This window comes from Serratia sp. 22278, from assembly GCF_052045405.1.
GTDB classification, from domain to species: domain Bacteria; phylum Pseudomonadota; class Gammaproteobacteria; order Enterobacterales; family Enterobacteriaceae; genus Serratia; species Serratia marcescens.
On sequence record NZ_JBQEOW010000002.1, the window covers coordinates 175,001 to 232,507 of the forward strand.

At 59.6% G+C, this 57,507-nt stretch carries 49 protein-coding genes and 2 tRNA genes (1 of these 51 running past the window's edge); 14 read left to right on the forward strand and 37 right to left on the reverse strand.

Annotation, left to right across the window (positions count from 1 at the left end):
• Window positions 1-376: 376 nt before the first annotated feature.
• A complete protein-coding gene (locus ACTJJ6_RS05440) occupies window positions 377-739 on the reverse strand; it encodes an antiterminator Q family protein (RefSeq protein WP_016926941.1) in 363 nt (120 codons plus the stop codon).
• A 242-nt stretch (window positions 740-981) separates the two neighbouring features.
• On the opposite strand from ACTJJ6_RS05440, the gene ACTJJ6_RS05445 reads away from it, so the two are divergent.
• Window positions 982-1,659, forward strand: a complete 678-nt coding sequence (locus ACTJJ6_RS05445) for a S24 family peptidase (RefSeq protein WP_049299858.1) — start codon at window positions 982-984, stop codon at window positions 1,657-1,659.
• A 75-nt stretch (window positions 1,660-1,734) separates the two neighbouring features.
• Here the strand turns inward: ACTJJ6_RS05445 and ACTJJ6_RS05450 are convergent.
• The 4 genes from ACTJJ6_RS05450 to ACTJJ6_RS05465 all read right to left on the reverse strand — a co-directional run bounded on the left by ACTJJ6_RS05450 (window position 1,735) and on the right by ACTJJ6_RS05465 (window position 2,986).
• Window positions 1,735-1,810, reverse strand: a tRNA-Thr gene (locus ACTJJ6_RS05450).
• Window positions 1,811-1,816: 6 nt separating this feature from the next.
• Window positions 1,817-1,904: transfer RNA gene (locus ACTJJ6_RS05455), tRNA-Ser, on the reverse strand.
• A 157-nt stretch (window positions 1,905-2,061) separates the two neighbouring features.
• On the reverse strand, window positions 2,062-2,391 hold the full coding sequence (gene osmE, locus ACTJJ6_RS05460; RefSeq protein ID WP_004935874.1) for an osmotically-inducible lipoprotein OsmE: 330 nt from the start codon (window positions 2,389-2,391) through the stop codon (window positions 2,062-2,064).
• A gap of 127 nt (window positions 2,392-2,518) precedes the next feature.
• Window positions 2,519-2,986: a nuclear transport factor 2 family protein gene (locus ACTJJ6_RS05465; protein ID WP_197817739.1), complete on the reverse strand. Its 468-nt coding sequence runs from the start codon at window positions 2,984-2,986 to the stop codon at window positions 2,519-2,521.
• Between the two features lie 106 nt (window positions 2,987-3,092).
• Here ACTJJ6_RS05465 and ACTJJ6_RS05470 point away from each other — a divergent pair, with 106 nt between their 5' ends.
• Window positions 3,093-3,671 carry a TetR/AcrR family transcriptional regulator gene (locus tag ACTJJ6_RS05470; protein ID WP_440803212.1) on the forward strand — a complete coding sequence of 193 codons (579 nt, stop codon included), beginning with the start codon at window positions 3,093-3,095 and terminating at the stop codon, window positions 3,669-3,671.
• Here ACTJJ6_RS05470 and ACTJJ6_RS05475 read toward each other — a convergent pair.
• On the reverse strand, window positions 3,665-4,081 hold the full coding sequence (locus tag ACTJJ6_RS05475; RefSeq protein WP_079450283.1) for a VOC family protein: 417 nt from the start codon (window positions 4,079-4,081) through the stop codon (window positions 3,665-3,667). The two genes, ACTJJ6_RS05470 and ACTJJ6_RS05475, sit on opposite strands and share 7 nt — an antisense overlap.
• A gap of 152 nt (window positions 4,082-4,233) precedes the next feature.
• Window positions 4,234-5,364, reverse strand: a complete 1,131-nt coding sequence (gene ompC / locus ACTJJ6_RS05480) for a porin OmpC (protein ID WP_028127739.1) — start codon at window positions 5,362-5,364, stop codon at window positions 4,234-4,236.
• Between the two features lie 695 nt (window positions 5,365-6,059).
• Here ompC and ACTJJ6_RS05485 point away from each other — a divergent pair.
• Genes ACTJJ6_RS05485 through rcsB form a run of 4 tightly spaced genes read left to right on the forward strand, consistent with a single transcriptional unit; the run spans window position 6,060 to window position 11,042 of the window.
• Complete coding sequence (locus ACTJJ6_RS05485) at window positions 6,060-6,467, forward strand: DUF4186 domain-containing protein (RefSeq protein ID WP_028127740.1); 408 nt, start codon at window positions 6,060-6,062, stop codon at window positions 6,465-6,467.
• A gap of 54 nt (window positions 6,468-6,521) precedes the next feature.
• Window positions 6,522-7,676, forward strand: a complete 1,155-nt coding sequence (locus ACTJJ6_RS05490; protein WP_048324445.1) for an MFS transporter — start codon at window positions 6,522-6,524, stop codon at window positions 7,674-7,676.
• A gap of 20 nt (window positions 7,677-7,696) precedes the next feature.
• Entirely contained in the window at window positions 7,697-10,399 is a 2,703-nt protein-coding gene (gene rcsD / locus ACTJJ6_RS05495; RefSeq protein WP_164053663.1) for a phosphotransferase RcsD, read from the forward strand.
• The gene (gene rcsB / locus ACTJJ6_RS05500; RefSeq protein WP_004935900.1) at window positions 10,392-11,042 is read left to right on the forward strand and encodes a response regulator transcription factor RcsB; all 651 of its coding nucleotides are present in this window, start codon (window positions 10,392-10,394) and stop codon (window positions 11,040-11,042) included. Before rcsD ends, rcsB begins: the two co-directional genes overlap by 8 nt.
• Before the next feature lie 61 nt (window positions 11,043-11,103).
• Here the strand turns inward: rcsB and rcsC are convergent, their stop codons facing one another.
• Together rcsC and gyrA are read right to left on the reverse strand one after the other, a co-directional pair.
• Window positions 11,104-13,965: a two-component system sensor histidine kinase RcsC gene (rcsC, locus tag ACTJJ6_RS05505; RefSeq protein WP_028127741.1), complete on the reverse strand. Its 2,862-nt coding sequence runs from the start codon at window positions 13,963-13,965 to the stop codon at window positions 11,104-11,106.
• A gap of 166 nt (window positions 13,966-14,131) precedes the next feature.
• Window positions 14,132-16,774: a DNA topoisomerase (ATP-hydrolyzing) subunit A gene (gyrA, locus tag ACTJJ6_RS05510; protein ID WP_028127742.1), complete on the reverse strand. Its 2,643-nt coding sequence runs from the start codon at window positions 16,772-16,774 to the stop codon at window positions 14,132-14,134.
• Between the two features lie 212 nt (window positions 16,775-16,986).
• Here gyrA and ubiG point away from each other — a divergent pair, with 212 nt between their 5' ends.
• The 4 genes from ubiG to yfaE all read left to right on the forward strand — a co-directional run bounded on the left by ubiG (window position 16,987) and on the right by yfaE (window position 21,901).
• A complete protein-coding gene (gene ubiG, locus ACTJJ6_RS05515; RefSeq protein ID WP_004935909.1) occupies window positions 16,987-17,712 on the forward strand; it encodes a bifunctional 2-polyprenyl-6-hydroxyphenol methylase/3-demethylubiquinol 3-O-methyltransferase UbiG in 726 nt (241 codons plus the stop codon).
• A gap of 438 nt (window positions 17,713-18,150) precedes the next feature.
• A complete protein-coding gene (gene nrdA, locus ACTJJ6_RS05520; protein WP_016926928.1) occupies window positions 18,151-20,439 on the forward strand; it encodes a class 1a ribonucleoside-diphosphate reductase subunit alpha in 2,289 nt (762 codons plus the stop codon).
• 67 nt (window positions 20,440-20,506) lie between these two features.
• On the forward strand, window positions 20,507-21,637 hold the full coding sequence (nrdB, locus tag ACTJJ6_RS05525) for a class Ia ribonucleoside-diphosphate reductase subunit beta (RefSeq protein WP_004935915.1): 1,131 nt from the start codon (window positions 20,507-20,509) through the stop codon (window positions 21,635-21,637).
• 3 nt (window positions 21,638-21,640) lie between these two features.
• Complete coding sequence (gene yfaE / locus ACTJJ6_RS05530; protein WP_016926927.1) at window positions 21,641-21,901, forward strand: class I ribonucleotide reductase maintenance protein YfaE; 261 nt, start codon at window positions 21,641-21,643, stop codon at window positions 21,899-21,901.
• Between the two features lie 59 nt (window positions 21,902-21,960).
• Here the strand turns inward: yfaE and ACTJJ6_RS05535 are convergent, their stop codons facing one another.
• Window positions 21,961-22,113 (reverse strand): Hok/Gef family protein, encoded by a 153-nt coding sequence (locus tag ACTJJ6_RS05535; RefSeq protein WP_176062865.1) that lies wholly within the window; start codon window positions 22,111-22,113, stop codon window positions 21,961-21,963.
• A 271-nt stretch (window positions 22,114-22,384) separates the two neighbouring features.
• Here ACTJJ6_RS05535 and ACTJJ6_RS05540 point away from each other — a divergent pair, with 271 nt between their 5' ends.
• Window positions 22,385-22,789 carry an FAD-dependent oxidoreductase gene (locus ACTJJ6_RS05540; RefSeq protein ID WP_228009732.1) on the forward strand — a complete coding sequence of 135 codons (405 nt, stop codon included), beginning with the start codon at window positions 22,385-22,387 and terminating at the stop codon, window positions 22,787-22,789.
• Here ACTJJ6_RS05540 and ACTJJ6_RS05545 read toward each other — a convergent pair.
• The gene (locus ACTJJ6_RS05545) at window positions 22,779-23,975 is read right to left on the reverse strand and encodes a nicotinamide mononucleotide deamidase-related protein YfaY (RefSeq protein ID WP_049300056.1); all 1,197 of its coding nucleotides are present in this window, start codon (window positions 23,973-23,975) and stop codon (window positions 22,779-22,781) included. The genes ACTJJ6_RS05540 and ACTJJ6_RS05545 overlap by 11 nt on opposite strands.
• Window positions 23,976-24,220: 245 nt before the next feature.
• On the opposite strand from ACTJJ6_RS05545, the gene tyrP reads away from it, so the two are divergent.
• Window positions 24,221-25,429 carry a tyrosine transporter TyrP gene (gene tyrP, locus ACTJJ6_RS05550; protein WP_440803123.1) on the forward strand — a complete coding sequence of 403 codons (1,209 nt, stop codon included), beginning with the start codon at window positions 24,221-24,223 and terminating at the stop codon, window positions 25,427-25,429.
• A gap of 61 nt (window positions 25,430-25,490) precedes the next feature.
• Here the strand turns inward: tyrP and ACTJJ6_RS05555 are convergent, their stop codons facing one another.
• Window positions 25,491-26,030 (reverse strand): YfaZ family outer membrane protein, encoded by a 540-nt coding sequence (locus ACTJJ6_RS05555; RefSeq protein WP_016926923.1) that lies wholly within the window; start codon window positions 26,028-26,030, stop codon window positions 25,491-25,493.
• A 338-nt stretch (window positions 26,031-26,368) separates the two neighbouring features.
• Here ACTJJ6_RS05555 and katA point away from each other — a divergent pair, with 338 nt between their 5' ends.
• On the forward strand, window positions 26,369-27,805 hold the full coding sequence (gene katA / locus ACTJJ6_RS05560) for a catalase KatA (RefSeq protein WP_015378563.1): 1,437 nt from the start codon (window positions 26,369-26,371) through the stop codon (window positions 27,803-27,805).
• Window positions 27,806-27,849: 44 nt separating this feature from the next.
• Here katA and menE read toward each other — a convergent pair whose 3' ends face one another.
• From menE to ACTJJ6_RS05630, 14 genes are all read right to left on the reverse strand, one after another.
• Window positions 27,850-29,235, reverse strand: coding sequence for an o-succinylbenzoate--CoA ligase (menE, locus tag ACTJJ6_RS05565; RefSeq protein ID WP_164053657.1), 1,386 nt, complete (start codon window positions 29,233-29,235; stop codon window positions 27,850-27,852).
• Window positions 29,223-30,206 carry an o-succinylbenzoate synthase gene (menC, locus tag ACTJJ6_RS05570; RefSeq protein ID WP_143778400.1) on the reverse strand — a complete coding sequence of 328 codons (984 nt, stop codon included), beginning with the start codon at window positions 30,204-30,206 and terminating at the stop codon, window positions 29,223-29,225. Before menC ends, menE begins: the two co-directional genes overlap by 13 nt.
• A complete protein-coding gene (gene menB, locus ACTJJ6_RS05575) occupies window positions 30,206-31,063 on the reverse strand; it encodes a 1,4-dihydroxy-2-naphthoyl-CoA synthase (protein ID WP_016926920.1) in 858 nt (285 codons plus the stop codon). The genes menC and menB overlap by 1 nt, the downstream gene beginning before the upstream one ends.
• Before the next feature lie 11 nt (window positions 31,064-31,074).
• Complete coding sequence (menH, locus tag ACTJJ6_RS05580; RefSeq protein ID WP_049300059.1) at window positions 31,075-31,845, reverse strand: 2-succinyl-6-hydroxy-2,4-cyclohexadiene-1-carboxylate synthase; 771 nt, start codon at window positions 31,843-31,845, stop codon at window positions 31,075-31,077.
• Window positions 31,842-33,518: a 2-succinyl-5-enolpyruvyl-6-hydroxy-3-cyclohexene-1-carboxylic-acid synthase gene (gene menD / locus ACTJJ6_RS05585; RefSeq protein ID WP_049300060.1), complete on the reverse strand. Its 1,677-nt coding sequence runs from the start codon at window positions 33,516-33,518 to the stop codon at window positions 31,842-31,844. The genes menH and menD overlap by 4 nt, the downstream gene beginning before the upstream one ends.
• Before the next feature lie 380 nt (window positions 33,519-33,898).
• Window positions 33,899-34,210, reverse strand: a complete 312-nt coding sequence (gene elaB / locus ACTJJ6_RS05590; protein WP_028127745.1) for a stress response protein ElaB — start codon at window positions 34,208-34,210, stop codon at window positions 33,899-33,901.
• 81 nt (window positions 34,211-34,291) lie between these two features.
• Window positions 34,292-35,323 carry an L-idonate 5-dehydrogenase gene (gene idnD, locus ACTJJ6_RS05595; RefSeq protein ID WP_440803117.1) on the reverse strand — a complete coding sequence of 344 codons (1,032 nt, stop codon included), beginning with the start codon at window positions 35,321-35,323 and terminating at the stop codon, window positions 34,292-34,294.
• Window positions 35,324-35,345: 22 nt separating this feature from the next.
• Window positions 35,346-36,110 (reverse strand): gluconate 5-dehydrogenase, encoded by a 765-nt coding sequence (gene idnO, locus ACTJJ6_RS05600; protein WP_016926915.1) that lies wholly within the window; start codon window positions 36,108-36,110, stop codon window positions 35,346-35,348.
• Window positions 36,111-36,473: 363 nt separating this feature from the next.
• Window positions 36,474-36,983, reverse strand: coding sequence for a DUF1097 domain-containing protein (locus ACTJJ6_RS05605; protein WP_016926914.1), 510 nt, complete (start codon window positions 36,981-36,983; stop codon window positions 36,474-36,476).
• A gap of 234 nt (window positions 36,984-37,217) precedes the next feature.
• Window positions 37,218-38,462, reverse strand: a complete 1,245-nt coding sequence (locus ACTJJ6_RS05610; RefSeq protein ID WP_016926913.1) for an MFS transporter — start codon at window positions 38,460-38,462, stop codon at window positions 37,218-37,220.
• A 137-nt stretch (window positions 38,463-38,599) separates the two neighbouring features.
• A complete protein-coding gene (locus ACTJJ6_RS05615; RefSeq protein WP_079450290.1) occupies window positions 38,600-39,136 on the reverse strand; it encodes a DUF2938 family protein in 537 nt (178 codons plus the stop codon).
• Between the two features lie 19 nt (window positions 39,137-39,155).
• Window positions 39,156-40,019, reverse strand: a complete 864-nt coding sequence (locus tag ACTJJ6_RS05620; protein ID WP_016926911.1) for a DMT family transporter — start codon at window positions 40,017-40,019, stop codon at window positions 39,156-39,158.
• 43 nt (window positions 40,020-40,062) lie between these two features.
• Complete coding sequence (locus tag ACTJJ6_RS05625; RefSeq protein ID WP_016926910.1) at window positions 40,063-40,488, reverse strand: cupin domain-containing protein; 426 nt, start codon at window positions 40,486-40,488, stop codon at window positions 40,063-40,065.
• An 82-nt stretch (window positions 40,489-40,570) separates the two neighbouring features.
• Window positions 40,571-42,400, reverse strand: a complete 1,830-nt coding sequence (locus tag ACTJJ6_RS05630; protein ID WP_028127746.1) for a thiamine pyrophosphate-binding protein — start codon at window positions 42,398-42,400, stop codon at window positions 40,571-40,573.
• Window positions 42,401-42,747: 347 nt separating this feature from the next.
• Here ACTJJ6_RS05630 and ACTJJ6_RS05635 point away from each other — a divergent pair, with 347 nt between their 5' ends.
• Window positions 42,748-43,620, forward strand: coding sequence for a LysR family transcriptional regulator (locus ACTJJ6_RS05635; RefSeq protein WP_004935995.1), 873 nt, complete (start codon window positions 42,748-42,750; stop codon window positions 43,618-43,620).
• 60 nt (window positions 43,621-43,680) lie between these two features.
• Here ACTJJ6_RS05635 and nuoN read toward each other — a convergent pair whose 3' ends face one another.
• The 11 genes from nuoN to nuoC all read right to left on the reverse strand — a co-directional run.
• On the reverse strand, window positions 43,681-45,138 hold the full coding sequence (nuoN, locus tag ACTJJ6_RS05640; protein ID WP_025303659.1) for an NADH-quinone oxidoreductase subunit NuoN: 1,458 nt from the start codon (window positions 45,136-45,138) through the stop codon (window positions 43,681-43,683).
• Between the two features lie 6 nt (window positions 45,139-45,144).
• Window positions 45,145-46,674: an NADH-quinone oxidoreductase subunit M gene (gene nuoM, locus ACTJJ6_RS05645; protein WP_004936002.1), complete on the reverse strand. Its 1,530-nt coding sequence runs from the start codon at window positions 46,672-46,674 to the stop codon at window positions 45,145-45,147.
• Window positions 46,675-46,769: 95 nt separating this feature from the next.
• Complete coding sequence (gene nuoL / locus ACTJJ6_RS05650) at window positions 46,770-48,617, reverse strand: NADH-quinone oxidoreductase subunit L (RefSeq protein WP_015378577.1); 1,848 nt, start codon at window positions 48,615-48,617, stop codon at window positions 46,770-46,772.
• The gene (gene nuoK, locus ACTJJ6_RS05655; RefSeq protein WP_004936014.1) at window positions 48,614-48,916 is read right to left on the reverse strand and encodes an NADH-quinone oxidoreductase subunit NuoK; all 303 of its coding nucleotides are present in this window, start codon (window positions 48,914-48,916) and stop codon (window positions 48,614-48,616) included. Before nuoK ends, nuoL begins: the two co-directional genes overlap by 4 nt.
• Window positions 48,913-49,470, reverse strand: a complete 558-nt coding sequence (nuoJ, locus tag ACTJJ6_RS05660; RefSeq protein ID WP_004936018.1) for an NADH-quinone oxidoreductase subunit J — start codon at window positions 49,468-49,470, stop codon at window positions 48,913-48,915. Before nuoJ ends, nuoK begins: the two co-directional genes overlap by 4 nt.
• A 13-nt stretch (window positions 49,471-49,483) precedes the next feature.
• The gene (gene nuoI / locus ACTJJ6_RS05665) at window positions 49,484-50,026 is read right to left on the reverse strand and encodes an NADH-quinone oxidoreductase subunit NuoI (protein ID WP_025160170.1); all 543 of its coding nucleotides are present in this window, start codon (window positions 50,024-50,026) and stop codon (window positions 49,484-49,486) included.
• A gap of 14 nt (window positions 50,027-50,040) precedes the next feature.
• Window positions 50,041-51,018 carry an NADH-quinone oxidoreductase subunit NuoH gene (gene nuoH, locus ACTJJ6_RS05670; RefSeq protein WP_004936022.1) on the reverse strand — a complete coding sequence of 326 codons (978 nt, stop codon included), beginning with the start codon at window positions 51,016-51,018 and terminating at the stop codon, window positions 50,041-50,043.
• Window positions 51,015-53,753, reverse strand: a complete 2,739-nt coding sequence (gene nuoG / locus ACTJJ6_RS05675) for an NADH-quinone oxidoreductase subunit NuoG (RefSeq protein WP_176062855.1) — start codon at window positions 53,751-53,753, stop codon at window positions 51,015-51,017. Before nuoG ends, nuoH begins: the two co-directional genes overlap by 4 nt.
• Window positions 53,754-53,829: 76 nt before the next feature.
• Window positions 53,830-55,176 carry an NADH-quinone oxidoreductase subunit NuoF gene (gene nuoF, locus ACTJJ6_RS05680; RefSeq protein ID WP_015378579.1) on the reverse strand — a complete coding sequence of 449 codons (1,347 nt, stop codon included), beginning with the start codon at window positions 55,174-55,176 and terminating at the stop codon, window positions 53,830-53,832.
• Window positions 55,173-55,724 carry an NADH-quinone oxidoreductase subunit NuoE gene (gene nuoE, locus ACTJJ6_RS05685; RefSeq protein ID WP_004936034.1) on the reverse strand — a complete coding sequence of 184 codons (552 nt, stop codon included), beginning with the start codon at window positions 55,722-55,724 and terminating at the stop codon, window positions 55,173-55,175. Before nuoE ends, nuoF begins: the two co-directional genes overlap by 4 nt.
• Before the next feature lie 2 nt (window positions 55,725-55,726).
• Window positions 55,727-57,507: the 3' portion of an NADH-quinone oxidoreductase subunit C/D gene (gene nuoC / locus ACTJJ6_RS05690; RefSeq protein ID WP_004936036.1), read on the reverse strand. Its footprint extends 16 nt past the window's final position; only the last 1,781 of its 1,797 coding nucleotides appear in the window; its start codon lies beyond the right edge, outside the window — the gene reads right to left on this strand; the stop codon is at window positions 55,727-55,729.

Sequence of the window (57,507 nt, forward strand, 5' to 3'; positions counted from 1 at the left end):
CGGCGCCGGCAACGACTCAGTTTTATCAGATTACGCGTTTATTTGCGTACGCGTGAGTCTTTTATTATAAAAAAAACAAAACCCCGCCGGAGCGAGGTTTAGTTATCGTGCGGCGGCGCCGGCAACGACTCAGTTTTATCAGATTACGCGTTTATTTGCGTACGCGTGAGTCTTTTATTATAAAAAAAACCCCGCCGGAGCGAGGTTTGGCTATCGTGCGGCGGCGCCGGTAACGACTCAGTTTTATCAGGTTACGCGCTTATTTGCGTACGCGTGAGTCTTTTTTTAAATTATTGCAACGCGCATACGCTATTATTATTCCTGATGTCACAGTGAAACGAGAAATAAACCCTCATCAACTTCAACGGCAGCCGTTTTAGCGATCCATAGTCAACTTTATATCCAACATCGCCAGGCATCCCCCGATGAACCCTTCCGCCGTTTGCATCTCTTTGCGTATCGTACCGTCTGAACATTTCCTTTTCAGGGCGATCTTACGCAGAGATATACCATAAACATGGTGGGCAATGATGAGATCGAACTCTTCGGGTTTGTATTTCTTCAATCTGCCCACGCAACCGTCGATCACCAGGCCATCATCATCGCAACAGGAACGCTCGCCTTTCGATTTATAGGACAACAGCCCTCTGAACCCGGCAGCAATGGGGGAATAATCGATGCCGCTATTATCCCTGGCCCATACGCCCCACCGCTCCAACACTTCATTCATATCTCTCATGCTTCCACCTCCTTTGGGCGTTTGCCACATCGCCAGGGCTCCATGTCGTTGACCGACGTCGGTCGAGCCGCTCTTCTGCTCGGCGTGCGCCAACACGCAACAACCGCTCCGCCCGGCGTGCTCGCCGAGGGCATTACACCAAATACTGTATAAATAAACAGTATCCAAGTATACCCAGAGGTATCTTTTTTTCAATAGCGAAAATCCATTTACCTGCAGGTAAATTTAGGTACGATGGCCTCATGAAAAACGAGCAAAAAATGCACCTCCAGGAGATGCGGCGAGAGCGCCTGATCATCCTGATCGATAACCTCGGCGTCGGGGGGCAAAAGCGCCTTGCGGAGGCGCTCGGTATTGCCGCTGACTATGTCTCTCGCCTGCTCTACCCGCCGGGCAAGAAAGGCAAAAAGGGCATCAGTGGCGACATGGCGCGAAGGATTGAACAGTACTTCGCCGTGCAAATCGGCTGGCTGGATGGCCTGGAGCAAATCGGGCTACGCCCCGTCAGGCAGAAGACTTCGCAGGCCTTGGGTAAAACGCTGCCGCTGCTGACGTGGACATTGCCGTTGTCTCATGAACAGCTGCGCAAAGGAACGACCGTCCACTACCCGGCGATGGTGCAATGCAGCGCTCAGGCCTACTGGTTGCCGGTGCGGGATAACACGATGAACGGCTCTGCCGGCGCCAATTACCCAAAGGGCGCCTTGATACTTGTCGAACCCGTTACTGCCGGCATAACCGAGCTCGTGTCCGGCGATAAGGTGATAGCGAAACGCTGTGACAGCGCGGAGCTCGTCTTTAGAAGGTATGTCGAGGAAGCCGGGCATCGATGGCTTAAGGGAAGCATGCCGGGTTGCCCGGCGCAGAATGCCGATGAGTACGCGATTATCGGGGTGGTGCTTGGCGCCTGGCTGCCCTAGTCCCTGCGCGCCGCGTTGAGAACCGCGTAAAGCAAAAAACCGCCAACCTTGCGGCTGGCGGTTTTTTGGCACTCATGGTGCCGGCTACCGGAATCGAACTGGTGACCTACTGATTACAAGTCAGTTGCTCTACCTACTGAGCTAAGCCGGCTGAATTTGGCGGAAGGACAGAGATTCGAACTCTGGGAGCTGTTACACTCGACGGTTTTCAAGACCGTTGCCTTAAACCACTCGGCCATCCTTCCAATGGGCGCTGATATTAGCGATACCGTTATGAAATGTCTATCATTTTGATGCAAAAAAATGGCATGGGCGGTGCGGTTGCCTAAACTTCAAGCCTTAAACGCTTAAAAAATGAAAAGCCCCGCGAAAGCGAGGCTTTTATGTTCGGCTGAAACGCGTTTACTTCGGCTGCGAATCGTAGTCGGAACAGGTTTGATAGCCCTTGTTCATGACATGGCCCGTGTCGTTGTAGCTGACAAAGTACGTTTGCACTTTGCCATCGCGCGGCGCGACCGCATAGGTATCGCAAGTGCCTTGCGCATGAATCAGCGTGGCGGACGTCGACGGCGGACCGGCAATCGCCCGCACCTGCTGCTTGGTCATCCCTACTTTGACATCGCTGACCACCGGCTCATTGACATAACTGGTTGCACGGTCATAGGCGGTGCAGCCGGCAAGAATGGAAAATACCGCCGCAGTACCGACGGCCAAAACCAACTTCTTCGTCATAGCTTGTCCTCTTGGAGTACGTTTGTTGTCCCCTAAGTCTAGAAGCGGAAAGGCTTTTCTACAAATTCCCGTTTGTCGATCGGTGCGCTTTTTCTCGCGATCGGCCGGCGCGGGCACGACATCGGATTCAAAAGCCGAAATCGCTCAGCGACGGGACATCGTCCGGGCGCCGACCGAGTGGCCAATGAAAACGCCGATCCTGTTCGCGAATCGGCATGTCGTTGATGCAGGCATGGCGGTTAATCATCAGCCCCTCCTGATTGAACCCCCAGTTTTCATTGCCGAAGCTGCGATACCAGTTGCCGGAATCGTCGCGCCACTCATAGGCGAAACGCACCGCGATGCGCGCGCCGTCAAACGCCCACAGTTCCTTAATCAGCCGATACTCCAGCTCTTTCGCCCACTTACGTTGCAAAAATGCGACCACCGCCGCGCGGCCGTCGACAAATTCCGCGCGGTTACGCCAGTGGGTATCGAGGGAATACACCTGCGACACCCGCTCAGGATCGCGGCTGTTCCAGGCATCCTCCGCCAGCCGCACCTTCTCGATAGCGGATTCGCGGGTAAAAGGCGGCAATGGGGGTTTAATGCTCATGCTTATCTCCTGAGTGAAGGCATGTAGACAATTCTGTCTACATCATTACGCTAGCGCATGTAGACAGAGTTGTCTACAATCACTCGAAAATAGCTTGGAGAAAATGATGACCGTCGATCGCAATACCTTACCCGCCCGCCAGCGCATCCTGCTGACGGCTCACGATCTGTTTTATCAGGAAGGGATCCGCGCCACCGGCATCGATCGCATCATCAAAGAATCAGGCGTCACTAAGGTGACGTTTTACCGCCACTTTCCCAGCAAGAACGATTTGATTACGGCGTTTTTGGCCTATCGCCACCAGCAGTGGCTCACCTGGTTCAGCACAGCGCTGGATCGCCATGTGGCACAAACCGGCGGGTTGCTGCCGGCGCTGGCGCCCTGCCTGGCGGAATGGTTCGACGATCCGCGCTTTCGCGGCTGCGCGTTTATCAATACGGCGGTGGAAATCGCCGATCTGCTGCCGGAAAGCCTGCAAATCGCCGACCGGCATAAGCGACAAATGGCGGATGAACTGGCGCGTCACCTGCCCGCCGGCCCACAGCGGGAACAGCGGGCGGCAATGCTGGCGATGCTGATCGACGGCGCCATCGTCAGAGTGCAGATAGAGCGGCAACCGCAGGCCGCGCTGCAGGTGCTGAATGCCGCGTTGGAGATGTTGGCGCAAGGCGGGTTCGATCAGTAATTCGCCCAAATGCCCGGCGTCACCAGTTCCAACAGGTGGGCGTCGGGATCGCGAAAATAAATGCTCTCCCCGCCGTGTTCCCAGCGCATCCGCCCCTCAATCTCCACGCCGTTGTCCACCAGATGCCGTTCCCAATGCGGCAGTTGCTCTTTCGTCACCGCCAGCCCGATATGCGCCGGCCCCACGCCATCGTGCGCAGGAATAAACCCGGTCGGATAGTGCGCCCCGCGCAGCGAATCACCTTCGATAAACAGCAACAGTACGCTCCGATCGCCGACGTTGTAGGCGCGAAACCGTTCATTGGCGGCCATCGTCGGCAGCTTCAGCACCTCCCGGTAAAAAGCGTCCGCGCGTTCAATATCGCTGACGTACAGCACCGTTTCGATCACCTTGTCGATCTTGAGTTCCATATCACCTCCGCTCTGTTTTCCGTTCTGACAGCGTAGGTCGAACAGAGGCGCTCCGAAGCGCTTCCCGAGCCGACAACGGATCAATCCGTGCTTTTTACCAGCAAAAAAAAACGCGGCCCAAAGGCCGCGCTGTGTCATTCACACGCTGGTGCTTAGAACTGGTAAACCAGGCCCACGGCAACCACGTTGTCGGTGTTGATGCCGGCAGCGTCGGTGAAATCGTTGTTGTCCACCAGGTTGATTTTGTAATCAACATAGGTGGACATGTTTTTGTTGAAGAAGTAGGTCGCACCCAGGTCGACAAATTTGACCAGATCTTGATCGCCGTAGTCCTTGCCGTTACCGGCGCGGCCCAGGTCTTTACCTTTGGTCTGGTTATAGCCGACGAACGGACGCAGACCGAAGTCGAACTGGTAGTGCGCATAGGCTTCGAAGCTCTGCGCCTTGTTGGCGTAGCCGTAAACGCTGCTGTCGGAGCTGCCGAAACGCGCCGCGTTGTAGGACTGGGTGAACATCACCGCCAGATAGACGTCGTTGGCGTCATATTTCAGACCGCCGGAGTAGCCTTCGGCCTTGTCGCCGCGGCCCATAATATTGCGGTACGCGCCGGCGCCGTTCTGCTCGCTGGTGCGGCGAGAGTTAAAGAAGGCGCCAGCCGCGCTGATGCCGTAGCCCATGTCATAGCTCATGGACATGCCGTAGCCTTCGCCGTTTTGGCCCAGAACGTCACGACCGTTGTTGGTCTCTTCGCCGTTGCCGTTTTTACCCTGGTACTGCAGGGCGAAGTTCAGGCCGTCAACCAGACCGAAGAAGTCGTTGTTACGGTAGGTCGCCAGGCCGCTGGAACGCTGGAACATGAACTGGTCGGCGCCGTAGGTCATACCGTCGAACTCAGGCTGCAAGTCGGTATACGCCGCGACGTCGTACAGCACGCCGGTGTTACGGCCGTAGTCGAAGGAGCCGTAGTCGCCGAATTTCAGACCGGCGAAGCCGTAACGGGTGAAGTTCTTGTTGTCCTGGCTTTCAGCGTGATTCAGGTTCGCCTGATATTCCCACTGGCCGTAACCGGTCAGCTGATCGCTGATTTGCGTTTCGCCGCGCAGGCCAAAACGCATATAAGACTGATCGCCGTCCACGCCGTTGTCGCTGGAGAAATAGTGAAGACCGTCGACTTTACCGTACAAATCCAGTTTATTACCGTCTTTGTTGTAGATTTCCGCCGCGCCTGCTGTGCCTGCAACCAGCAGTGCGGGTACCATCAGAGAGAGTACTCGAAGTTTCATCGTTATTATCCTCGTTAATTATGTCGAGCTACGGCCACTGCCCTTTTCGAGCATTATTAGCACGACTGTGCATTACCATTCTGGTAACAAGGGTTATATTAATCCAGAAAGAAAATGATACCAAGTATCCGATAGTGTTTCATTGTAATTAATAAAGGTTTCAAAATGTAAATACGCGCGAACTTTCACAAAACATTACAGACAAACAAAATAAAGCACTTAAAGACAAAGAATAGATTAATTGATAAAAAATCATGTAGTTATACATATCTTTAAGAAAAAAAAGCCAACCATACAATTGAGCCAGACAATAAGCACATTGTGCCAAAACGCAGCCCACACGCAGCCGCTATAATCACCTCGCTATCATCATTATTTTCATTATTACCTTCATTATCCGAAGATAATTTCTGCATTCCTTTAACCGGCTTCTGGCCGGTTTTTTATTTTCCTCCATACTCTCCTCACAATTTCAGCCCGTACAAATAGCACGCAAATAAATAACCTAATGATATAGTTTCATTAATTCACTTTCGCACTAATTGCTAATCTTTTTCCTTATTTTAGTCTACAAATTGAACTTGCTTTTCATTTCGTGCTTTATCGCATCAATTATTTCCCGCCGCAGGCACCATTAGCCGCCGAGTTTCAGTTCTGGTAATCTGAAAAAAGCGCACCTTCAGCGAGTAAAATTCATGATGCCCTTTCAACCCGACGTGCTGTGGCGGCGGCTGCAAAGTTCCCCCTTCCGCGCTCGCTTCCGTTTAAATGCCAAAGACCAGACTTATCTCGATGGCAAGGGATTGCCGCTGATCCTCAGCCATGCCCGCGATTTTATCGACCGCCGCCTGGCCGCCGCCCATCCTAAAAACGACGGCAAGCAAACCCCGATGCGTGGCCACCCGGTGTTCGTCGCCCAGCATGCCACTGCCACCTGCTGCCGCGGCTGTCTGGAAAAGTGGCACGGCATAGCGCAAGGCGTCGCACTGGACGAGCAGCAAAAGGACTATATTGTCCAGGTTATCGCGCTGTGGCTGGTGCGCAGAGGCGGCGCCGGGGATGTGTCGGGCACGAATATTTTCGACCCGGATCGCGGATTGTGATAAAAACTGTCAGTAACTTTCACCATTCTTTTGACCCAAGATCCTGACGCTTACATGACAGCCACCTTGTGCAATGAACAGCAAACGCCCGGCGTTCCTCAACAGATCGCCACCCGTCTGGCCTTTTTCGTCGCCGGTCTCGGCATGGCCGCCTGGGCGCCGCTGGTCCCCTTCGCCAAAGCGCGCATCGGTATCGATGATGGCTCGCTCGGCCTGTTGCTGCTCTGTATCGGCGCCGGCTCCATGCTGGCGATGCCGCTGACCGGTTTCCTGACCGGCAAACTGGGTTGCCGTGCGGTGATCCTGATGGCCGGGCTCGGGTTGTGCATCGATCTGCCGCTATTGGCGCTAATGGATTCCCTCGGCGGCATGGCCGCGGCGCTGCTGCTGTTCGGTGCGGCGATCGGCATGATCGACGTAGCGATGAACGTGCAGGCGGTGATCGTCGAACGCGCCAGCGGCAAGGCGATGATGTCCGGTTTTCACGGTTTCTTCAGCATCGGCGGCATTGCCGGCGCCGGCGGCGTCAGCGCGCTGCTGTGGCTGGGGCTGACGCCGCTGCAATCCACCCTGCTCACCGTGCTGGCGGTGATCGCGCTGCTGACGCTGGCCAGCCGCCATCTGCTGCGTGAGAGCGGCGCCGATGACGGCGGGCCGATGTTCGTCTTGCCGCGCGGCTGGGTGATGTTCATCGGCATTCTGTGCTTTATCATGTTTCTGGCGGAAGGATCGATGCTCGACTGGAGCGCGCTGTTTCTCACCACATTGCGCGGCGTCGAACACAGTCAGGCCGGTCTGGGCTATGCGCTGTTTTCCATCACCATGACGCTCGGCCGGCTCAATGGCGATCGGGTGGTGAACTCGCTGGGCCGCTACCGGGTGCTGCTGCTGGGCAGCCTGTGCGCCGCTCTCGGCCTGAGCCTGGCCATCGCCTTCAATCACGCGACCGTTTCGCTGGTCGGTTTCATGCTGGTCGGGCTGGGCGCCTCGAACGTCGTACCGATCCTGTTCAGCGCCGCAGGCAACCAGCGCGACATGCCGGCCAATTTGGCGATCGCCTCCGTCACTACCGTCGGCTATGCCGGTATTCTGGCCGGCCCGGCGTTGATCGGCTTCATCGCTCAGTTTTCCAGCCTGACGGCGGCCTTCGCTTGCGTAGCCGTTCTGCTGTTGGCGGTGGCCGCCAGCGCCAGGGCCGTCACTCGCTGATTCAGGAATGCGCAGCCACTATGCAAAATAAACAATTGACCATAAGCTCCAGCAACATTACCCGCTGCTTCCTGCTGTTTATCGTGCTGCTGACGATCGGCATCGGCCTGTATGGCTACAACTACACCAACGCCTGGCTGGCGGAAAAGAAGTACACGCTGAACAGCATCGCCGGTTCGCTGCAAAAGCGTATCGATGCCTACCGCTATATGACTTATCAGGTCTATGACAAATTCGGCAATGCGCCGGCGCAGAATGTCGATCCCGGTTTGCAGGAAACCCGCCTGCGGCCCGATGTCTATTATGTCGAGAAACCGCACAAGAAAACCGACGCGGTGATCTTCGGCAGCCATGACGAAAACACGCTGGCGATGATCGCCAATATCTCGGACTACCTGGACACCCGCTGGGGCGCCAAGACCGAGAACTACGCCATGTATTACCTCAATGGTCAGGACAATAGCCTCAGCCTGATCACCACCCAGCCGCTCAAAGAGCTGGCTTCGCGCTTTCGGGAAAGCTACCTGACCACCTCGGCGGACGAACGCCGCGCCGAGATGCTGCAACAGGCCAATATGCTCGACGAACGCGAGAGCTTTTCCGACCTGCGCAAGCAGCGCTTCCAGAACGCCTATTCGTTCTCGATTCGCACCACGTTCAATCAGCCGGGGCATCTGGCGACGGTGATCGCCTTCGATTTGCCAATCAACGACATCATTCCGGCCAATCTGGCCCGCGCCAATTTCCTGCTGCTGCCGGACGATGTCGATCTCGACGATAGCGCCATCCCGGCGGACACCGTCCTCGGTACCCATGCGACGATGAGCGGTGGCTGGGTGGAGTTCAGCGCCGCTCTGCCCAATGCGCCGCTGAAGGTGGTGTATCGCGTTTCGGCCATCAATCTGGCCATCGATCTGCTGCGCAACAACATCTGGCTGATCGCAGTCAACTTGCTGCTGCTGGCGCTGTCGATGCTGAGCATCTACTTTATCCGCCGCCAGTACATTCGCCCGAGCGAAAACATGGCGGTAGAGCTGGAGGCCGAGCGCGCGCTGAATCAGGAGATCATCTCCAGCCTGCCCTCCGGCCTGCTGGTCTACAGCTTCGCCAACAATACGGTGATCGCCAGCAACAAAATCGCCGAGCACCTGCTGCCGCACCTCAGCCTGCAAAAGATCGCCCATATGGCCGAACAGCATCACGGGGTGATCCAGGCGACGGTCAACAACGAGGTGTATGAAATCCGCATTTTCCGCAGCCAGCTGTCGCCGGACACCTACCTGTTCCTGATGCACGATCAGGATAAAGAGGTGATGGTGAACAAGCGGCTGCAGCAGGCGCGGCGCGAATACGACAAAAACGTTCAGGCGCGCAAGCTGATGCTGCACAATCTTGGCATCGAGCTGAATCAGCCGGTACGCAAGATGCACGATCTGGTCGACCGTCTGCACAGCCGGCCGGATGAGGAACAACAGCAAGCTCTGCTGGGCCAGCTGACGGCGGCGTCGGCTTCGGTGCTGGAGTTGATCGATAACATCACCCTGCTGACCCGGCTGGAAACCCAGGACTGGCAACCCACGCGCGAGCCGTTCAACCCGACGGAGATGATCGACGAGTTGCTGCTGGAGGCCCTGCCTGCCCTTAATCAGAAGGGGCTGGCGCTGTTCAAGCATTTCCAGCTGGACGTCGAGCAGAACTATATCGGCGACGCCAACGCGCTGCGCAAGGTGATCTCGCTGCTGGTGCATTACGCCATTATCACCACCGCCTGCGGCAAGGTTTCTCTGGTTATCGACCATGAGCCCGAGCACCCTGACCGCCTGATTTTCCAAATCAACGACACCGGCTCCGGCATCTCCAACGAAGAGATCAGCAACCTTAACTATCCGTTCCTCAGCCAGACGCTGGTGGATCGCTTCAACCACGGTTCCGGCCTCACGTTCTTCCTGTGCAATCAGCTGTGCAAGAAGCTTAACGGCCAGTTGGACATTCGCAGCAAGGTGGATATCGGCACTCGCTACACCATTCGCGTCGCCATGGAGATGGAGAAAAAAGAGTCGAAGGAGCAGGAAAAGCTGCTCGACGGCGTCACCGCCTTGCTGGACGTTACGTCGGATGAAGTGCGCGGCATCGTGACTCGTCTGCTGCAGGCCTACGGCGCCGACTGCCTCGTCGCCGAAGATCGCGCGGTCAACCGCGATTATGACGTGCTGCTGACCGATAACCCGCAGCGCGCCGATGATTACACCCTGTTGCTGGCGACCGATGAACCGGGCTGGCAAGCGCTGGATAAACGCTACATTCGGGTGAACTATAATCTGAACGGCGCTTTAATCGACGCCGTGCTGATGCTGATCGAACAGCAAATGGCCGCGCTGGAACAGGAAGAAAGCCCGCTTTCATTGAGCTCAGAAGATATCCAACTCTATGAAAAACAATTGAAATCAAGTGATTACTATGGGCTGTTTGTCGATACAGTACCCGACGATGTCAAAAAACTGTATACTGAGGCGGGCAGCAGTGATTTCAATGCGCTGTCACAAACCGCACACCGCCTGAAAGGCGTGTTTGCCATGTTAAATCTGCTTCCCGGCAAGCAGCTGTGCGAATCGTTAGAACAGCGCATCGCAGAAGGTGATGCGCCCGAGATCGAGAATAACATCAGTCAGATTGATTTTTTCGTCAGCAGACTGCTGAAGCAAGGTAGCCAACAACATGAATAACCTGAACGTAATTATTGCTGATGACCATCCTATCGTACTGTTTGGCATCCGGAAGTCACTTGAGCAAATTGAATGGGTGAATGTCGTTGGGGAGTTCGAAGACTCAACCGCACTGATCAACAATCTGTCCAAGCTGGACGCCAACGTGCTGATCACCGATCTGTCGATGCCGGGTGACAAGTATGGCGACGGCATCACGCTGATTAAATACATCAAGCGCCACTATCCGCAGTTGTCGATCATCGTGCTGACCATGAACAACAACCCGGCGATCCTGAGCGCGGTATTGGATCTGGATATCGAAGGCATCGTGCTGAAACAAGGCGCGCCGACCGATCTGCCGAAGGCGCTGGCCGCCCTGCAAAAAGGCAAGAAGTTCACGCCGGAAAGCGTCTCCAAACTGCTGGAGAAGATCAGCGCCAGCGGCTATGGCGACAAACGCCTGTCGCCGAAAGAGAGCGAAGTGCTGCGTCTGTTCGCCGAAGGTTTCCTGGTGACCGAAATCGCCAAGAAACTCAACCGCAGCATCAAAACCATCAGCAGCCAGAAGAAATCGGCGATGATGAAGCTGGGCGTCGAAAACGACATCGCCCTGCTCAACTACCTCTCGTCCGTCAGCATGACGCCGTTGGACAAAGACTAAAGCCCGCCTCACGGCAGGTTAACGCCAAACAGGCACGGCATCCGCCGTGCCTGTTTGCTTTTCAGACCTCGCTGCGGTTGTAGCGTACCCGTTGGCTGTAATATGCCAGCGTCTGCTCCAGCGTCTCCAGCGTGACCGGCTTCGACAGGCAATTATCCATGCCCGCCTCGAGGCAGCGCTGTTTCTCTTCCGCCAACGCGTTCGCCGTCACGCCAATCACCGGCGCACTGAACTGCATCTGCCGCAGGGTCTGCGTCAGACGATAGCCGTCCATGTTCGGCATATTGACGTCGGTCAGCACAATATCGACGTGGTGCTGTTTCAGCACGCCGAGCGCGTCGACGCCATCATTGGCGGTCACCACCTGATACCCCAGCGACCCCAGCTGATCGGAAAGCAGGCGACGGTTGATCGGATGATCGTCAACCACCAGCAGATAAATATCGCCGTTGTCCGCCGCACTGGCCTTGGCGGGCACCGGCAGTTGCACCAGCGCCTCTGCCGCGCCGTTGCCGACGCCGAACAACCGGTTGATTAAGGTCAGCGTTTCACGCGGCGTAGAGGTGCTGTGCATCCAATAGCCCGGCCGGGTTTCCTGCGATGGACCGATATGTTCGGTGGAGAATTGGATCTGAGCCAGCAGCGGCGTGTTCATCATCAGCGGGTAATCGCTGAGCATCACCTCGCCGGCGGCGGTATCCTGCCCGTCATAGCGCTGGATATCGGCGCCGTAGCCGCCCAGAATCGCCATCAGGTAACTTTCCAGGCGCTGATTGCGGATATCCAGCCACAGCCGCCGGCCCTGCCAGGTATCGCTGGCCTGCGGGATCGGGAACTGGGCGTTAAACAATGGAATGCGAATGCTGAACAAGCTGCCCAGCCCCGGTTCGGACTCGACGGAGACGTCGCCGTCCATCAGGTTGACCAACTTCTCGCAGATCGCCAGCCCCAAGCCGGTTCCCTGGAAGTGGCGCTGCACGCCGGTCCCCACCTGGAAGAACGGATCGAACAGGCGCGAGATTTCCTTCTCCGGGATGCCGACGCCGGTATCGCGCACGCTGAACTCCAGGTAGCTGCCGCGGGTGCAGACCTGCAGCACGATACAGCCGGTATCGGTGAACTTGATGGCGTTGTTCACCAGGTTGGAGAGCACCTGCTGCAGCCGCACCGGATCGCCGAAAATGCGCTCCGGCACGTTCTGTTCGATAAAGCAGTACAGCCCCAGACGTTTCTTCACCACCAGCGGCAAATAGTTGCCGGCGATATGGGTGATCACCTCCAGGCAGGAGAACTCGCGCGGTTCGATCTTCAGCTGTTCGGACTCGATTTTGGAGAAATCGAGAATATCGCTGATGATTTTCAGCAGCAGGCCGGAAGAGTTATTCATCGCGTTGACCAGCCGATCGACCCCTTGCGGCAGCGCCTTGGTCTGCAGCAAATCGAGGTTGCCGATAATGCCGTACAGCGGCGTGCGCAACTCATGGCTGACGGTGGCCAGGAACATCGATTTGGACTGGCTGGCCTGCTCCGCTGCCGCCGCCATCTCCTGCAGCGACTCTTCCATCTTCACGCGCGCGCTGACGTCCACCAGCACGCAGATCGCCACCTCTTCGTTGCGGTAGCGCGAGTGGACAAAGCTGATCTGCAGGTTGTTGTTGTTGCTGGTCATCACATCGACGAAATTCGCCTGCTGTTCGCAAATGATGCGCGTAATGCGATCGCGATCTTCGTGGGTCAACAGGTTGATGTAGTTATGCGCCAGTTCGTTACTCAGGATATTGGTGCCGTCGCTGATACGCAGGATGCAGATGCCCACCGGCGCCGAGGCGACAATCTTGCGGTTGAACTGCTCGTGTTCTTCCAGACGGAAGGCGTTCTCCTCCGCCGGCAAGAACATCTTGCGCTCAAACAGCCAGGCCAGCGTGAACAGCACGATAGCCGATAACAGGTTCAGCAACAGCGCGTTGAGGATCAGCATCTTGAAGCGTTCCACCACGCTTTTCACCGGCAGCGCATAAACGATGCTCAGCGATGAAGGCGGCAACGCTTTCTTCAGGATCAGGTCGCGGTAATTGTCGACATAACCGAAGTAAGCATGCTCTTCGGGGTAGCTATTGAGCGCAGCGGCATAGCGATCGCCGTCCGCCAGACGCAGCACCGGCTCGTTGTTCTCATCCAACAGCGTGACGCCGATCGGCAGGCTGCCGGCGGTGACGAAATCTTCCAGCCGGACGGTTTGCTCGATGCCCAGCAGCGCCTCCAGCTTATTACCGATATAGAGAGGGGTCAGCACATACAGATAACCGATGTCGGGCCGCTGCGCGCTGGGGCTGATCCAATACAGGTTGTTGTCTTTGTCCAGATTCTTGGCGTTGCGGTATTTCAGAATGCGCTCATGCAGGGACTTCAGCACGTTTTCCCGATTGGCGCTCGCATTGCCGCCGCCGAATTCCGCCATACACAGGCTGTCGCCGCCGATGAAGAACACCCGGTTAAGATCGTAGGCCGCCACGAAGTTCTCTTTCCAATACTGGATCAGGCCGCTCAGCGAATCGAGCGAACTGCGGTAGGTGGTGCTCAGCGTGCAGTTGGACTCCGGGTACAGCGGAAAGAATTGCGGCGGGCTGCCTTTGCCGGGAAACACGCCGCTGAACATGTCCAGGCTGCTGACCGAACCGTTGAGGCGATTCTCCGCCATATACTTGATGTCGCGGATGATGTCGGCGGAATGGCGGATGTAGCCCTGCGCCTGATCGAAGTTGAGGTTGTACTCCTGGCGGATGTCAGATTCTTTCTGATGCAGGATATTCAGAATATAAAAGGTGGTGAGCAGCGCCCCCAACGACCACAGCAAAATCGCCAGCACCCGGAACAAGTAGCGGGATATTTTCAGCGTAGTTCGAAAAGAGGCTAAGTATTTCAATCGGATACCATACGAAAGTCAGTGACGGCGCGCGTTGTCGCCGGCGCGGCGGCCGGCGGCTCGGTGCGCCAATTAAACCATATAACTGAAAAAGGGCCTAGCATCGCTGCCAGGCCCTTTTGTCTCAGTGCATTACGCTGTCGGCATGCCGACGCCCTCACCTTGCTTAAACGTTGTCGTCGTCCACCGGCTCAGCCGCGTCGTCGCCATCGTCCAGCGGCGTGGTGTCTTCTTCCACCGCTTCCGCGCCCGGTTCCAGGCTGTCCAGCTCTTCGTCTTCCACCGGTTCGGCCACCCGCTGCAGACCGACGACATTTTCGTCTTCCGCCGTGCGGATCAGCGTCACGCCCTGGGTGTTACGACCGACCACGCTGACTTCCGAAACGCGGGTACGCACCAGCGTGCCGGCATCGGTGATCATCATGATCTGGTCGCTGGTTTCCACCTGCACCGCGCCGACCACCTGGCCGTTACGCTCGCTCACCTTGATGGAGATAACCCCCTGGGTGGCGCGTGACTTGGTCGGGTACTCGGTGACTGCAGTACGTTTACCGAAGCCGTTTTGCGTGACGGTCAGGATGTCGCCCTCGCCGCGCGGCACGATCAGTGAGATCACGCTATCGCCTTCGCCGAGGTTGATGCCGCGCACGCCGGTCGCGGTACGGCCCATCGAACGCACCTGCGTTTCCGGGAAGCGCACGACTTTACCGTTAGCGGAGAACAGCATCACTTCGTTGCTGCCGTCGGTCAGATCGACGCCGATCAGCTCATCGCCCTCGTTGAGGTTGACGGCGATGATGCCGGCGCTGCGTGGGCGGCTGAACTCGGTCAGCGCGGTTTTCTTCACGGTACCGCTGGCGGTGGCCATGAACACGTGGCGCCCTTCTTCATACTCGCGCACCGGCAGAATGGCGGTGATACGCTCGTCTGCTTCCAGCGGCAGCAGGTTGACGATTGGGCGGCCGCGCGCGCCGCGGCTGGCTTCAGGCAGTTGGTACACCTTCATCCAGTACAGGCGGCCACGGCTGGAGAAGCACAGGATCGTATCGTGGGTGTTGGCCACCAGCAGGCGATCGATAAAGTCTTCTTCTTTAATACGCGCGGCGGACTTGCCTTTGCCGCCGCGGCGCTGCGCTTCATAGTCGGACAGCGGCTGATACTTCACATAGCCCTGGTGAGACAGGGTCACCACCACGTCTTCCTGGTTGATCAGGTCTTCGATGTTGATGTCGGAAGTATTGGCGGTGATCTCGGTGCGGCGGCCGTCGTTGTACAGCTCTTTGACCGCCACCAGCTCTTCGCGGATCACTTCCATCAGGCGCTCTGGGCTTTCCAGAATAAAGATCAGCTCGGCGATAAAGTTGAGCAGCTCTTTATATTCGTCCAGCAGCTTCTCGTGCTCCAGGCCGGTCAGTTTCTGCAGGCGCAGATCCAGAATCGCCTGAGCCTGCTGCTCGGTCAGGTAGTATTTGCCGTCGCGGATGCCGAACTCCGGCTCCAGCCACTCAGGGCGAGCGGCGTCGTCACCGGCGCGTTCCAGCATGGCGCTGACGTTGCCCAGATCCCACGGCTGCGCCACCAGCGCGACTTTCGCTTCCGCCGGGGTCGGCGCACGGCGAATCAGCTCGATGATCGGATCGATGTTGGCCAACGCGATAGCCAGCGCTTCCAGAATATGGGCGCGATCGCGGGCCTTGCGCAGTTCAAAGATGGTGCGGCGGGTGACCACTTCGCGGCGGTGGCGCACGAAGGCTTCGAGGATGTCTTTCAGGTTCAGCAGTTTAGGCTGCCCCTGATGCAGCGCGACCATGTTGATGCCGAAGGTGACCTGCAGTTGCGTCAGCGCATACAGGTTGTTCAGCACCACTTCGCCGACCGCGTCACGTTTGACTTCGATCACGATGCGCATGCCGTCTTTATCGGACTCGTCGCGCAGTGCGCTGATGCCTTCCACGCGTTTTTCTTTCACCAGCTCGGCGATCTTCTCGATCAGACGCGCCTTGTTCACCTGATACGGGATCTCGTGAACGATGATGGTTTCGCGCCCGGTCTTGGCGTCGGCTTCCACTTCCGCGCGCGCGCGCAGGTAGACTTTGCCGCGCCCGGTGCGGTAGGCCTCTTCAATGCCGCGGCGACCGTTGATGATCGCCGCCGTCGGGAAGTCCGGCCCCGGGATGTGTTCCATCAGCCCTTCGATGCTGATGTTTTCATCGTCGATATAGGCCAGGCAGCCGTTGACGACTTCCGCCAGGTTGTGCGGCGGAATATTGGTAGCCATGCCCACGGCGATGCCCGACGAGCCGTTGACCAGCAGGTTCGGGATCTTGGTCGGCATGACGGCCGGGATCTGCTCGGTGCCATCATAGTTAGGCACGAAGTCAACGGTTTCTTTTTCCAGATCCGCCAACAGTTCGTGAGCAATCTTGGACATGCGCACTTCGGTATAACGCATCGCCGCCGCGGAGTCGCCGTCGACGGAGCCGAAGTTACCCTGACCGTCCACCAGCATGTAGCGCAGTGAAAACGGCTGAGCCATACGCACGATAGTGTCGTAAACCGCGCTGTCACCGTGCGGGTGATATTTACCGATCACGTCCCCGACGACACGGGCCGATTTCTTGTATGGTTTATTCCAGTCGTTACCCAATACGCTCATCGCGTACAGAACGCGGCGGTGAACCGGCTTCAGTCCATCACGAACATCTGGCAGGGCACGTCCGACAATAACGGACATCGCATAGTCCAGATACGAGTTTTTCAACTCGTCTTCGATGTTTACCGGTGTGATTTCTCTGGCAAGGTCGCTCATGGAGCTGCTATCCCTCTACTAATGATTCATCTGCCCGCTGCCATAGTGGCAAAGGTGTAAAACTATATCACAAAGCACGCTTTACGGGAAAATAACCGCCGCTGTTTCACGGAAATTGTGCAGATAAGTGCGCTAAAAACGCATCGGCACAGACGATGCCGCGCCGGAACATGTATAATCCGCGCAACGAGAACAAGGAGCCAGACAAGCCCATGAACGCAGAATCATCCAGCCGAGTGCAAAACGTTGACCACCAGGAAATCGCCAAGTTCGAGGCCGTCGCCTCCCGCTGGTGGGATCTGGAAGGCGAGTTCAAACCGCTGCACCGCATCAACCCGCTGCGCCTGAACTACATCATGCAGCGCGCCGGCGGCATTTTTGACAAGCAGGTGCTCGACGTGGGCTGCGGCGGCGGCATTCTGGCGGAGAGCATGGCGCGCGAAGGCGCCAAGGTAACCGGGCTGGACATGGGCGCGGAGCCGCTGCAGGTCGCCCGGCTGCACGCCCTGGAAAGCGGCATGGACGTCACCTATGTGCAAGAGACAGTGGAAAGCCACGCTCAGGCCAACCCGCAGCGCTACGACGTGGTCACCTGCATGGAGATGCTGGAGCACGTGCCGGATCCGGCCTCGGTGGTACGCGCCTGCGCCCAACTGGTGAAACCGGGCGGCCACGTGTTCTTCTCCACCATCAACCGCAACACCAAAGCCTGGCTGATGGCGGTGATCGGCGCGGAGTACGTGCTGAAGATGGTGCCGCAGGGCACCCACGATCATAAGAAGTTCATTCGCCCTTCCGAACTGATCGGCTGGGTCGACGGCACGCCGCTGCGCGAAAAACACATGATCGGCCTGCATTACAACCCGATCACCGATCATTTCAAGCTTGGGCGCAACGTTGACGTGAACTACATGGTGCACACCCAGCACGAAGGTTAAACGCGGTAAACCGCGCCGGCCCTGCATTACCGGGGGGCGGCGCCATTGACGTATTCGGAAAAATACCTAATTTTCGCGACTTCGATCAAAATAGCGGTTGTAAACAGTTTTTTAGAATATTAAATCAGATCAATATGCCGTTTTTTTCTAACGTTTAATAAAGCGCCAAACGATCGGTTTTTTCAGTTTTTAAGGAAAATCTGATCTCGCTTATTGACAAGCTTGTCGCGCCAGTCACGGCGCGCACTGCGAAAGGCAAGTGACATTTCACCCCCAAGTTATCCACAAATTAGGCGGGTTTTGTTCACTTGCAAACGCCGTTTTTTCTCACTATCTTGTTACCTCACCGACATACAACCCCTATATATAGTGTTTACATACTGAGCAGAGCGACTACACTTCTGCTTAGGGGCACCATACGGACAGGTAAAACACCACATGAACCAAAGTCTGCTTGTAACTAAACGCGATGGCCGTAAAGAGCGCATCAACCTCGACAAAATCCACCGGGTCATCGATTGGGCCGCAGAAGGATTACACAACGTCTCGGTTTCTCAAGTAGAGTTGCGTTCCCACATTCAGTTTTATGACGGCATCAAAACCGCCGATATTCACGAAACCATCATCAAAGCCGCTGCCGATCTGATCTCCCGCGATGCGCCGGACTATCAGTACCTGGCCGCTCGCCTGGCGATCTTCCACCTGCGCAAAAAGGCTTACGGCCAGTTCGAACCGCCGAAGCTGCACGCTCACGTGACGCGCATGGTCGAGATGGGCAAATACGATAAACATCTGCTGGAAGACTACAGCGCTGAAGAGTTCGAGCAGATGGACTCCTTTATCGATCACTGGCGCGACATGAACTTCTCTTATGCCGCCGTCAAGCAGCTGGAAGGCAAGTATCTGGTGCAGAACCGCGTCAGCGGCGAGATCTACGAAAGCGCCCAGTTCCTGTACATGCTGGTGTCCGCTTGCCTGTTCTCCAACTACCCGCGTGAAACTCGTCTGGACTACGTCAAACGTTTCTACGACGCGATTTCCACCTTCAAGATTTCGCTGCCAACGCCGATCATGTCCGGCGTGCGCACCCCAACCCGTCAGTTCAGCTCCTGCGTGCTGATCGAGTGCGGCGACAGCCTGGACTCCATCAACGCCACCTCCAGCGCCATTGTGAAATACGTTTCGCAACGCGCCGGCATCGGCATCAACGCCGGCCGCATTCGCGCGCTGGGCAGCCCGATCCGTGGCGGGGAAGCTTTCCATACCGGCTGCATTCCGTTCTACAAACACTTCCAGACCGCCGTCAAATCCTGCTCGCAGGGCGGCGTGCGCGGTGGCGCGGCAACGCTGTTCTACCCGATGTGGCACCTGGAAGTGGAAAGCCTGCTGGTGCTGAAAAACAACCGCGGCGTTGAAGGCAACCGCGTGCGCCACATGGACTACGGCGTGCAGCTGAACCGCCTGATGTACCAGCGTCTGATCAAGGGCGAAGACATCACCCTGTTCAGCCCGTCCGACGTGCCGGGGCTGTATGACGCATTCTTCGCCGATCAGGACGAATTCGAACGTCTGTACACCCAGTACGAAAAAGACGACAGCATTCGCCAGAAGCGCGTGAAAGCGGTTGAGCTGTTCTCGCTGATGATGCAAGAGCGCGCCTCTACCGGCCGCATCTACATCCAGAACGTCGACCACTGCAACACCCACAGCCCGTTCGATCCGCAGATCGCGCCGGTGCGTCAGTCCAACCTGTGCCTGGAAATCGCCCTGCCGACCAAGCCGCTGGAAGACGTCAACGACGAGAACGGCGAAATTGCGCTGTGCACCCTGTCCGCCTTCAACCTGGGCGCGATCGACAGCCTGGACGATCTGGAAGAGCTGGCGACCCTGGCGGTGCGTTCACTCGACGCCCTGCTGGATTATCAGGATTATCCGATCAAGGCCGCGCACCGTGGCGCGATGGGTCGTCGCACCCTGGGCATTGGCGTGATCAACTTCGCCTATTACCTGGCGAAAAACGGCGTGCGCTACTCCGACGGCAGCGCCAACAACCTGACCCACAAAACGTTCGAAGCCATTCAGTACTACCTGCTGAAAGCCTCCAACCGCCTGGCTCAGGAACAAGGCGCTTGCCCGTGGTTCAACGAAACCACCTATTCGCAGGGCATCCTGCCGATCGACACCTACAAGAAAGACCTGGATGCGATCTGCAACGAGCCGCTGCACTACGACTGGGAAACCCTGCGCAAAGAGATCCAGGAAACCGGTCTGCGCAACTCGACGCTGTCCGCCCTGATGCCGTCGGAAACCTCTTCGCAGATTTCCAACGCCACCAACGGCATCGAGCCGCCGCGCGGCCACATCAGCATCAAGGCGTCGAAAGACGGCATCCTGCGCCAGGTGGTGCCGGAGTATGAGCGTCTGAAAGACAACTACGAGCTGCTGTGGGAAATGCCGAGCAACGACGGCTATCTGCAGCTGGTGGGGCTGATGCAGAAATTCATCGACCAGTCGATTTCGGCCAACACCAACTACGATCCGACCCGCTTCCCGGGCGGCAAGGTGCCGATGAAGCAGCTGTTGAAAGACCTGCTCACCACCTACAAGTTCGGCGTGAAAACGCTGTACTACCAAAACACCCGCGACGGCGCGGAAGACGCCCAGGAAGATTTGCAGCCTGCCAAGGCCGGCGATGACGACTGCGAAAGCGGCGCCTGCAAGATCTAAAGTTTGACCTAGCGGGCCGGAGTTTTCCGGCCCCTTCATTTAGCCACGTTACGATGGATTCAGGCTTATGGCTTACACCACTTTTTCTCAGACCAAAAACGACCAGCTGCAAGAGCCGATGTTCTTCGGCCAGTCGGTAAACGTTGCGCGTTTCGACCAGCAAAAGCATGAAATCTTCGAAAAGCTGATCGAAAAACAGCTCTCCTTCTTCTGGCGCCCGGAAGAGGTTGACGTTTCCCGCGATCGCATCGATTATCAGGCGCTGCCGGAGCACGAGAAGCACATCTTCATCAGCAACCTGAAGTATCAGACGCTGCTGGACTCCATCCAGGGCCGCAGCCCGAACGTCGCCCTGCTGCCGCTGATCTCGATCCCTGAGCTGGAAACCTGGGTGGAAACCTGGTCGTTCTCCGAGACCATCCACTCCCGTTCCTACACCCACATCATCCGCAACATCGTCAACGATCCGGCGCTGGTGTTCGACGACATCGTCACCAACGAAGAGATCAAGAAGCGCGCGAAAGACATTTCCGGCTACTACGACGATCTGATCGAGATGACCAGCTACTATCACCTGCTGGGTGAAGGCACCCACCAGGTGAACGGTAAAACCGTCACCGTCAATCTGCGTGCGCTGAAGAAGCAGCTGTACCTGTGCCTGATGAGCGTGAACGCGCTGGAAGCGATCCGTTTCTACGTCAGCTTTGCCTGCTCCTTCGCGTTCGCCGAGCGCGAATTGATGGAAGGCAACGCCAAGATCATCAAGCTGATCGCTCGCGACGAAGCGCTGCACCTGACCGGCACCCAGCACATGCTGAACCTGATGCGTTCCGGCGCCGACGATCCTGAAATGGCGGAGATCGCCGAAGAGTGCCAGCAAGAGTGCTACGATCTGTTCGTGCTGGCCGCCCAGCAGGAGAAAGAGTGGGCGGAATACCTGTTCCGCGACGGCTCGATGATTGGCCTGAACAAAGACATCCTGTGCCAGTATGTGGAATACATCACCAATATCCGCATGCAGGCGGTCGGCCTCGGTCTGCCGTTCGAAACCCGCTCCAACCCGATCCCGTGGATCAACGCCTGGCTGGTGTCCGACAACGTGCAGGTAGCGCCGCAGGAAGTGGAAGTGAGCTCCTACCTGGTTGGCCAGATCGACTCGGAGATCAACGCCGACGACCTGAGCGACTTCGAACTGTAAGCGATGACGACGCCAACCGTGACGCTGCGCGCCGCCGGCACGCAGCTCTCTTGCCCTAACAGTGAAAACTGCCTGCTCGACGTGCTGGAACTGCACGACGTGCAGGTGGAGTACCAATGCCGCTCCGGCTATTGCGGCGCCTGCCGCCTGAAGCTGGTGAAAGGCGAAGTGGCCTACCGCCAACAGCCGCTGGCGTTTATCAACGCCGGCGAAATCCTGCCCTGCTGCTGCATGCCGCTGACGGATATCGAGCTGGAAATGTAAAGTCGGGTGCCGGAAACCGCGCCTGAAGACCAGAAGGCGGGGTTGCCCCCGCCCTAGGATTACCGCTTCACCTCACACGCCAACCTGATCAGGATAGTGATATTTCCCTGGTAGATTTTCAGCTCGCACAGCGAGTCTCTTATCATCCAGATAAATAACAAAACCGTAATACATACAACGGTTAGCGAGTGAAACACATGCCTTAAGCGCATGCTTGCCTCCTTGCTGTGAAGGGGCTACCATAACGGTGTCTAGGCGTTAGGGCAGCCCCATTCTGATTTGAGAGTCAGTCTGGGGCTTTCATCTATCCGCCTTGTCACACAATGCCCAAGACGAACAGTCTCAAGCACCCGTCAAGAGAGTAACAGCATTCCCTCACCGCGAATATCCCCTATAACATTATGATTAATCAGGGATATATAACTATCCTCAAAGTATTTCGCTTAGTGCCCCTTTCCCGCCGATGTGTAAAAAAGCACCGCGTTGCGGGCGCGCGTACGGCATATCTCGCAAGGATGGGCGCCCGCCTTGCAAACGGCGTTAGCGTTGGCGGATCCCCTGTCGCTCAGCGTGCGGACGGTGCAGGTTACGGCGGCGATGCCGGAATGGCACAGCGAACGCATCGCCTTTCTCGGCGACGCCGTGCACGCCATGAGCCCGGCGGGTGGGCTCGGCGCCAACACCGCGCTGGTAGACGCCGCCAGCCTGGCGGCGCATCTGGCGCACTCAGACAGCGCCGGGCAGGCACTCAGGAACTACGGTACAGAACTGCAAACGCGAGGCGCGGCCGCAATACGTCTTTCACGCCTGGCGTCCGAACGGCTGATGCAGCGCGATGAGGCCGACAAGACGGGAGACTCAGCAACGCCGATGCCCGTCACTCGATAATTTCCACCACTTCCAGCCAGGCGTTTTTACCGCACGCCTGGCTCCCATTCAGCCAGCGGCGCAGCATATCCAACGCCAGCATCGCCACCGACTCCTGACGCAACCGCAGACCGTGGCGCGACGCGCGATAACGCACGGTCTGGCCAATGCCGCCGCGCGGCGTGTGCAGCGCAATGCTCACCTGCTCATCGCGCATGGCGCTGACAGCCAACGCCAACGGCGCGCCGGTCAATTCCGCCAGCGAGCGGGCGCGCGCCAGCGTCGTTTCCAGCGTTTCGATGCAGTGTGCCGGCAGCAGCTCGCCACCCGCCAGCGGCGCCCCTTCGCTCTGCAGCTGCAGATTGATCAAACCGCCACTGAACTGCTCGCTCAACGCCAGCTTCAGCCCTTGCTGATTCAGGCGCTGCGTCAGCGTCGCCGGCAACCCGTCGGTGCCTTCAAAAATGCAGTTGTCCCCCGCCACTTCGCGCACGCGTCGCCAGGCCAGCTCCATTTCCGCACGCCGGCTTTCCGGCCCGGTCAGCTTCAGTTCGATGATCGGGCTGGAGGAACGGTAACCCAATACCACATCCGGCGGCAGCGGCATGCCATCCAGCTCGGCGGCCAGATCGCTCTCGGAGGTGCCGAAGGTCGTCAGGCGCAGGCACAGCGGCGGCGCCGGCAAGGTGAAGCGCTGGCGCAGACGCGGTACGATCTGCTGCTCGACCATCACTTTGAATTCCGACGGCACGCCGGGGGTGAAGAACATCAGGCATTGGTTCAGCTGCAATGCGAACCCGCAGGCGGTGCCCACCGGGTTATCCAGCATTTCCGCGTTGGCCGGGATCTGCGCCTGCTTGCGATTGGAAGGGGCCATCGGCCGCCCGCGCTCGGCGAAATAGGCTTCCATGCGCGCCAACCAGTCAACCCGTTCGACCAGCTCTACGCCGCTGGCTTTCGCGGCGGCCAGCGCGCTGAGATCGTCGCTGGTCGGCCCCAGGCCGCCGTTGACGATCAACACATCGGCGATATGGCTGCGTTCCTGCAGGATCTCGATCAACGCAGAGAGGCTGTCCCCGACCGTTTCACGCCCGCTCATCGGCACCCCCTGCTGGAACAGGTAGTCCGCCAGCCAGGCGGCGTTGGTATCAATAATTTGCCCGTGCAGCACCTCATCGCCGGTGCTGAGCATCTCCACCCTTAACATTGATCTCTCCCACATTTTTTGGTCATTCCACTATAGAAGCCCGTAAATAACTTTTCACTAGCCGCCTTCGGATAATTTCAGCCTTGGGTCCGTTTCTCATGTGCCATGCCGGTCGCCGCAATGTAAATATTTATTTACATCATGCGTAACGCCGGTTTGACACGAATTAGGGCTTCCACTATCCTGCCATCCTCATAAATCGTTACCTATAATTTTCAAAATCTTTCGGCTGGTAGAGAAAAAACGTGAAGAATCGCACTCTTGGCAGTGTTTTTATCGTGGCGGGCACCACCATTGGCGCCGGGATGCTGGCGATGCCGCTGGCAGCGGCCGGCGTCGGCTTCGGCGTCACGCTGGCCTTACTGGTCGTGCTGTGGCTGTTGATGTGTTACACCGCGCTGCTGCTGGTGGAGGTTTACCAGCATGAGCAGGCGGATACCGGTCTGGGCACGCTCGCCAAACGTTATCTCGGCGGCGGCGGCCAGTGGCTGACCAGCTTTAGCATGATGTTCCTGATGTACGCCCTCACCGCCGCCTATATCAGCGGCGCCGGCGAACTGCTCGCCACCAGCATCAGCCAATGGACATCGCAGGACTTCCCGGTGTCGCTCGGCGTCCTGCTGTTCACCCTGGTGGCCGGCGGCGTGGTGTGCATCGGCACCCACTCGGTCGACTTGTTCAACCGCATCCTGTTCAGCGCCAAAGTGGTATTTCTGGTGGTGATGCTCGGCCTGATGTTGCCGAATATCCACCAAACCAATCTGATGACATTGCCGCTGGAGCAAGGCCTGGCGCTGTCGGCCATTCCGGTGATCTTCACTTCTTTCGGCTTCCACGGCAGCGTGCCGAGCATCGTCAACTACATGGGCGGCAACATTCGCAAACTGCGCTGGGTATTTATCATCGGCAGCGCCATCCCGCTGATGGCCTATATCTTCTGGCAGCTGGCGACGCTGGGCAGCATCAGCTCCGACACCTTCGTCGGCATTCTGGCGCAGCAGGCCGGGCTGAACGGCCTGTTGCAGGCGGTGCGCGACGCGGTGGCTTCGCCGCACGTTGAACTGGCGGTGCACCTGTTCGCCGATCTGGCGCTGGCGACCTCGTTCCTCGGCGTGGCGCTCGGGCTGTTCGATTTCCTGGCCGACCTGTTCAAGCGGCAAGATAACGTGCGCGGCCGCCTGCAAACCGGCGCCATCACCTTCCTGCCGCCGCTGGCCTTCGCGCTGTTCTACCCGCGCGGCTTCGTGCTGGCGCTGGGATTCGCCGCCATCGCCTTGTCGGTGTTGGCGCTGCTGTTGCCTTCACTGCTGGTGTGGAAAACCCGCCAAAAGCATCAGGCGCAGTATCGCGTCTGGGGCGGTACGCCGGCGCTGGCGTTGGTGTTTGTCTGCGGGGTGACGGTGATCGCCATCCAACTGGGCATCGCCAGCGGCATGCTGCCGGCGGTCGGGTAAGCGACGAAAGACAAGAAATGATAAAGAGAAAGGGGCCGCAATGGCCCCTTTTTGCTGAGCGTCAGAAGCTCAGGCCCACGCCGACATAAGGGCCATCGGCCAGCGTATTGTCGCGACGCCCGTCTTTGCCTTCCATTTGCATGTAACGGTAGCCCACGTCCACGCTCAGCGGACGGAACTTCCAGCGCAGGCCGCCGCTGGCTTCGTTATAGGCCTTCACGCCGCTGGTGAAAGACTCAGGGGCAAAGTACCCTTCGCCGTGCAGGCTGAAGTAACGGTTAATTTCCCACTCCAGGCCGCCGCCCAGCGCCACCGCCCCGCCGCTCTTCCCATCTTTCGGGCTGAGGTACAGCGCTTTGGCGCCCACGGTCGCCGTCAACGGCCCCAGCGGCACGCCGAAGTTCAACCCCAGGCTGCCGACGTTGCCGTCGTGGTCGCTGCGCGCCCAGTTGCCGGTCAGGCCAAGACCTGAAGAGCCGGTGCTCATGCCGACGCCCAGGTTGGTGTAGTGTTGCCCGGCTTCGCCCGACACGCTGATGGCGTTCGCCGCGCCGGTCACCAACAGCAATCCTGCCGCGCACGCGACCCAAGTCTTTTTCATCATCTTTCCCTCTGGTTTGTCATCCGTACCGAATGATCGAATCAACGCATAATAATAACGTCACGAGTCTATACCAAAGCGCAATGAGTATTTAAGGGATAAAAGCGAAAAAATTCTTCAATAATCAAATAAATGTAAAAATTTGCAAACAAAAATCCATATTCGTCAAGGCGATGCCAACGATAACCGAGACCTATTTGCCGTCGCTCGGCAATAGGGCTACAACTAGTAGTGGCTTTGACCAAGGTCAGGGGAAGAAGCCCCGCCAAAGGACTATGCTGATGAACGCTTAAACCGCCCGAGTCTTTACTTAACTGCACTACGATAAGGAGCAAGTGATGAGCAAGAAAGGACTGACCACCGCAGCCGGCGCCCCGGTTGTCGATAACAATAACGTGATCACCGCGGGCAAACGCGGCCCGATGCTGTTGCAGGACGTGTGGTTCCTGGAAAAACTGGCCCACTTCGACCGTGAAGTCATCCCCGAGCGTCGCATGCACGCCAAGGGATCCGGCGCCTACGGCACCTTTACCGTCACCCACGACATCACCCGCTACACCCGCGCCAAGATCTTCTCCGAAATCGGTAAGCAGACCGACATGTTTATCCGCTTCTCCACCGTCGCCGGTGAACGCGGCGCCGCCGACGCCGAACGCGACATTCGCGGCTTCGCCATGAAGTTCTATACCGAAGAAGGCAACTGGGATCTGGTGGGTAACGATACGCCGGTGTTCTATCTGCGCGATCCGCTGAAATTCCCCGATCTCAACCACGTGGTGAAACGCGATCCGCATACCAACCTGCGCAATCCGGTCTACAAGTGGGACTTCTTCTCCCACCTGCCGGAATCACTGCACCAGCTGACCATCGACTTCAGCGATCGCGGCATTCCGAAGTCCTACCGCCACATGCACGGCTTCGGCAGCCACACCTTCAGCTTTATCAATGCCGCCAACGAACGTTTCTGGGTGAAATTCCACTTCCGCTGCGAACAGGGTATTGAAAACCTGATGGATGAAGAGGCGGAAGCGATCATCGCCAAGGATCGCGAAAGCTCACAGCGCGATTTGTTCGAGGCGATCAAACGCGGCGACTTCCCGCGCTGGAAGCTGCAAATTCAGATCATGCCGGAACACGAAGCCTCTCAGACGCCATATAACCCATTCGATCTGACCAAGGTATGGCCGCACGGCGACTACCCGCTGATCGACGTCGGTTATTTCGAGTTGAACCGCAATCCCGACAACTACTTCTCCGAAGTCGAACAGGTGGCGATGAACCCCGCCAACGTGGTGCCGGGCATCAGTTTCTCGCCGGATAAAATGCTGCAGGGCCGTCTGTTCTCCTATGGCGATGCGCACCGCTACCGCCTGGGCGTCAACCATCACCAGATCCCGGTGAACGGCGCCAAATGCCCGTTCCACAACTATCATCGCGACGGTGCGATGCGCGTGGACGGCAACAGCGGCAACGGCGCCACCTACGAACCGAACAGCTTCGGCCTGTTCCAGGAGCAGCCGGACTTCAGCGAGCCGCCGCTGAGCATTGAGGGCGCGGCCGATCACTGGAACCATCGTGAAGACGACGATTACTACAGCCAGCCGCGCGCGCTGTTCAACCTGCTGAGCGCCGAAGAGCACCAGCGCATGTTCACCCGCATCGCCGGCGAACTGTCGCAGGTGCCGGAACAGATCCAGCGCCGTCAGGTCGAGCTGTTCACCAAGGTGCATCCGGACTACGGCGCCGGCGTCGCCAAGGCGTTGGGGCTGAAATAACCCTCCTGCAGCCATCCACTCAGCCGCCCTTTCGGGCGGCTTTTTTATGCCTGGGAGAGACGCTGCGCCACCCACTGCTGCAACTGGCGGCGCGAAATCTTGATGCCGCCGTTTTTCAGCTCGTCAGGCAACGGGAGCAACGCCGCCGGGCGTTGGAAATTGGCCAGCTGGTCCTGCGACCAGGCGAGCAGCGTCGCCAGCGACAGCGACGGATCGCCGTCGATCACCGCCACCGGCCGCTGGCCGAACTCGGCGTCCGCCATCGGCACCACAAACGCCTGCGTGATCTGCGGGTGCGCCGCCAGCACGCGTTCGATATCCTCGGGCTGCACCCCTTCGCCGCCGCTGAAAAACAGGTTGTCCAGCCGGCCGAGAATGCGCAGTTCTCCCTCAGCCATCACGCCGCGATCGCGGGTCGCGAACCAGCCCTGTTCATCGGCCAACGGCTGCAGATAGCCATGACGCCAGTAGCCGAGCGCCAGGCTGTCAGCGCGGATCCAGACCTCTTCGCCCACCAGTTTTACTTCGCGGCCGCCGAGCGGCAGGCCGACGCCCGGCCGCGCATCGGCGCGCTTGGCGCACACCGTGGAGGCCAGTTCGGTCAGCCCGTAGCCGCACCAGCAGCGGATCCCCGCCGCCTCCGCCCGTTCGGTCAGCTCCACCGGGATCATCGCGCCGCCGAGCAGCACCGCTTTCAACGTCATGCCCGTCAGGGGTTGCTCCAGCAGCCGCCAGAGCTGCGTCGGCACCAGCGAAGCATGCGTGCATCCCGCCAATGCCTCCGCCAGCGGCTGCATCTCGCGCACCGCCAATCGGGCGCCCGCCGCCAACCAGCGCCAGACGATGCCCTGGCCGGAGACGTGAAACAGCGGCAGTGACAACAGCCAGCAATCCTCACGTTGAAAATCCATCAACCGCAACACCCCGGCGGCGCTGGCCAGATGATTGGCGTAGCTGTGCGCCGCCGCTTTCGGCATGCCGCTGGAACCCGAGGTCAGCGTCAGCGTCGCCAGACGCTGCGCATCCCACGTCGGCAGGTCTGGCCAACGCGGCTCGGTCGAGGGCGGCGTCAACCGAATCACCTCTTCCGGCAACGCCGGCAACGAGTCCGGGCCGAAGACAAAGGTCATATCCAATTCCGGCAACAGCTGCGCCAACAGCGGCGTCGGCAAGGCGGGATTGAGCGGCAACAGGCGCGCGCCGCATTGCAGCAGCGCCAGATAGGCCAACAGCAACGGATAGCTGTTTTTGCCGCACAGCGCCACGCCGCAGCCCGGTTCTACGCCCTGATGCTGAAAGTCCGCCGCCAGTTCATCCACCTGGCTTTGCAACGCCAGCCAGCTCAGCGGCCGTTCGCCGAGCAACAGCGCCGTCGCCTGCGGCTGAAGGCGCGCCCAGTGCCGCCACGGCCAATCGCTTAACCGCGCCATAGACACTCCAGCGCCGAGACATCCAGCAGCGGCAACGCGCTGCCCGGCCACGGGCGCAGCACCTGCGCCTGCATCAACCCCAGCGTGTCCAGGCCCGGCACGGTGTCCGGCGTCAGCCAATGGGCAATGCGCGCCAGCTGGGTCAACCCCAGGCTGGACTCGATGCTGGAACTGATCACCGCCGTCAGCCCCGCCGCGTGCGCCTGCGCCACCAGCGCCTGGCAGCGCGTCAGACTGCCGACCAACGTCGGCTTGATCACGATGGCCGCCACGCCCGGCTCGGCCTGCACCACAAAGTCCGCCTCGAGCACGCTCTCATCCCAGGCGATGGCGATGCCGGTCGCCCGGGCGAAATCGCGCGATTCATCACGGGTCTTGCAGGGCTCTTCCAAAAAGGCGATGCGATCGCGCCACGCCGGGTTGACGTATTTGGCGAAGCCGTCGGCTTTGGCGCGGGTCCAACTGCGGTTGGCATCCAGCCGCAGCCGCAGATCCGGCAGCGCCTCCAGCAGCACGTTGACGATCATGCCGTCGCGCACCGCCTCATACAGCCCTACTTTCACCTTGGCGACTTTCTCGCCCGGCAAAGCGCTCAATGTCTCGAACAGCTCGTCCGGATCGCCGGTACACAGCGGCGCCTTGCGAAAATCCGCCTGCATCGGCAAGCGCTGCTCCAGCTCGGCCTGCGCACAGCTGAGCCCAAAGGCCACCGAGGGCAGCGCGCTGTCATCCGGTTCGTTGCCCGCCAACCAGGCCTGCAGCCAGCCCAACGCGGCCTGTTCGGCCTGCGCCAACGTTTCCCGACTGAATTCCGGCAGCGGCGCGATCTCGCCCCACCCCTCACGCTCGCCCTGGCACAGTTGCACCACCCATCCGTCACGCGTTTTCAACCGCTGATTGCGCAGCACCACGCCCGCCTCCATCGGCAGGCTGTAACGGTATAGCGCCGCGCTGCGGTTTGCTCCGCTCATTACGGGTTACGCTTGAATTTGCTGAAGTCCGGTTGGCGCTTCTCGTTGAACGCGTTGCGCCCTTCCTGCCCTTCGTCGGTCATGTAGAACAACATGGTGGCGTTGCCCGCCAGCTCCTGCAAACCGGCCTGGCCGTCGCAGTCGGCATTCAGCGCCGCCTTCAGGCAGCGCAGCGCCATCGGGCTGTTCTGCAGCATTTCGCGGCACCAGCGCACCGTCTCTTTTTCCAGATCGGCCAGCGGCACCACGGTATTGACCAGGCCCATGTCCAGCGCGGCGGCGGCGTCGTACTGACGGCACAGGAACCAGATTTCGCGCGCCTTCTTCTGGCCGACGATGCGCGCCATGTAAGACGCCCCCCAGCCGCCGTCAAACGAGCCCACTTTCGGGCCGGTCTGGCCGAAGATGGCGTTATCCGCCGCGATGGTCAGATCGCACATCATGTGCAGCACGTGGCCGCCGCCGATCGAATAGCCGGCCACCATCGCCACCACCGGTTTCGGGCAGGTGCGGATCTGGCGCTGAAAGTCCAGCACGTTGAGGTGATGTACGCCGCTGTCGTCGCGATAGCCGCCGTAGTCGCCGCGCACTTTCTGGTCGCCGCCGGAGCAGAAGGCCCTATCGCCGGCGCCGGTCAGAATAATGACGCCGATGCCGTCGTCGTAACGGGCGTTGGCCAGCGCGTCGATCATCTCTTTGACCGTTTGCGGACGAAACGCGTTGCGCACCTGCGGCCGGTTGATGGTGATTTTGGCGATGCCGTCGGCGGACTTGTGATACAGAATGTCTTCGAAATCGCCGGTGCAATCCTGCCAGGCGATGGCGGCATACAGGTGTTCTTCATTCGGATAAAGCATGTTCGGTTCCTTTAACCAGGGTTAACGAGAAAGGTCTGCAGCTCGGCGACGAAATCCTGCGGATTGGCCAGATGCGCGTTGTGGCCGGCCTGCGGCACGATGCGCAACGGCAACCCGGCGTCGCGCGCCAGCCGTTGAAATTTGGGGTCGTTCTCACCGCACAGCACCCGCAGCGGCACGGTCAGTTGGCGCAGCTGCGGCGCCAGATAGGGCTGCCGCCCGAGCGACGTGGCTTCGAGCATGTCGGCAATCGCCGGGCCGCTGTTGACCGAACGCGCGGCGATCAACGCCTGACGGTGCACATGGCTAAGCTCTTTGAACACCGGCTGCTGATACCAGTCCGCCAGCACCTCGGCGATCGGTTCACTGCGAAAACGCGCCGCCCACAGTGCATCCTGCTCGCAGCGATGGCGGCGCTGTTTTTCGTCCTCCAGCCCCGGATTGCCGCCCTCGACGATCACGCCTTGCAGCCCGGCATGGCGGCCGTGGCAAGCGTGATACATGGCGATGCGCCCGCCGAGCGAATAGCCCACCAGCCAATAACGTTCAATATTGCGCAGCTGCAGCGTAGCGGCGATTTGCGCGCTGATGTCGTCGAAGCCGCGGCAGGTCACCGCCACGGAATCGCCGTGGCCGGGCAGATCGATGGCCAGCGACGGCCATTCCGGGCAGCGCGCGGCGATCACCCGCCATTCGTTGTTGTTGCCGAGCAGGCCGTGCAGCCACACCAGCCACGGGCGGCCCGCTTCGCCCTGTTGCAAAATTCGCGTCGCCAGCATCATTGCACCGCCATCTGTTGCACCAGGTATTGCAGGCTTTCGGCTCCTGCGCTCGGTGGCACCTGCAGTTCTATCAGCGTGGCGCCGCCGCGCCGCCAGCCTTGCTCAACCGCCTGTTGCAGCTGGCTCCAGTTTTCCGGCCGCGCGTAGTCAAGCTGGAACATCGCCGCCGCGTGGCTGAACTCGACGTTCTGCGGCATGCAGTAAAAGCGTTGGCGCTCCTCGTCCGGCGTCGGCAACAGCGAGAAAATTTGGCCGCCGTTGTTATTGACGACGATCAGCACCGTCGGCGCCGAACCGTGGCGCAACAACGCCAGCGCATTGAGGTCATACAACGCGGAAAGGTCGCCCACCACCGCCAACGTCGGCCTCGCGGTGGCGCGCTGTACGCCAGCGGCGGTGGAAATCAGACCGTCGATGCCGCTGGCGCCGCGGTTGCTGAATACCGGGTAAGCGGCAGGCAGCGTCGTTAACGCGTCGATCAGTCGCACCACCAGGCTGTTGCCGAGAAACAGCTGGCCGTTCTCCGGCAGCAGCTCCGGCAGGCGGTGCGCCAGCTGCGCTTCGCCAAAGTTATCGTGCAGATGCGTGGACGCCGCCGTCAGCGCCTTATCCGCCAAGGCCGCCAGCCCGGCGGCCCACGGTGCGCGCGGTTGCGCCGGATGCTGCGCCAACCACTGCGCCACCCCGGCGCGCAAGCGCCGCCCCCGGTGCTGGGCCGGATCGAGCCGCCCCGGCAGCTCGTCGATAACCCAATACTCTTCCGGCCGGCACTGCGTCTGCCACTGCAGCAGGCGTTTGCCGGTCAAGCTGCCGCCGAACTGCACCACCAGCTGCGCGTCTTGCAACAGGCGCTGCGCCTGCGGATGGGCGAGCCATAAATCGGCGCAGGGCAGCGGTTGCCCGGTCTGCGACAGCACATCGCCGATCAGCGGCCAGCCCAGCGTCTCGGCCCAGTCGGCCAGCCGCGCGCCCTCTTCCGCGCTCATGCGGCCGGCCAGCACCACGCCGCGTTTTTGCCGCCAGAAGAACCAGTCCGGCTGCGGCGACGGCGCCGCACGCGTCTCGCTTTCCTGCAGCCACGGACGATCGCCCTGCCACCAGTCGCCCAGCGCGGCGGACCAATCGGCATACTGACGCTCATCGCCGCCGTACAGCGGTTCGGCGAACGGGCAGTTGATATGCAAAGCGCCATGCTGCAGGCGCGCCATCGCGCTGTCGACGCTGGAGGCCAGCCACGCGGCCGGAATATCCGGCGTCGGACGCGGCAGATCGATCGCCAACGTCGGGTGGCTGCTGTAGAGACCGTTTTGACGGATCGCCTGATTGGCGCCGCAGTCGATCAGTTCCGGCGGCCGATCGGCGGTGAGAAACACCAGCCGTTCACCGGTCAGGCCGGCTTCGATCAACGCGGGATAAAGGTTCGCCGCCGCGGTGCCGGACGTGACGATCACCGCCACCGGCTCATGCGCCGCCTTCGCCAGACCGAGCGCCAAATGGCCGAGCCCGCGCTCATCAAAATGGGTATGGCAGATAAACGATCGGTTGGCCGCAGCGGCCAGCGTCAGCGGCGTGGAGCGCGATCCCGGAGCGATACAAACATGCCGCACCCCATGGCGGGCCAGCGCCTCGAGCAGCACAGCCGCCCACCGGCGATTAAAAACACTTGTCGACATAGTTCGCTCACAAGTCAGTTAGCAGAGATCGTCTCCGGCGCAGCCGACGGACGCCGCGCCTGTAGTTACGCTCTGTATTATATGAGGTGTTATTTTCACGGCTTTTGCGCCAGCGCAAAAACGCCGTATATCCCTGAGTGTTTACACCAGATAATTATTTGATTTAGAACAAAAAATAAACAATTAAAACACAAATACTTTACACTTGCGGCGACGCCGGCTCAATCCGTCCATACAAAAACAAGGGAAATAGAGGCGCTCCAACGGCGGCTAGCGGGAAGTATAGGCGGGATAAGGGCAAGCGATCGGGGAAACGGCGGGATGAACGACACAGTCTGCAGAAAAGCACGAGGCGGCCTGCGCCGCCCCGATGACATGATTTATTTGCGGGCCAGCAGCAGCCCCAACACCAGCCCGACGGTGGCGCCGATGCCCACGCCGTGCCAGGGTTTGTCCCGCACGTAGTCGTCGGTGCGGTGCACCGCTTCTTTGGCGCGCGCATAGTAGGATTCGCCCGTGTTCGCCCAGCGCGCCTTGACCTCACTCAGCGCCTGCTCGGCGTGCGACTTGATGTCGATATAGGCCTGATCCGCACGATCGCCGGTGTATTGCAGCACTTCTTCCAGCGTCTCGGTCAGCATTCTCAGATCGTCATCCAGCGTAGTTTGCTCAGCATCCGTATGTCTTGCCATCGTGAGATCTCCGTGGTTGAAAAATTAAGCGTTCCTACACTATAGACAAGGATCACCGCCTGCGGCCATCGGACTTTTACCCTAAAACACCAATTGCACCTTGGCGGCCTGGCGTTTATCGCCGGCAAACGTCAGCGCCTGCGCCAACTGCCCGCTGGCGAATTCCGCCGACAGCAACGGCAGCGGATCGATCACGCCGTCGGCCAGCCAGGCCACCGCCAACGCGAACTCCGCCACGAAGCGGAACGATCCAAGCAGATTCAGTTCCTTGGCAATCAACAACATCAGCGGAAAATCGGGGAAGCTGCCGCCCATGCCCACCTGCACCACAGTGCCTTTGGCGCGGGTGAGCTCCAGGCAGCGCTGCAGCGACAGCGGATGTCCCGCCACTTCGAAGGCGACGTCGAAATAGCCCTTGCCCTGCTGATAGTCGCTAAAATCGTCGTCCGCAGCATGCAGGCACCGATTCGCCCCCATTTGCCTCGCGATCGCCAGGCAGCGCGGACTGAGATCGGCGCAGACAATCTCGGCGGCGCCCAGCGCTTTCAGCGCCGCCACCAGCAGACAGCCGATCGGGCCAACGCCGGACACGAAAATCTTTTTCCCCGTCACATCGCCGGGCTGCTTCGCCGCGTGGACAGCCACCGCCAGCGGTTCGGCGAACACCATCACCCTGTCGTCGCGATCGGCGGCGTAAGGAATGCACTGCGCGCTATCCACCACTTTGTATTGGGTAAAAGCGCCGTCGACGTGCGGAAAATACATCGCGCTGCCGAAAAAACGCATCTCGACGCATTGATTGCTTTGCTGCGCCAGACAGTATTTGCACTGCCCACAGGGTTTGCTGGAATTGAGCGCCACCTTCTGCCCGACCGGCAGCTGCGGCGAATCGCTGGCGACCACCTCACCGATCACCTCATGGCCCAGCACCATCGGCTGACGCACCTGAAAATTGCCGACCTTGCCTTCCTGGAAGTAATGCAGATCCGAGCCGCAGATGCCGCCGCGGCTGATTTTCACCAGCGTTCCCTGCCCCCGATAATCCACTTCTTGCGCGATCACCGCCACGTCTCGCTTGCCGTTGACCACGCAGGACTGGGTTTGAATTTTCATCTCCAGACTCCACGGAAAAAGGTTACACCGCCGCCGACATGCCGCCATCGACAAACAGCAGTTGCCCGTTGACGAAGGCGGAGGCGTCGGCGGCCAGGAACACCGCCGCACCGATCAGCTCCTGCGGATCGCCCCAGCGCGCGGCGGGCGTGCGTTGGGTCAGCCAGGCGGTGAAGGCCGGATCGTCGGCCAGCGCCTGCGTCATCTCGGTTTTGAAGTAGCCGGGGGCGATGCCGTTGACCTGAATATTGTAGCGCGCCAGCTCCACGCACATGCCGCGCGTGAGCATTTTCACCGCCCCTTTGGACGCCGCATAAGGGGTGATGGTGTCGCGGCCCAGCTCACTTTGCATCGAGCCGATGTTGACTATCTTGCCGCGCCGGCGCGGCACCATGTAACGCGCCACGGTCTGTGACACGATGAAGACCGCCTTCTGGTTGACGGCGATGATGTCGTCCCAGTCTTGCTCCGGAAACTCGGTGAACGGGTGGCGGCGCTGGATGCCGGCGTTGTTGATCAAAACGTCTATCGCGCCGATGTCCGCTTCGATACGGTCGATGGCGGCATGCACCGCCTGAGAGTCGGTGACGTCGAACGCCGCCGCCTCGGCGCGCAGCCCCTCTTCGCGCAAACGATCGGCGGCGTGCCGGGCATGTTCTTCGGTGGTGGCGTTGATCAGAATATGCGCGCCTTGCTGCGCCAGGCCGCGTGCCAGCAGAAAACCGATGCCGCGCGAGGCGCCGGTGATCAAGACGGTCTTGTTATCCAGTGAAAACAGATTGTTCATGGTGATTCCCGGCCATCAGGCCTCCAATCGGACAGGCCTCTATCTCAGCCGATTGTTACCGGTAAAAACGTGATGGAAATCACTGAAAATCATGTTACGAAACCCTGTTACCCTTAACGTGATCTCACGCAGGCAGCAAGAGGGGAAAAATCATCTATCCGATTGAAAAATGGCTATTTCCAATAGAAGTGCATTCATTTTTATCGCCAAATCGATGGGTTAACATACCGCTATCCCCCTTGCCGCGCCGCCCGTGAAGGCCACCGAATGAAACACCTCCGCGTTACGCGAAAGGACATCACACAATGGGCCGGCGTAACCCAAACGCCGGGTGACCAAACGCTGGTGGTGAACTGCCGTCTCTCACTCGGCGGCACCGTTTGAGCCGACATTCGGGCCAACCGGCGGCGTAGCGCGGGCTTTTTCGCTGCGCGCCGCCCACCACAGACCGCTGTTTTTCATCGCATAGCCGAATAGCAGCCCCACCAGCAGGGAAAGCGTCACCAGCGGCCAATCGCCGCCGCCGGCGAAGGTCGCGCAGGCACCGATAAAGGTGCCGGGCACGAACCCCAACCACTGCTGTTTGGCCTGAATGCACATCAGGAACGCCACGACGCCGGTCAGCAGATACCCCAGCAGATTCCACTGCGGGGCCAGTTCGCTGCCGCGGATGATCGCCATTGCCCAGAAGACGCCGCTGCAGCAGGTCAACGCGCTAATCAACAGCCCTTTCAGCCCGCCCTGCGGGCAGGCGAAATACGCCGTGCAGCCCAGAAAACCGGCCCAACCGATCAGCCCCAGGCTGACGGCAACCCAGCCCCAAACGCCGGAGAGGATCCCGGTAGTAACGGCAATGGCGAAAAGAACGTTCATAAAGTGACCCGCGGCAAAAATAAAGCGCGCAGTTTACCCGAAGCGAGTGATTTTTTCGTGACTAAAATCACGAAAAAAATGCAAATAAGGAAATGTAAATATCAAAAAATCAATGTGTATCACAAAAAAAAGCCAGCGTGACGAGCACGCTGGAATAACACAACACCAGGGAAATCACGATCTCAAATGAAATGCCTACATGCGACGCCTGTCGCCCCCTCCCGAACGCCGGTTTCAGCGTGGGAAGCCCGCACGCGTTACCATGACGCTCAACGTCAAACAAATCACGGCGCTGCTCAGGAATAACAAGTGGGTCGCCAAATGCAAATCGGCGTGGTCGATCACAACGCCCAACAGGATCGGCACCCAGTTAGCAATATAAGCGATCACGTAGAACAGGGAGATCAAACGCGCATGGCTGGCTTTCGGTGAAATCAGATTCACCAGCGTGGCGCTGCCGACGAAGATCGCGCCATAGGCGTAACCGGCGATCACCATGCCTGCGGCGGCCAGCGCCAGCGAATGGATCTGAATCGCCACGGCGAACACCCCGACCGACAAAGCCTGAGCCAGGCAACCGAACAACAGCGAATGGCGGGCGTTGATGCGACGACTCAAAATCTGGCTGATGCCGGCAATCACCAGATAGACGGCGACCACATAGCCAAAGACGCCACGGCTCTGCATATCCAACAGCTTTTCGGCGACGCTCGGCCCTATCGCCAGAATGCTGGCGGCAACCGCCCAACAAATGAACAACGCCCCGGCGCACAGGAAGAATTTGCCGCCGGTCGCGCGCAGGCCATCCGCCAGAGAGCTCTTCGCCACCGGCGCGTTATCCGCCGCTGCGCTATCGGCCTGCGCCGCCACCGCCTCTCGCGGCCAACGCAGCATCACGCCCAGTGCGGCGACGGCGGCGATGGCCATGATGATGATGAACGGCAATGACGTGGTATGAAAACCGGTTTGCAGGGCGACGCCGCTAAAGATCGGGCCCAGGGCCAATCCGGTGGTAAAGGACAGCGTCGCGATCAACGCCGCATTTTTTCCGCCGTCCTGCGGCCCGAAACGCACCAACGCGATATTCGCCGCACCGGTCAGGGCGCCGGTGCCGACGCCGGCCAGCAGCCGTGCCATAAACATCATGAAGAACGATGACGCCACCGAAAACAGCAGCGCGCCAAGCAACACCACCAACAGCGCCGGCACGATCATGCTGCGCAGGTCTTTTACTTTCCCCGCCATATTGCCTACGCCGAATAGCGAAATCAGCACGCCGGCGGCATAAGCGCCGTAGATGATCGTCAGGCTGACCGAGCTCAACGCCAGCTCATGTTGATAAAGCGGATAAAGCGGCGTCGGCGCGCTGCTGTTCAACAGCGCTGACATCAATGCCAACGCCAGAAACAGCAAGATAGCGAAATGCGATGTACCCGCCTTCGCTTTAGCCGTTTCTTCAACGGCGATACTTTCTGACATGTTCTACTCCCGAATCGATCAGGCATTCGCCCTAAATAAATGCGCCTTCCCGTAGGCCACGCGGCTTCAGGAAGCGCGCTTATCATAGCGTTGGGCTATCACGCCCAAAATAGCCAAGAATGCATCATCGTGATTCATTAATGCAGCATCGCAGCGTCAGGCATGCATTTCTGCAGCATGCGACGCCGCCAGGCGATGGCGCAACCGCCCAATGCCACGCCATACACTGCATGGTTGGCCAGGCTGGCGATCAGCAAAGCCGGATTTTTGCCGGCCATTCCCCAAAGCCCCAACCCCACCGAGGGATAAATGAAGCACAGCGAGATCAGCGAGCAGGCCAGGCCATACGTCAGCGCCCCGACGAACAGGCCGCCCCCGGACTTAATGCGCGGGCAGATCAGGCGATAGAACGGGATCGCCAGGCTAATGCCGGCAAAATAGTGCGCGCCGTAGCCCATCATCAGAGCCTCTGGCACATCGGGAATGTCGCCAGGCCGCAAAAACCAAAATTGCCCCTGCAGCCATTGATTCATCAGTTTGCCGATGAAGGCCAGGTTGAGCTTGCCGATGAGACCGACGCTGGAGGCGACACTGTTCACCCCATCCATCACCAACGTCGCCACCATGCCAAACAAGACCGCCATCGCCATGCCGCCAACCGGACGCATGTTCATTGTTTCGTTCCTTATCACGTTATGCCACCGCCGCCTGCTCGGACTTGGCCGAAGCACGCTTGCGCACCGCCAACGCGCCGGACAACACGATCAGCGCCATACCGGCGGCGGCGATATAAGACTGCTGTTCGCCAAATATCAGATAGCCAAGCAGCGTAGAGAAAATAATGGTGCTGTAAGAGAGAATGCTGACAATCACCGCATTGCCGCCCCCGTAGGCGCGAGTCATGGCGATCTGCCCCAGGCTGCCGAAGACGCCGATGGCGCAGACGCACAGCAGCATTGCGCCGTCCAGCAAGGAAAAGCCCAGTAACGCAGTCATCAGGCCGCCAACCAGCGTTCCCACCAGCGAGAAATAGAACACCACGCGCAGTTCCGGCTCTCCGCGCCGCACCAGCTTGCCGACGTTAAAGTAAGCCAGCGCGGTCAACAGACCGGCCGCCAGCCCGACCAGCGTGGCAACGTACTCCCCGTTGGGGGCGTCGGGGCGGAGCAATACCAAAATGCCGGCAAAGCCCAACAGCACGGAAAACAACAGCCGACCGGTCAGTTGCCCTCGGGTCGTGATAAACGCGATCGCCGACTGAAAGAGGGGATTGGTATAACCCAACGTGGTGGCGGTGGCGATCGGCAGATGTATCAGCGAATAAAAACCGCAGTACATCGCCGCATTGCCTATCGCCGCCCGCTTCATATGCAATCCGAGATGACGGGTGCGAAAACCGAGGCGCTGGATCTTGATCAGCGCCGCGACAATCAGCACATTGATGAGAGAACGATAAAAAATGATGTCGAAAAATCCGACCGTCGTCGACGCCAACTTGATGCAAGCACCCATCAGCGCAAAGAACCCGCTGGCGACGACCATCCACAAAGCTACCATGATCTTCTCTTATTAACGGCCTTTGGTCTGGGCCGTATCAACACTACCCGGCGGCTTTCACCGTCAACGGTTTATCGTCCGCGCAAGCGAAGAACACCAGCATTTCGGCGCCTTGCTCGCCGGAAACGCCCTGGTGCACGATATCCACGGTATCGGTAAACGAATCCCCCTGCCGGAACGTGCGGCGTTCACCGGTTGTCCTGACGGTGAGCGAAACGCTGCCGCCGCTCATGTACACTGCGCTGATGCAAGGATGCGTATGCCAGGCCAGTACCTTGTTCGGCTCTACCGTCACCTTCAGCATGGTGATCTGCGGTGCGCCGGCGGGATACTGACGATATGCCGAGCCCTCCCACGCGCTGTCGGTCTTGAGCAACGTCGTTTTGACGATGCCTTCGCCATGCCCCTCGGCAGCCTGAACCGGCCCCTGAAATACTGCCAACAATGCCAAAATGCTCCACTTAACCATCTGATCGCTCCATGACTGCCGCGAGTAAAAATGCCAGGCGCCGCGCGCGGTGAACCTGGCGAGTTGAAAAAACAGCGTTGTGCTACAGTCCTTTGATGCGCTGCTCGTATTCTGCGATGCTCTCGGCGTAGTAGCGGTTAGGCGCCGCAAAGTTGCCCACCATCACTTCGATGAGGTACGGCCCCGGATGTTTCGCCGCGGCGTCGAGGGCTTCGTCCAGATCCTCCAGCGTCTCCGCCTTCGCGGAGGCGACCCCCAGGCTGTTGGCAAACGCTTTCCAGTCATGGCTGGGCAAGGCGGTATAGTCAGCGGAAATGCCGCGATTTTGCAGCGTGTCGATGTGCATGGCGCCGTGCGCGTTGTTGTTCATCACCACGAACACCACCTTCACGCCATAACGCGCGGCGGTCTGAATTTCGATGCCGTGCATCAGCATGCAACCGTCGCCTGTCACCACGACGCAATCCCGCTGCGGTGCCGCCAGCTTGATGCCGATGCCCGCGCAAATGGCCCACCCCATCGGCGCCAGGGAGCTGGAGGTGTGATAATCTCCCCGCCCGGCCGCCAGCCAGTGATGCGCCATGAAGATGCGGTGTGCGCCCGAATCGACCACGACGTTGGTATCCGGATTCATGCGGCTGCGAATGTGTTTAATCGCATCGCCGGGATACAGCCGGCTTTCGCCCTGGGCGATGCGCGCCTGCAACGTCGGCTGCGGCTGTTCCAGCGGCAGTGCGCGAACCCCTTCCAACCAGGCGTCACGCAAGTGAGCCGCGTCGCCAAGCCGCGCGTCCTCATCGCCAACCGCGGCCAACAAACAGTGCAACGTACCGCTCAGGCTGGAAAATATCTGCAGATCCGGCTGGTAATGCGAGCTCACTTTGTCGAAGTCTTCGTCGATCGCCACCAGCGTTTTATTGCCGTGCAGTCTCGGGTTCCAGTTCAGACTGTCGCGCTGGCTGAGATCGCAGCCCAGCACCAGCAGCACGTCGACGCCTTCACCGTTGAGGGTTTCTACCGCGCGGGCATGCCCGGCAAAACCGTAGACCCCTAATGCCAGGGCGTGCCCTTCGGGAAACGCGCCCTTGCCGGACAACGTCGTGGCGACAGGCAAGCGGTATTTTTCCGCTACCCGCAACAACAGCGCGGCATCCTGCGGATTGTTCATCCGGTTGCCCACCAGGCAGGCGACGTTGAGGCCGCGCAGCAGATAATCATGCAGCAGCTGTTCCACCGCTTGCACATCCACGGCCGCTTCACGGTGCTGTGGCACTCGCTCAGGCTGGTCGCGACGATCGCCGAACGCGGTTTTCTTCTGCATGTCGACCGGCACGCTCAGATAGGCGCGCCCTTTCCGCTGTGGGTTCAGACTGGAGAGGCTGCGGCGCAGCTCATGCTGCAAGGTCAGGTTGTTTTTCGTTTCTATCGCGGCGCAAAGCAACGGTTTGACGATGGTCAGCTCATCGATGCCGCTGTTGCTGCCGTCCTGAAAAGCGCCCTGCGCCTCGTGATAGGTGGCGATGCTGCCGGCCAGGTACAGCACGGGGATCTTATCGGCTTGCGCGGCGGCCATCGCCGGCAGGAAATTCATGGTGCCGGGGCCTGAAATGCCCAAGCAGACGCCAAACTTTCGGCTGGCGCGGGCATAGCCATCGGCCATAAATCCGCATGCGGTTTCATGGGCACCGACGATGCCGACAATCTCGGAACGGTCAATAGAAGTGATTAACGGGTAAACCAGTTTGCCGGGGACCAAAAAGATATGTTGAATGCCGCGCGCTGCAAGGCCTTGAATAATGATATCGGCGTTGTTGCGTTCCATCTTCTCGGCGCCTGGCGCCACGGTAACTCTGACTCCGTCCTCCGTCGCCAGCGCAACGGGGGGGCACAGCATCTCTGCGTGAGACTCCATTTTTTTATATCCAGTCATATCATCGTGAGCTAACTTGATTCAGAGTCGATCCCACTTGGCGGTCGCCCAGAAATAACGGGAACCGGCTCTTATTCGTATTGCTTATGCATTAGGGTAGCCTTGGTGTAAAATATGCGTCGGGTCGCAGCATAAGCGACGATAAGAATAAGCATTACCAGACAAAAATAAAGGTGCAAAACCGCTTCACGGTGATGCATTTATACATATCCTGAAACATTATAAATAATGATGATACGAAGCATTTTTTTCGGTCCCCACACCAGAATAAACACCGCATCACACCGCTTCCTTCCTCCTCCCGCCAGTCTGTACAGAGGAGGTGCGCAATGAACTGGGACGACGCCCGATTTTTTCTCGCCGTTGCGCGCTGCGGCACGCTACGCAAAGCCGCCAGCCAGCTGCATGTCGATCAGGCGACCGTCGGCCGACGGCTCTCCGCTTTCGAAGACGCGCTCGGCTCCAAGCTGTTTATCCGCACGCCGAAATCCTTCGCCCTCAGCCCGCTGGGGGAAGAAATGCTGGCGGACGTGATGAAGATGGAAAATGCGGTGCAGGCGATCAACCGTAAAGCCGCCAGCGGTGACGAAAGCCTGTGCGGCAACGTGCGCATCGCCACTACCGATACCTTGGCCGAAGCCTTCGTGATGCCGGCGCTGCAAGATCTGCGGGAACGCTATCCGGCCATCACCGTCACGCTGCTGACGGCGGTCAACATCGCCGATATTTCTTACCACGGCGCAGATCTGGCGATCCGCGGCGCCCGTCCCGATGACGATGAGCTAATCATCAAACGGTTAGCCACCATCGAAATGGGCCTGTATGCCACTCAGCACTATTTGGCGCGGCGCGGCATGCCGGTCAAGGGCGAGCAGTTGCGCGGCCACGATCTGCTGATGTTCCCGCGCGAGCTGGTGCCGCGCCACTGGAACAATTTCTGCGGCGAGGCTCTGCACGAGCCCAACGTCGTGCTGCAATGCAATTCGCAGCTACTGCTGCGTTCCGCCACTCGCAGCGGGCTGGGCATCGGCCTGCTCTCCGCTTTTTTGGCGGACAAAGACCCGGAGCTGGTGCGCCTGTTCCCGGAGAACAAAGACTGGGTGGATATCTGGCTGGTGTTGCACCCCGATTTGCAACGCGCCGCCCGCGTGCGGGCGGTGGTGCAGGCGCTGGAAACGTCGTTTAGCGCCCATTACGGCTGAGTGCCGTTTCGCCCATAAAAAAAGGCCGCCGAAGCGACCTTTTTACTGTCTGAAGCGTTATCAGAACGTCGGCTGCGCCATCTGCACCAGCGAAATCAGCGGCTGCGGATAAACACCCAACAGCAGCACCAGCGCGGCGGAGATCAGCACCACGACGCCACCGGCGGTCAACGCCCAGTTGTTCGGGGTGTCGCGCTGCAGCGATTCCGGCGCGCTGAGGAACAGGCTGACGGTCACGCGCAGGTAGTAGTACAGGCCGATGGCGCTGCCTACCACGACTGCGCCGGTCAGCCACCACAGGTGTGCGCTGACGCCCATCGCGATCACGAAGAACTTACCGATAAAGCCCAGCGTCATCGGAATACCGGCCAGCGACAGCATCATCACCGTCATCACCGCAGACAAGATTGGCTTATGCCAGAACAGGCCGCGGTAAGAGAACAGCGAATCCGCATCCGGGCCGCGGTATGGGCTGGACATCAGGCTGACCACGCCGAAGGCGCCCAGGCTGCTGAACAGGTAACCGGCCAGATAAACGCCGGCGGTTTCCAGCGACAGCTGATGGGTTTGCACCGCAATCAGCGCCACCAGCAGGTAGCCCAGGTGAGCGATCGACGAGTAACCCAGCAGACGCTTGATGTTGGTCTGGCTGATGGCCATCAGGTTGCCGAACAAGATAGAACAGAACGCGATGATCGACAGCACCAGGCGCAGCGCTTCGTTGTCGGCGGCCGGGGCATACAGGAACAGACGCATCACGACCGCGAAGATCGCGATCTTGCTGGCGGTCGCCAGGAAGGTCGAAACCGGCGCAGGCGCGCCCTGATACACGTCCGGCGTCCACAGTTGGAACGGCACCAGCGACAGCTTGAAGCCCAGACCGACGATCATCATGCCCATGCCGGCCAGGATCAGCGGCTGGTGCATCATGTTTTCCTGCAGGCTCTTGCCGAGGCCGGCCAGCGACAGATCGCCGGATTCGGCGTACAGCAGCGCCATGCCGAACAGCAAGAACGACGACGCGGCGGCGGACAGTAGCATGTACTTGATGGCGGCTTCCAGCGGGCGCTTCTGGCGATAGGCGTAGCCCACCAGGCCGAACAGCGGCAGCGAGATAAGCTCAATGCCGATGAACAGCGAAGCCAGATGGTTGGCGCTCGCCAGCAGGATGCCGCCCATGGCGGCGATCAGCACCAGCAGGTAGAACTCTTCGCGGTTATCCGGATAGCCGACCAGCCACGGATAGGCGAAGGTGCAGGTCGCCAGACTCGCCAGCAGCACCAGCCCGGTGTAGAACATCGAGTAGCCGTCAACCCGCAGCAGCGGGGTGACGTCCATTGGGCCTGCCTGGCCGACAAAGTACAGCGAAAGCAGCGCCAGGTTGAGACCGATCACGGTCAGGGTGGCGTTGATAAAGTGGTCGCGTCGCCACGCAATGCCTAGCATCACAACCACCACCGTCAATCCGACGATCAACAGCGGCAGCAGTGCGATCAGTTGTTGAGGAGTTATTGTCATGGCGAATTACGGCCTTGTTGTTGAAATTGCTGAAACTGACGAACCAAACCAGTGTTGCACGTTGCTCATCGCCGCGTTGGAAGTATCCAGAATCGGCTGCGGGTAAACCCCCAGCAGAACCAGCAACACCACCAGCAGCAGAATGATGAACAATTCGCGCGCGGTCATGCCCTGCAGCGGCTGGTCTGACTTAGGCGCACCGTAGTAAGCGCGCTGCATCATGATCAGCGAGTAAACCGAAGCGAACACCAGACCGAAGGTGGAGATCACGGTGATCACCGGCACCACCTGGTAGCTGCCGAACAGAATCATGAATTCGCCGACGAAGTTACCGGTACCCGGCATCCCCAGCGTAGCCACGGCGAAGAACAGCGACAGCGCAGGGATGAACTTGATACGCCCCCACAGGCCGCCCATCTGACGCATGTCACGGGTGTGCAGACGCTCATACAGCTGGCCGCAGATGATAAACATACCGGCGGCGGACAGACCGTGCGCGATCATCTGGATCACGGCGCCCTGGTAAGCCAGTTGGCTGCCGGTGTAGATGGCGATCAGCACGAAGCCCATGTGCGATACCGAGGTGTAGGCGATAAGACGCTTGATGTCGGTCTGCGCGAACGCCATCCAGGCGCCGTAGAAGATGCCGACCACGCCCAGCCACATGGCGATTGGCGCAAACTCGTGCGAAGCCTCAGGGAACAGCGGCAGGCTGAAACGCAACAGGCCATAGGCCGCGGTTTTCAGCAAGATGCCCGCCAGGTCGACGGAACCTGCGGTCGGCGCCTGGCTGTGCGCATCCGGCAACCAGCCGTGCAGCGGCACCACCGGCATTTTCACCGCGAAGGCGATGAAGAAGCCCAGCATCAGCAGATATTGCACATTGTGGGACATCGGCGTTTGCAGCAGGTCTTCGTAATCAAAGGTCCACACGCCGGTGGCGTTGTAGTGCACGAACACCAGGCCCAGGATCGCAATCAGCATCACCAGACCGCTGGCCTGGGTGTAGATGAAGAACTTGGTCGCCGCGGTGATGCGGGTTTTACCGTCCGACGCCTTGTGGCCCCACAGCGCGATCAGGAAGTACATCGGCACCAACATCATTTCCCAGAAGAAGAAGAACAGGAACATGTCGATGGCGAGGAACACGCCGATAACGCCGCCCAGGATCCACAGCAGGTTGAGGTGGAAGAAGCCCTGATATTTCTGGATTTCACGCCAGGAACAGAGGATCGCCAGCACGCCCAGCAGACCGGTCAACACCACCATCAGCAGCGACAGACCGTCCAGCGCCAGGTGGATGGAGATGCCGAAGCGCGGGATCCACGGCAGCAGGAATTCGCTCTGCCACTGCGGAATGCCTTTCGGCGTGGTCAATGTATAGCCGCCCTGCATCCACAGCTGCAGAGAGAGCGCCAACGTCAGCCCCATTGCGATCAGCGCTATCCAGCGCGGCACCTTAGTACCGAAGCGCTCAAGCTGCCAGCACAGCAGACCGCCGATAAAGGGGATAAGAATTAGCCAAGGTAATAGCATGGCGTTTTGTGTCCCTTATACGAATAATTTCAAACTTTGTACGTAGCGCCTGCCCGGCGCTACGCCCGAAAAATGCGTCTGTTTAAATTATTCAATTAAACCAAAATCAACAGAGCCAATACGACCACTGCACCCACACCCATAGACGCTATATACCAACGCACCTGGCCGTTCTCGCTCACCGTCAGACCGCGGTTCCCCCAGCGGGAGAAGACGGCCGGCAGGTTCATCAGCGAGTTCAGCGGATCGCGCTGCAGCAGCTTCGCAATGCCCAGGTACGGCTTGACGAACACTTTGTCATACAGCCAGTCGAAGCCCCAGGCATGGAACCACCAGGTCGAGAAGAAACGACCCGGCGCGCTGTTGGCGATGCTGTTGACCAGGCTGCGTTTGCCCAGCCACAGCGCGGCCGCCAGCAGAATGCCGACGATAGCCACCACGCCGGAGGTGATTTCCAGCGTCAGCACGCTGCCGTGCGCCAGTTCGGTCGTCTCCGGCAGCACGCCCTGCAACGGCGGCACGATCATCGCGCCGACGAAGGTGGACAGCACCAGCAGAACCAGCAGCGGCAGGTGGTGAGTGATGCCTTTACCGGCATGCGCTTTGATTTTCTCTTCGCCATGGAACACGATGAAAATCATTCGGAAGGTGTACAGCGAGGTCATGAACGCACCGACCAGGCCGGCAACCATCAGGTTGATGTGGCCGTTAGCCATCGCGCCCGCCAGGATCTCGTCCTTACTGAAGAAGCCGGCCGTGACCAGCGGCAACGCGGACAGCGCCGCGCCACCCACCAGGAAGCAGACGTACACCAGCGGGATGCTCTTGCGCAGACCGCCCATCTTGAAGATGTTTTGCTCGTGGTGGCAAGCCAGGATCACCGAACCGGACGACAGGAACAGCAGCGCCTTGAAGAACGCGTGGGTCATCAGGTGGAAGATCGCCGCGTCCCATGCCTGCACGCCCAGCGCCAGGAACATGTAACCGATCTGGCTCATGGTGGAGTAAGCGAGCACGCGCTTGATGTCGGTCTGCACCAGCGCGGCGAAGCCGGCCAGCAGCAGAGTGACCGCACCGACGATGCCCACCAGGTGCAGCACTTCCGGCGCCATCAGGAACAGGCCGTGCGTGCGGGCGATCAGATAGACGCCCGCGGTCACCATGGTCGCCGCGTGGATCAGTGCGGAAACCGGGGTTGGGCCCGCCATCGCGTCCGCCAACCAGGTTTGCAACGGCAGCTGCGCCGATTTACCGACCGCGCCGCCCAGCAGCATCAGGGTCGCCCAGGTGATGGCCGTATCGCCCACCGCCAGTTTCTGCGGCGCCAGGATCATCAGTTCGCGGATGTTCAGCGTGCCCAGCTCGTTGTAGAGGATGAACAGCGCGAACGCCAGGAACACGTCGCCCACGCGGGTGACGATAAAGGCTTTCATCGCCGCCGCGCCGTTGGCCGGATCTTTGTAGTAGAAACCGATCAACAGGTAGCTGCACAGGCCCACGCCTTCCCAACCCAGATACATCAGCAGCAGGTTGTCCGCCAGCACCAATACCACCATGCTGGCGATAAACAGGTTGGTGTAAGCGAAGAAGCGCGAATAGCCCTCTTCACCGCGCATGTACCAGGAAGCGAACATGTGGATGAAGAAGCCGACGCCGGTGACCACCGACAGCATGGTCAGCGACAGGCCGTCCAGCACCAGGGTCACGCCGATATTGAAGTTGCCGACGGCCATCCAGGTCCACAGGCTTTGCTCGAACAGCTGCACGCCGGCGGCTTTCTGGGCGAAGAAATCCATCGCCACATACACCGTGACCAGCGCAGCCAGGCCAATAGAACCCACGCCGACGGTGGCCGCCGTGTTTTCAGACCAACGACCGCGGGAAAATGCCAACAGCAGGAACCCGATCAGCGGTAGCAGAATTGTTAAATATAATAGGTTCATCCGCGCATCTCACTGACAGTATCAATATTCAGGGTATGACGACGACGGTAGAGCTGCAGCAGCAGCGCCAGGCCGATACTGGCCTCGGCTGCCGCCAGGCTGATCGCCAGGATGTACATCACCTGCCCGTCCGCCTGGCCCCAGTAGCTTCCCGCCACGATAAACGCCAACGCCGCAGCGTTGATCATCACTTCCAGGCTGATCAGCATAAACAGCAGGTTGCGGCGCACCAGCAGCCCGGTCAACCCGAGCACAAACAGGATAGCCGCCAGGATCAGGCCGTGTTGAAGAGGGATCATGCTTGCTCCTCCGATTTTCTTCTCGCCATTTCGCCACCCACCGGCGCGTTGCTCAGCACCTCGCCAGGCTTGTGCTCGCGGCCGATATGGAAGGCGACAACCAGACCCGCCAACAGCAGCATTGAAGCCAGCTCAACCGCCAGTACGTAAGGCCCGAACAGGCTGATGCCCACCGCCTTCGCGTCAACCATCTCACCGCTGATGCCCTGATCGGATACGCTGCGGATCGCAACGATCAATACCACCAGCAGCGCCAGCGACAGCAGGCCAGGCCCGATCCACACCGTCGGCTTCATCCAGTCGCGCTCTTGCTGCTGCACGTTGCCGAGGTTCAGCATCATCACCACGAACACGAACAGCACCATGATGGCGCCCGCATAAACGATGATTTCCAACGCGGCGGCAAAGTAGGCGCCGAGAGAGAAGAAGACTGCCGAGATCGCCAATAACGAGACGATCAGATACAGCAGCGCATGCACAGGGTTGGTATGGGTGATCACGCGAATCGTCGCGGCCACCGCAATCAAACCTGCCAGATAAAATGCAATTTCCATGCTTGCTGGCTCCTTAGGGCAACAGACCTTTGACGTCGATCGGTTTGGCTTCGTTTTCGGCTTCGCCTTTGGCTTTGCCGTCAATCGCCATACCGGCCATCCGGTAGAAGTTATATTCCGGATATTTACCCGGCCCCGAGATCAACAGATCCTCTTTTTCGTACACCAGATCCTGACGCTTGTACTCGCCCAGTTCGAAATCCGGCGTCAGCTGGATAGCGGTAGTTGGGCAAGCCTCTTCGCACAGGCCGCAGAAGATGCAGCGCGAGAAGTTGATGCGGAAGAACTCCGGATACCAACGGCCGTCTTTCTGTTCTGCCTTTTGCAGCGAGATACAGCCGACCGGGCAGGCAACCGCACACAGGTTACAGGCGACGCAGCGCTCTTCGCCGTCCGGATCGCGCGTCAGCACGATGCGGCCGCGGTAGCGCGGCGGCAGGTAAACCGGTTCTTCCGGATACATCTGGGTTTCGCGCTTGGCGAAGGCATGCATGCCAATCATCCAAATGCTGCGCACCTGGGTGCCGAAACCAACCACTAACTCTTTCAATGTCATGGTTTATTCACCCCTTATTGAGCGTTGTACAAAATGACCGCGGCGGTTGCCAGCAGGTTCAGCAGCGTCAGCGGCAGGCACACTTTCCAGCCGAAGGACATCACCTGGTCATAACGCGGACGCGGCAGCGCGGCGCGGATCAGGATGAACATCATCATGAAGAAGGCCGTTTTCAACGCGAACCAGATGAATGGCGGCAGGAACGGACCCTGCCAGCCGCCGAAGAACAACGTCACAATCAGGGCGGACACGGTGACGATACCGATGTATTCCCCCACGAAGAACAGACCGAACTTCATGCCGGAATATTCGATGTGGTAACCGTCAGCCAGTTCCTGCTCGGCTTCCGGCTGGTCAAACGGGTGACGGTGACACACCGCCACGCCGGCGATCGCGAAGGTCACGAAGCCGAAGAACTGCGGAATGACGTTCCAGACGTGCGCCTGAGATTCAACGATGGCCTGCATGTTGAATGAATCCGCCTGCATCACCACGCCCATCAGCGACAGGCCGATGAACACTTCGTAGCTCAGGGTTTGCGCGGAGGCACGCATCGCGCCCAACAGCGAGTATTTGTTGTTGCTCGACCATCCGGCGAACAGCACGGCGTACACCGCCAGGCCGGCCATCATCAGGAAGAACAGAATACCGATGTTGAGATCGGACACCGCCCAGGTCGGGCTGACCGGCACGATGGCAAATGCCAGCAACAGGGAAGTAAAGGCGATCATCGGCGCCAGGGTGAAGATCACCCGGTCGGAGAATCTCGGCACCCAGTCTTCCTTGAAGAACATTTTGATCATGTCGGCGACCAGCTGCAGCGAGCCGCCCCAGCCTACGCGGTTCGGTCCGTAGCGGTTCTGGAACAGGCCGAGCAGACGGCGTTCGCCGAAGCTCATGAACGCCCCGCACGCCACGACCACCAACAGGATCACGACCGCTTTAAGAATGGCGATCAAGATGTCGATCACCTCAGGGGTAAACCAGCTCATCGTGCCGCCTCCCGCAGATTGTCTACCTTAGCACCCACCAAGATCGGCGGGATCCCTGGCAAGCCGAGCGGCAAACCAACCTGGCCCTGGGTCAGGGTTTCACTCAGACGCACCGGCAGACGCAGGGTCTGGCCCGCGCAGTTGAACTCCACCAGGCTGCCCGCGTTGACGCCAAGCGTCGCCGCATCGGCCGGGTTGACCATCACGTAGGCTTCCGGCATGCGCTGCTGGATCACGTGAGAGCGCTGCGACATTTCATCGCTGCCGAACAGGTGGTAGTAAGGCGCGACACGCCAGCCGTCGTTCGGATTGAAGGCGGCTGGCACGCGGTCGAAGTAACCGAGGCTGCCCTCCCCCGCTTCGATCAGGCGCACGCCCGGATCGCCGTGGCGCAGTTTGCCGCCCACTTCGGCCTGGAACTTGTTCCATGCCTGCGGTGAGTTCCAGCCTGGCGCCCAGGCGAACGGGATCTGCTGACGATCGGCCAGCGGGCTGTTGTTCCCTTCCATCGAGAAGGCGAACATGGTGTCTTTATCCTGCGGCTGACGCGGCTCGTGCACGCTGATGTTGGCGCGCATGGCGGTACGGCCGCTGGAACGGTGCGGCGAACGCGCCAGCTTCTGACCGCGAATGCGGAACGTCGCGTCCGGCGCGGCATCGACGATGCCCTGCAGCTGCGGCAACGCGGCGACGCAAGCGGCGATCACGTCATCGAGCTGGGTCCAGTCCACGTGGCGGCTGGTGTAGGTGGAGTGCAGCGAGTGCATCCAGCGCCAGCTTTCCAGCATCACGGTGAACTGATTCTTCTTGGCGTCGTCGTAATAAGCCGGATCGTATACCTGGAAGAAGCGCTGCGCGCGGCCTTCCTGGTTGATCAGCGTGCCGTCGCTCTCGGCGAAGCTGGCCGAAGAGAGGATCAGGTTGGCTTTGTCCATGATCGCGGTGCGCTGGTGGTCGGCGACGATCAGGTTATTGACCTTGGCCAACGCCGCGTCCACCTGCGCCGCCGGCGCATGGCGATAGAGATCGTTTTCCATCACGATGGCGGTGTCGGCTGCGCCGCTCGCCAGCTGTTCCAGCGCCTGATCGAGCGAACCGCCGCCGATCATCGCCAGGCCCATGCTGTTGGCTGCGCCCGCCACGAAGGTGATGCCGACATCGGAACCGCGGCCCTTCAACGCTTTGGCGATGTTGGCCGCCGCTTCGATGATGGCTTCGCTGCCGGCGTTGCTGCCGGTCACGATCAGCGGTTTGCGTGCGCCGGTCAGCGCCTGCACGATGATATCGACTTTCTTGTTCAGGCCTTCTGCCAGATCGTTCACCGCCGGCGCGGCGTTATCCAGCGCGTGAGCGATGGCGAAGCCGAGGCGCGCCTGCTCGTCTACCGGCGCGCGGTAGTTCCAGGCGGCGATGTCATCCAGACGGGTGTTGTCGACGTTGGTGGTGAACAACGGATACTTGGCGTGTTGGCCGATATTCTGCACCGCCGCGATCTGCCAGTCGGCCACGCGTTGCGCCGCCGCCATCGCGCGGGCTTTGCCCTTGACGGCCTGACGCACGGACAGCGCGATGCGCGCGCCGGTTTGCGTCAGGTCTTCGCCCAGCACCAGCACCGCGTCGTAATCTTCGATCTCACGCAGCGCCGGCGTATGAACGCCGCCGTTCTTCAGCACGTTCAGCATCAGCGCCAGGCGTGATTGCTCCGCCTGAGCGATACCGGTGTAGTAGTTCTCGGCGCCGACCAGCTCGCGCAGTGCGAAGTTGCTTTCCAGGCTGGCGCGCGGGGAGCCGATGCCGATGGTTTTCTTCGCCTGACGCAGGATGTCCGCCGCGCCCTGCATCGCCTGCTCGGCGTTCAGGGTGATCCAGTCATCGCCGCGCAGCTGCTGCGGTTGACGCGGACGATCTTTCTGGTTGACGTAGCCGTAACCGAAACGGCCGCGGTCGCACAGGAAGTAGTGGTTCACGCTGCCGTTGTAACGGTTTTCGATACGGCGCAGCTCGCCATAGCGCTCGCCCGGGCTGGTATTACAGCCGATGCTGCACTGCTGGCAAATGCTCGGCGCGAACTGCATGTCCCATTTACGGTTGTAGCGTTCGGAGTGCGTTTTGTCGGTGAAGACGCCGGTCGGGCACACTTCCACCAGGTTGCCGGAGAACTCGCTTTCCAGCGTGCCGCTTTCCGGGCGACCAAAGTAGACGTTGTCGTGCGCGCCGTACACGCCGAAGTCGGTGCCGTCCGCATAGTCTTTGTAGTAACGCACGCAGCGATAGCAGGCGATGCAGCGGTTCATCTCGTGCGAGATAAACGGCCCCAGCTCCTGGTTGTTGTGGGTGCGCTTGGTGAAGCGGTAGCGACGGAAGCTGTGGCCGGTCATTACCGTCATATCCTGCAGGTGACAGTTACCGCCTTCCTCACAGACCGGGCAATCGTGCGGGTGGTTGGTCATCAACCACTCGACCACGCTTTCACGGAACTGCTTCGCTTCGCCGTCATCGATGGAGATGAAGGTGCCATCGGATGCCGGGGTCATACAGGACATCACCAAACGGCCGCGCGTATCTTCCGCGTTTTGGTATTGCTTTACCGCACATTGGCGGCAAGCGCCGACGCTTCCCAGCGCCGGATGCCAGCAAAAGTAAGGAATATCAAGGCCGAGGGAGAGACAAGCCTGCAGCAGGTTGTCCGCCCCGTCTACCTCATACTCTTTGCCGTCTACATGAATCGTAGCCATAGTCAGCATGCTTCCAAGTGGCCTGCCTTGCGGCAGGCGTTAATCAAAAATTCTGGCCGTGTTCGGGCGAGTCGGCTTACCAGCGTTGCTTCAGCAGATTGTTCGGCTGAATACCGCCAATCGCATGCGCGTTGCCGAAGTGCTGCACGGCGATACCCGCCTCGAACTCTTCACGGAAATATTTAATCGCGCTTTGCAGTGGCTCTACGGCACCTGGCGCGTGGGCGCAGAAGGTTTTGCCCGGGCCGAGGGAACGGCACAGCTGTTCGAGGGTTTCGATATCCCCCGGCTGCCCTTCGCCGTTTTCCAACGCGCGCAGGATCTTCACGCTCCACGGCAGGCCATCGCGGCAAGGCGTACACCAGCCGCAGGACTCGCGGGCGAAGAACTCTTCCAGGTTGCGCACCAGCGGCACCATGCCGATCTCGTGGTCAACCGCCATCGCCAACGCGGTGCCGAGACGGCTGCCGGCTTTGCCGATCGCGCCGTATTCCATCGGCAGATCGAGGTGATCGGCGGTCAGGAAGTCGGTGCCCGCGCCGCCCGGCTGCCAGGCTTTGAAACGCAGACCGTCGCGCATGCCGCCGGCGTAGTCTTCCAGGATTTCGCGCGCGGTGGTGCCGAACGGCAGTTCCCAGACGCCCGGATTTTTCACCCGGCCGGAGAAGCCCATCAGCTTGGTGCCTTTGTCTTCACTGCCGGAGATGCCGGTGTACCACTCTACGCCGTTCGCCAAAATGGCCGGCACGTTGCACAGCGTTTCGACGTTGTTGACGCAGGTCGGCTTGCCCCAGACGCCGGCGCTGGCCGGGAATGGCGGCTTGGAGCGCGGGTTGGCGCGGCGGCCTTCCAGCGAGTTGATCAGCGCGGTTTCTTCGCCGCAGATGTAACGGCCGGCGCCGGTGTGCACGATCAGCTCGAAATCAAATCCGGTGCCGAGAATGTTCTTGCCCAGATAGCCGGCTTCGGTGGCTTCCGCGATAGCGCGACGCAGGTGCGCCGCCGCTTCGATGTACTCGCCGCGCAGGAAGATATACCCGCGGTAGGCTTTCAGCGCGAACGCGGAGATCAGCATGCCTTCCACCAGCAGGTGCGGCAGCTGCTCCATCAGCAGGCGGTCTTTGTAAGTGCCCGGCTCCATCTCATCGGCGTTACACAGCAGGTAACGGATGTTCATGGATTCGTCCTTCGGCATCAGGCTCCACTTCAAACCGGTGGAGAAGCCCGCGCCGCCGCGGCCCTTCAGCCCGGAATCTTTCACCAGGCCGACGATCTCGTCCGGGGCCAGGCCTTTGAGGGCCTTCTCTGCGCCGGCATAGCCGTTTTTGCTGCGGTATTCGTCCAGCCACAGCGGCTGCTTGTCATCGCGCAGACGCCAGGTCAGCGGATGCGTTTCGGGAGTGCGTACAATGTGCTTGGTCATTGATACTGCTCCAGTAGCGTCTCGATATCTTCAGGCTTCAGCTGACTGTGAGTGTCCTCGTCAATCATCATGGTCGGCCCTTTATCGCAGTTGCCCAGACAGCAGGTCGGCAACAGCGTGAAGCGGCCATCAAAGGTGGTTTGACCCGGCTTGATGTTCAGCTTCTTCTCGATAGCGGCCTGAATGCCCTGGTAACCGGTGATGTGACAAACAACGCTGTCACAATAACGGATCACGTGACGTCCTACTGGCTGACGGAAAATCTGGCTGTAGAACGTGGCCACGCCTTCTACGTCGCTGGCGGGGATGCCCAGCACTTCCGCGATGGCGTAAATCGCACCGTCCGGAACCCAACCGCGCTGCTTCTGCACAATTTTCAGTGCTTCGATGGACGCGGCGCGCGGATCCTCGTAATGGTGCTTTTCGTGCTCGATCGCATCACGTTCTTCCGCGCTCAGTACAAATGCATCAACGCCGCTCTGAGGAGCGGCTGCGTTGATGGGCTCGAGCGCATCATTGACTGCGTGATTGTCTTTTTGATCATGCATAGTTAGCGGTCCACATCTGACATTACAAAATCGATACTACCCAGATAGACGATCAGGTCTGAAACCAGGCTGCCACGGATGACCGATGGGATCTGCTGCAAGTGCGCAAAGCTCGGCGTACGTACCCGGGTGCGATAGCTCATGGTGCTGCCGTCGCTGGTCAGGTAGTAGCTGTTGATCCCTTTGGTGGCTTCAATCATCTGGAATGATTCGTTGGCTGGCATCACCGGGCCCCAGGAAACCTGCAGGAAGTGGGTGATCAGCGTTTCAATGTGCTGCAGCGTGCGCTCTTTCGGCGGCGGCGTAGTCAGCGGGTGATCGGCCTTGAACGGGCCTTCCGGCATGTTGTTCAGGCACTGTTCGAGGATGCGCAGGCTCTGGCGCAGCTCTTCCACCTTCAGCATCACGCGGGTGTAGCAGTCGCTGGTGCCGTCGCCGACCGGCACTTCGAAGTCGAAGTTCTCGTAGCCGGAGTACGGACGCCATTTACGCACGTCGAACTCCACGCCGGTCGCGCGCAGGCCGGCGCCGGTCACGCCCCACTCCAGCGCTTCTTTGGCGTTGTAAGACGCGACGCCGATGGAGCGGCCTTTCAGGATACTGTTCTTCAGCGCCGCTTTCACGTAGGAGTCCAGACGCTTCGGCATCCAGTCGAGGAATTCACGCAGCAGGCGATCCCAGCCGCGCGGCAGATCGTGCGCGACGCCGCCGATGCGGAACCAGGCCGGGTGCATACGGAAACCGGTGATCGCTTCCACCAGATCGTAGATTTTCTGACGATCGGTAAAGGCGAAGAACACCGGGGTCATCGCGCCGACGTCCTGAATGAAGGTGGAGATGTACAGCAGATGGCTGTTGATGCGGAACAGCTCGGACAGCATCACGCGGATGGTGTCGACGCGCTCGGGCACCTTGATGCCGGCCAGCTTCTCGACCGCCAACACGTAAGGCATTTCGTTCACGCAGCCGCCGAGGTACTCGATGCGGTCGGTGTACGGGATGTAGCTGTGCCAGGATTGACGCTCGCCCATCTTCTCGGCGCCGCGGTGGTGATAGCCGATATCCGGCACGCAGTCGACGATCTCTTCGCCGTCCAGCTGCAGAATGATGCGGAACGCACCGTGCGCGGACGGGTGGTTCGGGCCGAGGTTGAGGAACATGAAGTCTTCGTTCTCGGTGCCGCGCTTCATGCCCCAGTCTTCCGGCTTGAAGGTCAGCGCTTCCATTTCCAGATCTTCTTTCTGCTTGGTCAGCACGAAAGGATCGAATTCAGTGGCGCGCGCCGGGTAGTCCTTGCGCAGCGGGTGCCCTTCCCAGGTCTGCGGCATCATGATGCGCGACAGGTGCGGGTGGCCGTCGAAGGTGATGCCGAACATTTCCCAGGTTTCGCGCTCGTACCAGTTGGCGTTCGGGAACACCTTGGTCGCCGTCGGCACGTGCAGGTCTTTTTCAGACAGCGCCACCTTCAGCATGATGTCGCGGTTGCGCTCGATGGAGATCAGATGGTAGAAAACGGAGAAATCCGCAGCGGGCAGGCCGTCGCGGTGGGTGCGAAGGCGTTCATCCACGCCATGCAGATCGAACAGCATGACATACGGCTTCGGCTGTTTTCTCAGGAACGTCATTACTTCCAGTAACTGGTCAGGTTTAACCCATACCACGGGCATGCCGGTACGAGTGGCCTGAACAGTAAAGGCTTCCGGCCCAAAACGGTTGCGCAGTTCGCCGATCACCGGGTCGTCAAGGTGATCTCGGGTCTGCCAGGCAGGCAAGGCGTCGTGCG

Coding starts and splice junctions, on each gene's coding strand:
- ACTJJ6_RS05440 (WP_016926941.1), bottom strand. CDS start 739: ATGAGAGATATGAATGAAGTGTTGGAGCGGTGGGGCGTATGGGCCAGG.
- ACTJJ6_RS05445 (WP_049299858.1), top strand. CDS start 982: ATGAAAAACGAGCAAAAAATGCACCTCCAGGAGATGCGGCGAGAGCGC.
- osmE (WP_004935874.1), bottom strand. CDS start 2,391: ATGACGAAGAAGTTGGTTTTGGCCGTCGGTACTGCGGCGGTATTTTCC.
- ACTJJ6_RS05465 (WP_197817739.1), bottom strand. CDS start 2,986: ATGAGCATTAAACCCCCATTGCCGCCTTTTACCCGCGAATCCGCTATC.
- ACTJJ6_RS05470 (WP_440803212.1), top strand. CDS start 3,093: ATGACCGTCGATCGCAATACCTTACCCGCCCGCCAGCGCATCCTGCTG.
- ACTJJ6_RS05475 (WP_079450283.1), bottom strand. CDS start 4,081: ATGGAACTCAAGATCGACAAGGTGATCGAAACGGTGCTGTACGTCAGC.
- ompC (WP_028127739.1), bottom strand. CDS start 5,364: ATGAAACTTCGAGTACTCTCTCTGATGGTACCCGCACTGCTGGTTGCA.
- ACTJJ6_RS05485 (WP_028127740.1), top strand. CDS start 6,060: ATGATGCCCTTTCAACCCGACGTGCTGTGGCGGCGGCTGCAAAGTTCC.
- ACTJJ6_RS05490 (WP_048324445.1), top strand. CDS start 6,522: ATGACAGCCACCTTGTGCAATGAACAGCAAACGCCCGGCGTTCCTCAA.
- rcsD (WP_164053663.1), top strand. CDS start 7,697: ATGCAAAATAAACAATTGACCATAAGCTCCAGCAACATTACCCGCTGC.
- rcsB (WP_004935900.1), top strand. CDS start 10,392: ATGAATAACCTGAACGTAATTATTGCTGATGACCATCCTATCGTACTG.
- gyrA (WP_028127742.1), bottom strand. CDS start 16,774: ATGAGCGACCTTGCCAGAGAAATCACACCGGTAAACATCGAAGACGAG.
- ubiG (WP_004935909.1), top strand. CDS start 16,987: ATGAACGCAGAATCATCCAGCCGAGTGCAAAACGTTGACCACCAGGAA.
- nrdA (WP_016926928.1), top strand. CDS start 18,151: ATGAACCAAAGTCTGCTTGTAACTAAACGCGATGGCCGTAAAGAGCGC.
- nrdB (WP_004935915.1), top strand. CDS start 20,507: ATGGCTTACACCACTTTTTCTCAGACCAAAAACGACCAGCTGCAAGAG.
- yfaE (WP_016926927.1), top strand. CDS start 21,641: ATGACGACGCCAACCGTGACGCTGCGCGCCGCCGGCACGCAGCTCTCT.
- ACTJJ6_RS05535 (WP_176062865.1), bottom strand. CDS start 22,113: ATGCGCTTAAGGCATGTGTTTCACTCGCTAACCGTTGTATGTATTACG.
- ACTJJ6_RS05545 (WP_049300056.1), bottom strand. CDS start 23,975: ATGTTAAGGGTGGAGATGCTCAGCACCGGCGATGAGGTGCTGCACGGG.
- ACTJJ6_RS05555 (WP_016926923.1), bottom strand. CDS start 26,030: ATGAAAAAGACTTGGGTCGCGTGCGCGGCAGGATTGCTGTTGGTGACC.
- katA (WP_015378563.1), top strand. CDS start 26,369: ATGAGCAAGAAAGGACTGACCACCGCAGCCGGCGCCCCGGTTGTCGAT.
- menE (WP_164053657.1), bottom strand. CDS start 29,235: ATGGCGCGGTTAAGCGATTGGCCGTGGCGGCACTGGGCGCGCCTTCAG.
- menC (WP_143778400.1), bottom strand. CDS start 30,206: ATGAGCGGAGCAAACCGCAGCGCGGCGCTATACCGTTACAGCCTGCCG.
- menB (WP_016926920.1), bottom strand. CDS start 31,063: ATGCTTTATCCGAATGAAGAACACCTGTATGCCGCCATCGCCTGGCAG.
- menH (WP_049300059.1), bottom strand. CDS start 31,845: ATGATGCTGGCGACGCGAATTTTGCAACAGGGCGAAGCGGGCCGCCCG.
- menD (WP_049300060.1), bottom strand. CDS start 33,518: ATGTCGACAAGTGTTTTTAATCGCCGGTGGGCGGCTGTGCTGCTCGAG.
- elaB (WP_028127745.1), bottom strand. CDS start 34,210: ATGGCAAGACATACGGATGCTGAGCAAACTACGCTGGATGACGATCTG.
- idnD (WP_440803117.1), bottom strand. CDS start 35,323: ATGAAAATTCAAACCCAGTCCTGCGTGGTCAACGGCAAGCGAGACGTG.
- idnO (WP_016926915.1), bottom strand. CDS start 36,110: ATGAACAATCTGTTTTCACTGGATAACAAGACCGTCTTGATCACCGGC.
- ACTJJ6_RS05605 (WP_016926914.1), bottom strand. CDS start 36,983: ATGAACGTTCTTTTCGCCATTGCCGTTACTACCGGGATCCTCTCCGGC.
- ACTJJ6_RS05610 (WP_016926913.1), bottom strand. CDS start 38,462: ATGTCAGAAAGTATCGCCGTTGAAGAAACGGCTAAAGCGAAGGCGGGT.
- ACTJJ6_RS05615 (WP_079450290.1), bottom strand. CDS start 39,136: ATGAACATGCGTCCGGTTGGCGGCATGGCGATGGCGGTCTTGTTTGGC.
- ACTJJ6_RS05620 (WP_016926911.1), bottom strand. CDS start 40,019: ATGGTAGCTTTGTGGATGGTCGTCGCCAGCGGGTTCTTTGCGCTGATG.
- ACTJJ6_RS05625 (WP_016926910.1), bottom strand. CDS start 40,488: ATGGTTAAGTGGAGCATTTTGGCATTGTTGGCAGTATTTCAGGGGCCG.
- ACTJJ6_RS05630 (WP_028127746.1), bottom strand. CDS start 42,400: ATGGAGTCTCACGCAGAGATGCTGTGCCCCCCCGTTGCGCTGGCGACG.
- ACTJJ6_RS05635 (WP_004935995.1), top strand. CDS start 42,748: ATGAACTGGGACGACGCCCGATTTTTTCTCGCCGTTGCGCGCTGCGGC.
- nuoN (WP_025303659.1), bottom strand. CDS start 45,138: ATGACAATAACTCCTCAACAACTGATCGCACTGCTGCCGCTGTTGATC.
- nuoM (WP_004936002.1), bottom strand. CDS start 46,674: ATGCTATTACCTTGGCTAATTCTTATCCCCTTTATCGGCGGTCTGCTG.
- nuoL (WP_015378577.1), bottom strand. CDS start 48,617: ATGAACCTATTATATTTAACAATTCTGCTACCGCTGATCGGGTTCCTG.
- nuoK (WP_004936014.1), bottom strand. CDS start 48,916: ATGATCCCTCTTCAACACGGCCTGATCCTGGCGGCTATCCTGTTTGTG.
- nuoJ (WP_004936018.1), bottom strand. CDS start 49,470: ATGGAAATTGCATTTTATCTGGCAGGTTTGATTGCGGTGGCCGCGACG.
- nuoI (WP_025160170.1), bottom strand. CDS start 50,026: ATGACATTGAAAGAGTTAGTGGTTGGTTTCGGCACCCAGGTGCGCAGC.
- nuoH (WP_004936022.1), bottom strand. CDS start 51,018: ATGAGCTGGTTTACCCCTGAGGTGATCGACATCTTGATCGCCATTCTT.
- nuoG (WP_176062855.1), bottom strand. CDS start 53,753: ATGGCTACGATTCATGTAGACGGCAAAGAGTATGAGGTAGACGGGGCG.
- nuoF (WP_015378579.1), bottom strand. CDS start 55,176: ATGACCAAGCACATTGTACGCACTCCCGAAACGCATCCGCTGACCTGG.
- nuoE (WP_004936034.1), bottom strand. CDS start 55,724: ATGCATGATCAAAAAGACAATCACGCAGTCAATGATGCGCTCGAGCCC.